General features: G+C 59.8%; 50 protein-coding genes and 1 pseudogene. 22 read left to right on the top strand and 29 right to left on the bottom strand.

Annotated elements, in window-relative coordinates:
• Positions 1–212 (bottom strand): hypothetical protein (locus PMI21_RS30175; RefSeq protein ID WP_177318287.1); only part of this gene is annotated, 212 nt, incomplete at its 3' end.
• Here PMI21_RS30175 and PMI21_RS30170 point away from each other — a divergent pair.
• Positions 177–329 (top strand): annotated as a pseudogene (locus PMI21_RS30170) (hypothetical protein); the annotation flags it as partial. The gene PMI21_RS30175 and the pseudogene PMI21_RS30170 sit on opposite strands and share 36 nt — an antisense overlap.
• A gap of 170 nt (positions 330–499) precedes the next feature.
• The gene (locus PMI21_RS14885; protein ID WP_007938116.1) at positions 500–955 is read left to right on the top strand and encodes a DUF2214 family protein; all 456 of its coding nucleotides are present in this window, start codon (positions 500–502) and stop codon (positions 953–955) included.
• Positions 956–1149: 194 nt separating this feature from the next.
• Here the strand turns inward: PMI21_RS14885 and csrA are convergent, their stop codons facing one another.
• The gene (gene csrA / locus PMI21_RS14890) at positions 1150–1344 is read right to left on the bottom strand and encodes a carbon storage regulator CsrA (RefSeq protein ID WP_007938114.1); all 195 of its coding nucleotides are present in this window, start codon (positions 1342–1344) and stop codon (positions 1150–1152) included.
• A 250-nt stretch (positions 1345–1594) separates the two neighbouring features.
• Here csrA and PMI21_RS14895 point away from each other — a divergent pair, with 250 nt between their 5' ends.
• Positions 1595–1960 (top strand): SPOR domain-containing protein, encoded by a 366-nt coding sequence (locus tag PMI21_RS14895; protein WP_007938113.1) that lies wholly within the window; start codon positions 1595–1597, stop codon positions 1958–1960.
• A gap of 95 nt (positions 1961–2055) precedes the next feature.
• Here PMI21_RS14895 and PMI21_RS14900 read toward each other — a convergent pair whose 3' ends face one another.
• From PMI21_RS14900 to ftrA, 5 genes are all read right to left on the bottom strand, one after another.
• Positions 2056–3519 (bottom strand): GDL motif peptide-associated radical SAM/SPASM maturase, encoded by a 1464-nt coding sequence (locus PMI21_RS14900; RefSeq protein ID WP_007938112.1) that lies wholly within the window; start codon positions 3517–3519, stop codon positions 2056–2058.
• Between the two features lie 156 nt (positions 3520–3675).
• Entirely contained in the window at positions 3676–4257 is a 582-nt protein-coding gene (locus PMI21_RS14905; RefSeq protein WP_007938111.1) for a DUF1842 domain-containing protein, read from the bottom strand.
• 54 nt (positions 4258–4311) lie between these two features.
• A complete protein-coding gene (locus PMI21_RS14910) occupies positions 4312–4947 on the bottom strand; it encodes a DUF1842 domain-containing protein (RefSeq protein WP_007938110.1) in 636 nt (211 codons plus the stop codon).
• A 41-nt stretch (positions 4948–4988) separates the two neighbouring features.
• On the bottom strand, positions 4989–5177 hold the full coding sequence (locus PMI21_RS14915) for a DUF1843 domain-containing protein (RefSeq protein WP_007938108.1): 189 nt from the start codon (positions 5175–5177) through the stop codon (positions 4989–4991).
• Between the two features lie 259 nt (positions 5178–5436).
• Positions 5437–6408: a transcriptional regulator FtrA gene (gene ftrA, locus PMI21_RS14920; protein WP_007938106.1), complete on the bottom strand. Its 972-nt coding sequence runs from the start codon at positions 6406–6408 to the stop codon at positions 5437–5439.
• Positions 6409–6509: 101 nt separating this feature from the next.
• Here ftrA and PMI21_RS14925 point away from each other — a divergent pair, with 101 nt between their 5' ends.
• Positions 6510–6944: a rhodanese-like domain-containing protein gene (locus PMI21_RS14925; protein WP_007938096.1), complete on the top strand. Its 435-nt coding sequence runs from the start codon at positions 6510–6512 to the stop codon at positions 6942–6944.
• A gap of 21 nt (positions 6945–6965) precedes the next feature.
• On the opposite strand, the gene PMI21_RS14930 is transcribed toward PMI21_RS14925, so the two are convergent.
• Positions 6966–7598: a type 1 glutamine amidotransferase gene (locus tag PMI21_RS14930; RefSeq protein ID WP_007938093.1), complete on the bottom strand. Its 633-nt coding sequence runs from the start codon at positions 7596–7598 to the stop codon at positions 6966–6968.
• A 321-nt stretch (positions 7599–7919) separates the two neighbouring features.
• On the opposite strand from PMI21_RS14930, the gene PMI21_RS14935 reads away from it, so the two are divergent.
• Complete coding sequence (locus PMI21_RS14935; RefSeq protein WP_007938091.1) at positions 7920–8699, top strand: ABC transporter substrate-binding protein; 780 nt, start codon at positions 7920–7922, stop codon at positions 8697–8699.
• Between the two features lie 145 nt (positions 8700–8844).
• Positions 8845–9561 (top strand): alpha/beta hydrolase, encoded by a 717-nt coding sequence (locus PMI21_RS14940; protein WP_007938089.1) that lies wholly within the window; start codon positions 8845–8847, stop codon positions 9559–9561.
• An 11-nt stretch (positions 9562–9572) separates the two neighbouring features.
• Here PMI21_RS14940 and PMI21_RS14945 read toward each other — a convergent pair whose 3' ends face one another.
• Positions 9573–10160: a hypothetical protein gene (locus PMI21_RS14945; protein ID WP_007938087.1), complete on the bottom strand. Its 588-nt coding sequence runs from the start codon at positions 10158–10160 to the stop codon at positions 9573–9575.
• 247 nt (positions 10161–10407) lie between these two features.
• Positions 10408–11190, bottom strand: a complete 783-nt coding sequence (locus PMI21_RS14950) for a hypothetical protein (RefSeq protein WP_007938085.1) — start codon at positions 11188–11190, stop codon at positions 10408–10410.
• A 148-nt stretch (positions 11191–11338) separates the two neighbouring features.
• Between PMI21_RS14950 and PMI21_RS14955 the strand changes: the two genes are divergently transcribed.
• Positions 11339–12658: an Nramp family divalent metal transporter gene (locus tag PMI21_RS14955; RefSeq protein ID WP_007938083.1), complete on the top strand. Its 1320-nt coding sequence runs from the start codon at positions 11339–11341 to the stop codon at positions 12656–12658.
• Positions 12659–12674: 16 nt separating this feature from the next.
• Here PMI21_RS14955 and PMI21_RS14960 read toward each other — a convergent pair whose 3' ends face one another.
• Positions 12675–13571, bottom strand: a complete 897-nt coding sequence (locus tag PMI21_RS14960) for a LysR family transcriptional regulator (RefSeq protein WP_007938082.1) — start codon at positions 13569–13571, stop codon at positions 12675–12677.
• Positions 13572–13681: 110 nt separating this feature from the next.
• On the opposite strand from PMI21_RS14960, the gene PMI21_RS14965 reads away from it, so the two are divergent.
• Positions 13682–14284, top strand: a complete 603-nt coding sequence (locus tag PMI21_RS14965; protein ID WP_007938080.1) for an NADPH-dependent F420 reductase — start codon at positions 13682–13684, stop codon at positions 14282–14284.
• A 191-nt stretch (positions 14285–14475) separates the two neighbouring features.
• Here PMI21_RS14965 and PMI21_RS14970 read toward each other — a convergent pair whose 3' ends face one another.
• The 13 genes from PMI21_RS14970 to dksA all read right to left on the bottom strand — a co-directional run bounded on the left by PMI21_RS14970 (position 14476) and on the right by dksA (position 31034).
• A complete protein-coding gene (locus tag PMI21_RS14970; RefSeq protein WP_007938078.1) occupies positions 14476–15654 on the bottom strand; it encodes an acetyl-CoA C-acetyltransferase in 1179 nt (392 codons plus the stop codon).
• A gap of 183 nt (positions 15655–15837) precedes the next feature.
• The gene (gene acs, locus PMI21_RS14975) at positions 15838–17775 is read right to left on the bottom strand and encodes an acetate--CoA ligase (RefSeq protein WP_007938075.1); all 1938 of its coding nucleotides are present in this window, start codon (positions 17773–17775) and stop codon (positions 15838–15840) included.
• A gap of 188 nt (positions 17776–17963) precedes the next feature.
• Positions 17964–19628 (bottom strand): glucose-6-phosphate isomerase, encoded by a 1665-nt coding sequence (gene pgi / locus PMI21_RS14980; protein ID WP_007938073.1) that lies wholly within the window; start codon positions 19626–19628, stop codon positions 17964–17966.
• 227 nt (positions 19629–19855) lie between these two features.
• The gene (panD, locus tag PMI21_RS14985; protein ID WP_003228271.1) at positions 19856–20236 is read right to left on the bottom strand and encodes an aspartate 1-decarboxylase; all 381 of its coding nucleotides are present in this window, start codon (positions 20234–20236) and stop codon (positions 19856–19858) included.
• Between the two features lie 112 nt (positions 20237–20348).
• Positions 20349–21209, bottom strand: a complete 861-nt coding sequence (panC, locus tag PMI21_RS14990; RefSeq protein ID WP_007938070.1) for a pantoate--beta-alanine ligase — start codon at positions 21207–21209, stop codon at positions 20349–20351.
• Positions 21206–22006: a 3-methyl-2-oxobutanoate hydroxymethyltransferase gene (gene panB / locus PMI21_RS14995; protein WP_007938069.1), complete on the bottom strand. Its 801-nt coding sequence runs from the start codon at positions 22004–22006 to the stop codon at positions 21206–21208. The genes panC and panB overlap by 4 nt, the downstream gene beginning before the upstream one ends.
• A 272-nt stretch (positions 22007–22278) precedes the next feature.
• Entirely contained in the window at positions 22279–22764 is a 486-nt protein-coding gene (folK, locus tag PMI21_RS15000; RefSeq protein WP_007938067.1) for a 2-amino-4-hydroxy-6-hydroxymethyldihydropteridine diphosphokinase, read from the bottom strand.
• Positions 22765–22767: 3 nt separating this feature from the next.
• Positions 22768–24168 carry a polynucleotide adenylyltransferase PcnB gene (locus tag PMI21_RS15005; RefSeq protein WP_007938066.1) on the bottom strand — a complete coding sequence of 467 codons (1401 nt, stop codon included), beginning with the start codon at positions 24166–24168 and terminating at the stop codon, positions 22768–22770.
• Between the two features lie 731 nt (positions 24169–24899).
• On the bottom strand, positions 24900–26339 hold the full coding sequence (locus PMI21_RS15010; RefSeq protein WP_007938062.1) for a sigma-54-dependent transcriptional regulator: 1440 nt from the start codon (positions 26337–26339) through the stop codon (positions 24900–24902).
• 22 nt (positions 26340–26361) lie between these two features.
• Positions 26362–29316, bottom strand: a complete 2955-nt coding sequence (locus PMI21_RS15015) for a sensor histidine kinase (protein ID WP_007938060.1) — start codon at positions 29314–29316, stop codon at positions 26362–26364.
• Positions 29300–29476, bottom strand: coding sequence for a hypothetical protein (locus tag PMI21_RS29345; RefSeq protein WP_003176118.1), 177 nt, complete (start codon positions 29474–29476; stop codon positions 29300–29302). Before PMI21_RS29345 ends, PMI21_RS15015 begins: the two co-directional genes overlap by 17 nt.
• Positions 29477–29553: 77 nt before the next feature.
• Positions 29554–30450 carry a tRNA glutamyl-Q(34) synthetase GluQRS gene (gene gluQRS / locus PMI21_RS15025; protein ID WP_033063991.1) on the bottom strand — a complete coding sequence of 299 codons (897 nt, stop codon included), beginning with the start codon at positions 30448–30450 and terminating at the stop codon, positions 29554–29556.
• Between the two features lie 140 nt (positions 30451–30590).
• A complete protein-coding gene (gene dksA / locus PMI21_RS15030) occupies positions 30591–31034 on the bottom strand; it encodes an RNA polymerase-binding protein DksA (protein WP_007938057.1) in 444 nt (147 codons plus the stop codon).
• Between the two features lie 335 nt (positions 31035–31369).
• Here dksA and PMI21_RS15035 point away from each other — a divergent pair, with 335 nt between their 5' ends.
• Together PMI21_RS15035 and sfsA are read left to right on the top strand one after the other, a co-directional pair.
• A complete protein-coding gene (locus PMI21_RS15035) occupies positions 31370–32542 on the top strand; it encodes a pyridoxal phosphate-dependent aminotransferase (protein ID WP_007938055.1) in 1173 nt (390 codons plus the stop codon).
• Positions 32542–33249, top strand: a complete 708-nt coding sequence (gene sfsA / locus PMI21_RS15040; protein ID WP_007938053.1) for a DNA/RNA nuclease SfsA — start codon at positions 32542–32544, stop codon at positions 33247–33249. The genes PMI21_RS15035 and sfsA overlap by 1 nt, the downstream gene beginning before the upstream one ends.
• On the opposite strand, the gene PMI21_RS15045 is transcribed toward sfsA, so the two are convergent.
• On the bottom strand, positions 33246–33563 hold the full coding sequence (locus PMI21_RS15045) for a Rieske (2Fe-2S) protein (RefSeq protein ID WP_007938052.1): 318 nt from the start codon (positions 33561–33563) through the stop codon (positions 33246–33248). The genes sfsA and PMI21_RS15045 overlap by 4 nt on opposite strands.
• 245 nt (positions 33564–33808) lie before the next feature.
• On the opposite strand from PMI21_RS15045, the gene PMI21_RS15050 reads away from it, so the two are divergent.
• Genes PMI21_RS15050 through PMI21_RS15060 form a run of 3 tightly spaced genes read left to right on the top strand, consistent with a single transcriptional unit; the run spans position 33809 to position 36438 of the window.
• Positions 33809–34792: a FecCD family ABC transporter permease gene (locus PMI21_RS15050; protein WP_177318288.1), complete on the top strand. Its 984-nt coding sequence runs from the start codon at positions 33809–33811 to the stop codon at positions 34790–34792.
• Positions 34792–35559 carry a heme ABC transporter ATP-binding protein gene (locus PMI21_RS15055; protein WP_007938048.1) on the top strand — a complete coding sequence of 256 codons (768 nt, stop codon included), beginning with the start codon at positions 34792–34794 and terminating at the stop codon, positions 35557–35559. Before PMI21_RS15050 ends, PMI21_RS15055 begins: the two co-directional genes overlap by 1 nt.
• A gap of 12 nt (positions 35560–35571) precedes the next feature.
• Entirely contained in the window at positions 35572–36438 is an 867-nt protein-coding gene (locus tag PMI21_RS15060) for a ChaN family lipoprotein (RefSeq protein ID WP_007938047.1), read from the top strand.
• A 267-nt stretch (positions 36439–36705) separates the two neighbouring features.
• On the opposite strand, the gene PMI21_RS15065 is transcribed toward PMI21_RS15060, so the two are convergent.
• The 3 genes from PMI21_RS15065 to PMI21_RS15075 all read right to left on the bottom strand — a co-directional run bounded on the left by PMI21_RS15065 (position 36706) and on the right by PMI21_RS15075 (position 39214).
• Positions 36706–36978, bottom strand: coding sequence for a TfoX/Sxy family protein (locus PMI21_RS15065; RefSeq protein WP_007938046.1), 273 nt, complete (start codon positions 36976–36978; stop codon positions 36706–36708).
• A gap of 243 nt (positions 36979–37221) precedes the next feature.
• A complete protein-coding gene (locus PMI21_RS15070; protein WP_007938045.1) occupies positions 37222–37566 on the bottom strand; it encodes a pentapeptide repeat-containing protein in 345 nt (114 codons plus the stop codon).
• 91 nt (positions 37567–37657) lie between these two features.
• Complete coding sequence (locus PMI21_RS15075) at positions 37658–39214, bottom strand: bifunctional aminoglycoside phosphotransferase/ATP-binding protein (protein WP_007938043.1); 1557 nt, start codon at positions 39212–39214, stop codon at positions 37658–37660.
• A 118-nt stretch (positions 39215–39332) separates the two neighbouring features.
• On the opposite strand from PMI21_RS15075, the gene mrcB reads away from it, so the two are divergent.
• Genes mrcB through PMI21_RS15090 form a run of 3 tightly spaced genes read left to right on the top strand, consistent with a single transcriptional unit; the run spans position 39333 to position 42737 of the window.
• Entirely contained in the window at positions 39333–41651 is a 2319-nt protein-coding gene (mrcB, locus tag PMI21_RS15080; RefSeq protein ID WP_033063987.1) for a penicillin-binding protein 1B, read from the top strand.
• Between the two features lie 16 nt (positions 41652–41667).
• Positions 41668–42402, top strand: coding sequence for a tetratricopeptide repeat protein (locus PMI21_RS15085; protein WP_007938036.1), 735 nt, complete (start codon positions 41668–41670; stop codon positions 42400–42402).
• Positions 42402–42737 (top strand): YqcC family protein, encoded by a 336-nt coding sequence (locus PMI21_RS15090; RefSeq protein WP_007938035.1) that lies wholly within the window; start codon positions 42402–42404, stop codon positions 42735–42737. The genes PMI21_RS15085 and PMI21_RS15090 overlap by 1 nt, the downstream gene beginning before the upstream one ends.
• Positions 42738–42751: 14 nt before the next feature.
• Here the strand turns inward: PMI21_RS15090 and PMI21_RS15095 are convergent, their stop codons facing one another.
• A complete protein-coding gene (locus PMI21_RS15095) occupies positions 42752–43174 on the bottom strand; it encodes a DUF4124 domain-containing protein (RefSeq protein ID WP_007938033.1) in 423 nt (140 codons plus the stop codon).
• A 400-nt stretch (positions 43175–43574) separates the two neighbouring features.
• On the opposite strand from PMI21_RS15095, the gene PMI21_RS15100 reads away from it, so the two are divergent.
• The 6 genes from PMI21_RS15100 (at position 43575) to msrQ (ending at position 49556) form a co-directional block, all read left to right on the top strand.
• Positions 43575–45299: an acetolactate synthase 3 large subunit gene (locus tag PMI21_RS15100; RefSeq protein WP_007938031.1), complete on the top strand. Its 1725-nt coding sequence runs from the start codon at positions 43575–43577 to the stop codon at positions 45297–45299.
• A 2-nt stretch (positions 45300–45301) separates the two neighbouring features.
• Positions 45302–45793 carry an acetolactate synthase small subunit gene (gene ilvN, locus PMI21_RS15105; protein ID WP_003205610.1) on the top strand — a complete coding sequence of 164 codons (492 nt, stop codon included), beginning with the start codon at positions 45302–45304 and terminating at the stop codon, positions 45791–45793.
• A gap of 46 nt (positions 45794–45839) precedes the next feature.
• Positions 45840–46856, top strand: coding sequence for a ketol-acid reductoisomerase (gene ilvC, locus PMI21_RS15110; RefSeq protein WP_003228216.1), 1017 nt, complete (start codon positions 45840–45842; stop codon positions 46854–46856).
• 145 nt (positions 46857–47001) lie between these two features.
• Complete coding sequence (gene pssA / locus PMI21_RS15115) at positions 47002–47859, top strand: CDP-diacylglycerol--serine O-phosphatidyltransferase (RefSeq protein WP_007938027.1); 858 nt, start codon at positions 47002–47004, stop codon at positions 47857–47859.
• Between the two features lie 63 nt (positions 47860–47922).
• Entirely contained in the window at positions 47923–48936 is a 1014-nt protein-coding gene (msrP, locus tag PMI21_RS15120; RefSeq protein WP_007938026.1) for a protein-methionine-sulfoxide reductase catalytic subunit MsrP, read from the top strand.
• The gene (gene msrQ / locus PMI21_RS15125) at positions 48936–49556 is read left to right on the top strand and encodes a protein-methionine-sulfoxide reductase heme-binding subunit MsrQ (protein WP_007938025.1); all 621 of its coding nucleotides are present in this window, start codon (positions 48936–48938) and stop codon (positions 49554–49556) included. The genes msrP and msrQ overlap by 1 nt, the downstream gene beginning before the upstream one ends.
• The last annotated feature ends 126 nt before the right edge of the window (positions 49557–49682 follow it).

Raw genomic sequence — 49682 nt, 5'->3', positions numbered from 1 at the left:
GCAGCGACCATGTCGGCCGTGGCGCAGGCTTGAGTAGCACCCACGTCGGCCGTGGTGCCGGTTTGAGCAGCGACCACGTCGGCCGTGGCGCAGGCTTGAGTAGCGATCATGCCGGCAAAGCCGTTCGAGATCATGGCGTCAAAGGCAACCACTATGGCAGCGTACGTAACACTGACCGCGGCCATGGCGCAGTCACTTCGGGTATTGCGCATTCCAGTGACACGCGAGGAGTGACGAAGGCCTCTGCCATTTCGGCCACTACGCCTGGCGATCACAATACGAAAGGGTTGAGCAACGCTCGCACTTCGATTTCAAATCGACTGGATTAAGTCCTGGTCTCTCAAAGCCGGGTTTCCATCAGGGGCCCGGTTTTTTTTCGCCTGCTATTTGCCCGATGGTGATGTGCGGGTAATCGGCGCAGCCACCTGCGTGAGCAAATCCCACACGATGGACTACTACTGTAAGGCTGATTCAACTTTGTCCTGATGGGAGTATGTCGATGCTGGCTCACTGGTTTCTGGCGGCGATTCACCTCTTGGCCTTTGGTCTGGGCTTTTGGGCTGTACTGACCCGCGGCACGGCGTTACGTCGTCTGAGTGCCGGGGCAGGGGACGCTCGCCGTGTTTTGATTGCAGATAACCTGTGGGGGATCTCTGCAGTCACTCTCCTGATCACGGGTGGGATGCGTGCCTTTGGCGGGTATGAAAAAGGCACTGATTACTATCTTCACCAACCTCTGTTTCATCTCAAGATGACGCTCTTGGTCTTCATCCTGTTGCTCGAGATTGCGCCGATGGTGGCGCTGATCAAATGGCGGATTGCGCTGGGGCGTGGCGTAGCGATCGATACCGGGCGTGCAACGCTGTTTGCCCGTATCAGTCATATCGAAGCGCTGTTGCTGGTGCTGATGGTCGTGGCGGCCACGGGCATGGCGCGAGGTGTGACGTTTGGTTAGCCGGGAAGGGGGAGCGCTCTTTCTCGCAGCAAATCCGAAACGTCTGACAGTCATGGCAGGAGCCAGGGCAGTAGTATCGGCTCCGTGTTGCGATTGCATCGCAAAGAGAGACGGAGCGCAGAACGATGCGGCACTTGAATCTTAGCCAGCCGTTACTCGAGGCAGAATGGGCTGGCTACTGACTGCAGCAGGATTCAGGGCGTTTGCGGCTTGTCCGGGGCGGTCAGGCCAGCCTGAATGCGTTGATAAATTTCTTCGCGATGCACCGCAACGTCTTTCGGGGCGTTGATGCCAATCCTGACTTGCTGGCCGCTAACGCCCAGAATGGTGATCGTAATGTCATCACCGATGTTTATGCTTTCACCGACTTTGCGGGTGAGTATCAGCATGGTTTTCTCCTTGATTGCTTTGTAGGGCACCTGGTTCGGACAGTGCAGAGGTCGGTATTAGATATAGATTAGTGCGAAGTTTCACGGTTTGGGTGCCTCTTTCTGACGCGCAGATGCTGCATTAATTCCCAAGGTGTAACTATACAGAGGCCGCCACCATCATTCTCGTTGTTTTGAGCCCATTTTGCGGCACTCGGGATGGATCCATGGATGTTAAAATCGCCGCTTTAAGCATTCGGAGGAAAGCGTTGTGCGCAAAATGGTCTTGGTAATCGCGGTACTGACGCTGGCCGGATGCGGTGAGGATAAAGGGGTTGACGCTCAAAAGCCGCAACCGGCAGTCGCCTCCGTCCCCGCGGCGGTAACGGGCCCGCAGTGGGACGTCGAAGTGCGTGGTGAGACACCCCAGGCGGTCAGTGACCTGAGCGGTTGGTTGATTGAGCACAGCTTCGTTCCCAACGTCGTGAAGGAAAATGGAAAGGTTCGTATTCTGGTCGGGCCGTTCGGTTCGCAAGCCGAGGCGCAGGCCAGGCAAGCTGAAATAACGGCGGCGCTGACCCGGGCGAAAAAAATGAACATCGAATCGCTGATCGTCGAACACCCGACGGCTCAGTAATCGTCCTTTTCGCAACGCGCAGACCCGCATGCCGGGTGATGTGCCAGGGAAGCGATCTGTGAGGTCGCTCCCCTGGTGATGTGTCGGCATAAACGTTACATCAAGGTATTTTGCGGTAACCCCAGCAGGCCGGTCAGGGTGTTGATGATCGCTTGTTGCCGGGCACGGTCTGCCTGGTGCACGGCTTGCGCGGCGGCGACATCGGCGTCGCAGTGGGGGCACGTCACTTCGTATGCATGGATGTACTGCAAGCATCCACGACACAGCGCCAGTTGTGGTGGAATACGTCCTTCGTCCGGCGATTTCTGGCCCTGGTTTGCCCAGGCCAGTTTGATCACCTGGCCGCTGTCGCTGACGCTGTTCACCTTCTCGCCGGTATCGATGCGCTCGGTAATCAGATCAAAGCGTCCAACGGCAAAGGAGGTTTTTGCCGCGTCCTCGAGCTTGACGATGCGCTCGCGCAGCCCGTGTTTTTGCAGGTCCAGCGCGCGGTAATGGCAGTACGGATTGTTGCCAGGTTTGCCGAGCAGGGAATGTGAGGTCCAGGTGCAGCCACCACGGCAAACATCGTTGTAGTAGCAGCTTCGGCAGTAGCCCCACAGGTCGTCGACCGACCGCAGGCGGCCAAAGTGCATGCCTTCGCTGTAATGCCAGATATCGTGCAGGCTCATGTTGCGTACGTTGCCACCCGAAAACCCCACCGTTGCCAATGACGGGCAACCCTTTACTGTGCCGTCGGCTTCCAGCGCCAGCACGGTCTGGCCGGCGGCGCAGCCGCTCCAGTGCACGCGCTCGTCACCGAAACCACGCCACATGTGCTCGTAAGGGCCGTAGTAACCGATGTTGTTGCCCACGTTCATCAGCAGGCCGCGATCGACTCCTTCGCGATAGAGGCGCGCCAGCAACGGCATCACCTCCAGCAGTTGGTAGGGCTGCAACAACAGCTCCGGGTGATCGACAGCATTGCCCATGGCGACTGTCAGCTGGATCTGCCAGTGAGTAGCGCCGAGGTCGATGATCAGGTCCATCAGCTCGGGCAGGTCGGGCAACGTGGCCGCGCCGATTTGTGTGTTGACGCTCACCGCAAGCCCGGACTGTTTGGCGCGTCGCAGGGTGTCCACCGCCTTGTCGAACGAGCCCGGAACATTGCGCACTGCGTCATGCAGTGGGGCCAGTCCATCCAGTGACACACCGACGCCATTGAGCCCGGCGTCCACCGCGGCCTGCATTTTCGCGGGTGTCAGGTTGCGGCCACCGGTTTGTATGGCGCAATACATGCCGTGATCGTGGATGGCCTGGATCAGTTGCGTCCAGTCTTTACGTAAATAGGCTTCGCCGCCGATCAGGGTGATCTCGCGGGTGCCGAGTGCCGCCAGGGAATCGATGACATCCAGGCACTCCCGGGTGTTCAGTTCATCGGGACGTCGATGGCCGGCGCGTGAGCCGCAATGCAGGCATTTGAGATCGCAGGCCAGAGTGATTTCCCAGACCACATGCACCGGCACGTAGCGTTTGAGGTCGGTTTCACTGAGGTAGCGGGCAGGGCGACTGTCTGACATGGGAAATCCTTGCGCACCAACGCGTGCGCGGCACGAATCCATCGAAGTGTTCGCGCCTTCCTTGGGCAAATGGCGCGAGCGGATTTACCTTTTGTTGTTGAAAAGATCCCGGGCTCGGCCACTTTTTGAGGAAGGACCAAGCCCGGGCTGTGCGGGTTAGCGGGCCTCCAGGCGGGCGATTTCAGCCTTCAGTTGCTCCAGTGCGCTGCGCAGCGCACCGCTGTTGGCCAGTTGCTGTTCACCCTGGCTCACTACGGACTTCAGTTGCGCCAGGTCACCGCTGGTTTGCGCTTGCTGTACCGCGACGGCATAGAGCGGCACCGCATGGTGCGGATGCTCTGGGCGCTCAATCACAGGGGCCTGGCTGACAGCTGCGTGTTTCACGTAATGCCAGATGCCCTGGTCCTGGTACTTGTAGTCGACATAACCGCTCGCCCAATCGGCGCCTAAAATGCCTTTCAAGCCGAAAGTCTGGGCGATCTGGCTGAGAGGGCCGCTCGGGCTGCCCGCCAGGGTGAGGATGATGTGGTTTTCGGCCGTCGGTACCAGTTTGGCCTCGGAATACTCACCCCATACACGGGCACGGAAGTTGAGAGGCGGATAGGTGCTTTGGAAAATGCTGGCAACCCCGCTGACTTTTTTCTTTACGGTATCTACCAGCAGATCCAGGGTTAAAACCGGTGCGCCCAGTAGATGATTGCTGACATTCAGGCGGGTATGAAAAAGTCCGATTGACATGGTGCTACTCCCTTATTTGTATTCTGGACAACTCGGGCATGTTTCGTGAGCGGGTCAGCGGCGTTCCTGCCGGCTGATTTCGCCCTTGGCCGTTTCAAGCGCGCTCTGCAGTTGGGGTTGCTGATCCAGTTGTTGTTGGGCCAGGCGCGCCAGGTTTTTCATCTGGGCCAGGTCACCGCTGGCAATGGCACTTTGAATCGGTGCGGCGTACAGCGGCATGATCGGTGGATAGGCTGGAATGACCGGGCCGGGCTCCAAAGGCACTGATTTATAAGCGTTGGAGGGTACCGACTCGACAAGATGAGCGGGAGCAGTGACCTGGACCCACCGTTCACCGTTGTAGTACTCGTAATTGGCGACGCCTTCTCTCCAGTCGCTACCGACCACCAGATGCAACTTGAAATTCACGATGGAGTTCGAGCCTGGGCCGCCGTTATTGCCTTGAGCGGTGATCAGGATCTTGCTGACACCAGGGCTCATGACCGTCAGGTAGGTGTATTCGCCCCAGACATCGGAGTGCACATCCAATGGCGGGTTGGTGGCCTGAGTGATAGTGGCAGTGCCGCTTACCGTTTGTTCAGGGGTAAATACCAGAAGATTGAGTGCCAGACTTTGTGCGCCCGGTGCCGAAGTACCAATTCGGTAGCAGAGTGGGAACAAGCCGACAGGTTGCTGATTAGAACCAGACATAATTATTGCCTCCATTGCAATAAGGGGAGCGGAAACAGCTATCAGTGCTTTTCCAGGCGTGCGACTTCCTTGGCCAACTGCTCGTAAGCGGCATTTAGCTCTTTGTTTTCTGGCTTGGATGCATCGCGTTGTTTCAACAGCGTCTTCATTTGCGGCAGGTTGCCTGCCTTGATCGCGCCTTGGATGGCCACCCCATAGGGGGGCATGCTATGGCTCGTTGAATTGCTCATAACGATTCCTTCCGTGGTGTTTGCGGGCACTGCCGTCATCAGCAGTTTTTGCAGTTAAGCAGGCGTCGATAAATATGCAATGGGCTGCGCAAGAGTAATGTTTAATATTGTTTTATTTATCGCGGCGGGTGAGGGGGCGAGATATTTGATATTAAGATTGGCGATAAGTTAGTGCGATTCCTCATGAGTCATTATTGTTTTTATCGCCATTGATAAAAAGTAATGGGGCGGTCTATAACGCCCCTGGACTGAAGATGATTCAAACAGCACTGACCTTACGCCCAAACCGCTCCCGATACACTGAAGGTGGTACGCCGACCACGCTGCGAAATGCCACGCGGAAACTCTCCACCGATCGATAACCGCAGTGCTGGGCAATCTGGTCAGTGTTTTGACCCGTACTCTCCAAAAGCTCGCGGGCCCGGGCCAGGCGTTCATGCTGCAGCCACGCTTTGGGCGGCATACCGCTGGCTTCGGTGAACCGGCGCAGAAATGTGCGCTCACTCATGGCCGCCTCGCTGGCGAGGTCGCGAACCTCCAGCGGTTCGTGCAGACGTTCCCGCGCCCACTGCATGACCCGCGACAGATCGCTGCGCGGCGTCGGGCTGACCGGTGACGGAATGAACTGCGCCTGGCCGCCGGTGCGTTGTGGTGACATCACCAACCGCCGGGCCACCGAGTTGGCCACCTGCGTGCCGAAATCCCGCGCGACCAGGTGCAGGCAAGCATCGATGCCGGCGGCGCTGCCGGCCGAAGTAATCAACTGACCCGAATCGACATACAGCACGTCCGGATCCACCAGAATGTTCGGGAAACGCTCGGCCAGTTCAGCGGTGTAGCGCCAATGGGTGGTGGCGCCGTGACCGTCCAGCAAACCGGTGGCCGCCAATACGAATACCCCGGAACAGATCGACAGCAACCGCGCGCCTCGGGCATGAGCCTGGCGCAGGGCAGCGAGCAAGGGCTCGGGCACCGGCGAGCTGCGGTCGCGCCAGCCGGGGATGATGATGGTTCGGGCGCGCTCAAGCAGTTCCATCCCGCCGTCGGCCAGCACCTGAATGCCGCCCATGGCGCGCATCGGCCCTTGGTCGACGGCAACGATGCGGTGCTCGTACCAGGGGAAATCGAACTCCGGCCGCGCCAGGCCGAAGATCTCCACGGCAATGCCGAATTCGAAGGTGCAGAGGCCGTCGTAGGCCAGAATCGCGACTAAACCTGGGGTGGGTTGCATTTGGCGGAAAGTTCCCGGTGAGTGTCTTGTGCGCCACTGTAGCGGCAAGACCGGAGCAGATAAAGTCTTCTCACACCCACCGAGACTTTGGAGTACAGCCCATGCCCAGCCTGGTTCGCGAGATTCCCGCAGCCCCGTCCGCCATCGCCCTGATGCACTTCAGCAATCGTCTGACCTTCGAAACCGATTGTTCCGACGTCTACAGCAGCCAAGAGGCCGGCGAGGTGGATTTTGTTCTGGTGGACGTGCGCGGACCGTTGGCGTTCGAACGCGGACATGTGCCGGGCGCAATCAACATTCCGAGTCGATTGATCACGGCTGATGGCCTGGCGGCCTATCCGAAGTCCACGCTGTTTGTGGTCTATTGCGCCGGACCTCACTGCAACGGCGCCAACAAGGCCGCGGTGAAACTGGCGGCGCTGGGTTACCCGGTCAAGGAGATGATCGGCGGGGTGACCGGGTGGCTGGATGAAGGGTTTGAGTTGAGTGTCGTAGTGCAACGATCGGCCAACACCGCCATTGGATGTGAATGTTGATGTAGCGATCTTTTGATTTTTTCAGCCTGCTGCCCACCACTCATCGAGCGTCACCTGCAACCAGTCAAACACCGCTGCGTAGGCGCCGCTGTCCTGTGGTTCCCGGGGCAGCGGCGATTCCTCGCCAAAATGCTCATTGAGGATTGCCACCGATTCAGCATTCCATTCCGGGTGGAACTGCAACCCCACCCGCGTCGGGCCAACGCGATACATCTGCTGCTCACAAACCTCACTGCTGGCCAGCAACTGCGCAGAGGGCGGTAGATCGATCGCGTCTTCGTGCCATTCCAGTACCTTCAGCGTTTGAGCATCGGCAAAGGTCACAGTAGTCCAGCCGGTTTCGTTGCGAGGCATCCGCCGCACATCGCCGCCCAGGCTCAGCGCCAGCAACTGCGCCCCCAGGCAAATCGCGAACACCGCCGCGCCCTGATCCAGGCTACCCGCCAGCCACTGACGCTCCGTTTCCAGCCAAGCCGGCCCGGCACCGGATTCATACGGCCCACCCAACAGAATCAGCGGTGCTGCGCTCACCGGCGGCAACTGACCGAGGTCGGCGCGAAACACGTTCAGGGTAATGCCTCGGGACCGGGCCCATTCAGCAATGGCGCCTGGGCCTTCGGCAGGATGGTGCTGGATCAGATTCAGCGTAGGCATCACGTTTCTCTTGTGGGGGCGGTTGGCGGGGCAATGTGACGCAAAAAATTATTCATCGCCAGTGCGACTCTTCGATCGGATCAGTACCCGAAAACGTGTAGGTTTTGTCTGAAGCAAAGGATTGTCCTACAGTCCCTGCACCACCTCGGAGCACACATCAAGTGCCTCGAATCCCTCGGCTTATTTTCTATAAGTATTTGTCGCCTAAACACAATTTGCCCTCCTGTAGCCGCTCTAGACTGCCGGCCACTTCGGTCTTCACTAGCCGAAAGTTGCCAATCGAAAGCTGCCAATAAAAGCCTCCGCACACAGGAGTTATAAATGAAGAAGCGAGTGATGTTCGGTGCCCTGGCACTGTCGATGTTGTCCCTGACCGCCGTGGCCGAAGACGCCAAACCGATTCGCCTCGGGATCGAAGCCGGTTACCCACCATTCTCGATGAAAACCCCTGACGGCAAACTCACCGGTTTCGACGTGGACATCGGTGACGCGCTGTGTGAACAGCTGAAAATGAAGTGCACTTGGGTCGAGCAAGAGTTCGATGGCCTGATCCCGGCCCTGAAGGTCAAGAAAATCGACGCGATCCTTTCGTCCATGACCATCACAGACGACCGCAAGAAGAACGTCGATTTCACCATCAAGTACTACCACACGCCGGCGCGCTTCGTGATGAAGGAAGGCACCGAGGTCAAGGATCCGCTGACCGAGCTCAAAGGCAAGAAAGTCGGTGTACTGCGCGCCAGTACCCACGACCGCTTCGCCACCGAAGTGCTGGTGCCAGCCGGCATCGACCTGGTGCGTTATGGTTCCCAGCAGGAAGCCAACCTGGACATGGTTGCCGGTCGCCTCGACGCGATGCTGGCCGACTCGGTCAACCTGGATGACGGTTTCCTGAAAACCGACGCCGGTAAAGGCTTCGCGTTCGTTGGCCCGACCTATGAAGACGCCAAGTACTTCGGCGGCGGTGCCGGCATTGCCGTGCGCAAGGGCGATAAAGAGCTGGCAGACAAATTCAACACCGCCATCACTGAAATCCGCGCCAACGGCAAGTACAAGCAAGTTCAGGACAAGTACTTCAACTTCGATGTTTACGGCCATTAATACGCCGTAGAAAAAAGTGGCTACCGTTGATGCGGTGGCCATTTTTTTGCTTGCGAAACACATCCCCCGTAGAAGGGAGACGGTGCATCGGCGGGAAGAGATGTTAGGCTCTGCCCCGAATCCTGCGCGCTGTGAAGGAAGGTTTATGTTGAAGTTTCTCGCTCTGCTCACGTTGCTGGCGTCCACCGCCGTCCACGCTCAAATCCCGCTACGTACCGATCTGCCACTCAAATACCTGGAACAGGCCAACGTTGAATCCCGTAACCAGCCCCTGGTGATTTTCCTGCACGGTTCCGGCAGCAACGAGCAGGACCTGTTCGGCATCAAGGATGAATTGCCGCCGCAGTACAACTACCTGTCGGTGCGGGCGCCGATGACGCTGGAAGAGGGCAGTTACCAGTGGTTTCGCAAAAAGGGCGAGGGCGCCTATAACGGTGAGACGGACGACCTGAAGACCAGCCGCCAGGTGCTGCTGGATTTCGTCGCACAAGCGGCAAAGAAATATCACACCGAAACGGACAAGGTATTCCTGGTGGGTTTTAGCCAGGGCGCGATCATGTCCTATGAAGTCGCGTTGCGTCATCCCGAGGCGGTGGGCGGCATTGCGGCGTTGAGTGGGCGCATCCTGCCGGTGCTCAAGGCCGAACTCAAACCGGATGAAAAACGCCAGCCACTGGCGATTTTCATTGGTCATGGCACCGCCGACAAACGCCTGCCCTACAACGATGGCACCGAGGCCGACAGCCTGTTGCAACGCTTGTCACTCAAGCCTGAGTTTCATGCCTACGAAGGTGTCGGCCACAGCATCAGCGCCACCGAGATGCAGGATTTGAGCGCCTGGTTGCAGCGCCTCAATCCCTGAGTCGGTCGGGTTTATTGGCCGGTGACGATCTGTTTCACCAGCGTTTCGTGGCCGGTTTTGTCGTTGGGGCGGGAGATGACCTGAATGATGGCCATGCGAGTGCCGGAGGCAGCCATCAGCGAGGTGTCGAGGGTCATGCCGCCGCCTTGGGTGGCGGTGCTGTCGATCTGTCGAAGGCCTAGCCCTGTGCCTTTCTGGGTCAGGCTTTTTTCGCTCAGTTTGTTGAAGTCCGGCAAGGCGTTGCGTTGCTCGGTGGCGAAGGCGGACACGGTGGAATCGAGGAATTCACCGTCGTTGTCCTTGACGTTGACGCCGCCGGGAATGGTGTTTTCGGCGGCGATCACTACGGTTTTAGTGGTCTGGTTGGTGTACATCGTACCCGTCGCCCCAGCGGTACCGGTGGCCGCGTCGCCGGCCGGCAGCGGATTGGCGATAAAGCCCTTGGGCAGGGTGAATGTGAACTTGCCGCCGAGCATCGAGACCTTCTGGGTCGGCGCTTTGTCGCTGGAAGTGGCCTTGGCCGCCTGCGCATTCAAGGCCCCCAGGCTGGCAGCCGCTGTCAGCAGCAGAACAACGGCTTTTTTACTCAACAATGACATTCAAACTCTCCGTGGGATGGTCGCGCTATGACGGCGATCATCCCATGGATCGCGATTTGTAGCAGCTGCCGCTGCTTGCGTTTGCCGTAGCAGCTGCCGAGCCCGCGAGGCTGCGTTCGGCGGCGGAGCCGTCGTAAAACCGATGCATACGGTGCATCTGAAAGACCGCGGTGCCTGTTTTCACGACTGCTTCGCAGCCGAACGCAGCCTCGCAGGCTCGGCATCTGCTACGCGGGGCGTGTGGTGATCATCGTTGCCGTTCGTTGAAACGATAAGGCGTTGGGCGCAATGCCCGTTGTTTAGTCACCAACAGCATCCCGAACGAGGCGCCGATCCCCAACACAAATCCCATCCAGCCGAACCTCGGCAACGCCAACGCCAGCACCAGACAAAACGCCGCGAACGAATACATCCCGGTTGCCGTGGCCCTGAGCAACGCCGCGGTAAACGCCGGCCCGCGAGTCTGCTGGGAAAACACCGCCATCACACTGCCCAGCACCGGGAATACCGCGAGCAATCCGCTCCAGCGCTCGCCGACGGTGCTGGCCAGTAGCGTCACGGCCAACGTGAGCAGGGCGCCAGCCATCATGCGCAGCAGCAGTTTGTCGGACTTCGGCACCGAGCCTGAAACGACGGGTTGCACCGAGGGGAACAGGTACGGCGCAGCCAGCAACGCGGTGGCGGCGGCGATCACCGAGAGCGCCAGCGACGGCGGGATCAGCGACAGCACAACAGCCACCGACGCCCAGACCAGCAGCGCCATCGTCAGTGCCCACGGCCAGTTCAAGCGTTGTGCGACCTGGGCATACGTCACGCAGAAGGCAATCATCGCGAACATGGCTGACAGCGCCGCCGTTGCCGCCTGAGCCGCGAACACATGGCCTTGTTCGATGGCGAGGAACAACAGAATTGGCCCGACCACCACCGGCAACCCCGACAGCCAACCGGCCACGCTCGGTCCCCAGCGTTTGCCGGCCAGGGAAATCAGCAACAGAAACCCCGGAATCACCAGCAGTTTGAGCATCAGCACGCACGCATCTCCATCTGTGTGAGCCGGTCACGTTAGCATTGCGGGCGATGGATTGCTTAAGGGGGGGCTCTGCGCGAGCGTCGAGCGCCTACACCCGAGTGCGCGAAACGTCTAAGCTGCGCGCTCCCACCTGTTGACGGATGCTTGTGTGAAATTCAGTTTGCCCAAAGTCGGCACCGCGCCGTTTTGTCCACCGGAAGTGGCCGGCACGGTTGCCGTTGACCCTCGTGCATCGTTCTTCAAACGCGTTCTGCGTTTTGCCGGCCCCGGTTTGCTGGTGTCCATCGGCTACATGGACCCGGGCAACTGGGCCACGGCCATCGAGGCCGGTTCGCGGTTTGGCTACAGCCTGTTGTTCGTGGTGTTGCTGGCGAGCCTGGCGGGGATGGTGGTGCAGTGTTTGTGCTCGCGTCTGGGCATCGCCACCGGGCGCGACCTGGCGCAGTTGTGCCGGGAGCGCTACAGCACGCGGACCGCACGGACCCAGTGGCTGCTGGCGGAAATTTCGATCATCGCCACCGACCTCGCCGAAGTGCTCGGCTGCGCCCTGGCGTTCCACTTGCTGTTGGGCTGTTCGCTGACGTTTGGCATCGCGCTCACCGCGTTCGACACGTTGCTGGTATTGGCCCTGCAAAACCGTGGCTTTCGTCGGCTGGAGGCGATCATGCTGGTGCTGGTGGGCACTATTGGCGCGTGTTTCTTCGTCGAACTGCTGCTGATCAAACCCTATTGGCCGGACGTCGCTCGCGGTTTCACACCGTCACTTTCGGTGATCGGCGATGCGGCGCCGTTGTACCTGGCCATCGGCATTCTCGGGGCCACGGTGATGCCGCATAACTTGTTCCTGCACACCTCGATCGTGCAGACGCGGATGATCGGCAAGGACCTGGCCAGCAAGCAGGACGCGGTCAAACTGGCGCGCATCGACACCATCGGCTCCCTGGCGCTGGCACTGCTGGTCAACGCGGCGATCCTGATTCTTGCTGCGGCGGCATTCCACAAGACCGGGCATACCGACGTGGTGGACATTCAGGATGCCTATCACTTGCTCGATCCATTGGTGGGCGGGGCGTTGGCCAGCGTGCTGTTTGGTGTGGCGTTGCTGGCGTCGGGGCAGAGCTCGACCTTCACCGGCACCATCGCGGGCCAGGTGATCATGGAGGGCTACCTGAACCTGCGCTTGCCCTGCTGGCAACGTCGCTTGATCACTCGCGGGCTGGCGCTGATCCCGGCGTTTATCGGCGTGTGGCTGATGGGTGACGGGGCGATTGGCAAACTGCTGGTGTTGAGTCAGGTGGTACTCAGCCTGCAACTGCCGTTTGCGTTGTATCCGCTGATTCGCATGACCAACGATCAGACGCTCATGGGGCCGTTTGTGAATCGGCTGCCAACTCGGGTGTTGGCGTGGGGCTTGTTTGGGGTGATCAGTGCGGCGAACAGCTGGTTGATTTTGCAGTTTGTGGGATGAATCATTCGTTTGATCTTCAACCCCGCACAAACGCCTCAACCAGATAATCGATAAACACCCGGGTCTTGGCCGGCATCAACGTGCGGCTTGGGTAATACAGCGAGATCGATCCCGCGTCGGCATGCCAGTCCGGCAACAGGCGCAGCAGTTCGCCGCGCTGGAGATGGGCGATGACATCGGGCGACACCAGCAGCGTCACACCGAGGCCAAGCAGGGCCGCTTCACGCATGGCGGCCGGGTCATTGAGCACGATGTTTTCACTCAGCTCGGCGCTGGCTTCATTGCCCGCGCTATCCCGCATCACCCATTGGCGCACCCGCCCGGTGCGAATGCCGCGCATCACAATGCCGTTGTACTGAGCCAGGTCCGCCGGGCTGCTGGGCAGGGTGCGTCCGGCCATGTACGCCGGTGAGGCCACCGCCACCACATCCGCCGCCGCCAACGTCCGCGAGACGACCCCGGGTGTCAGCTCGAAACCGCCGCCGATGGCCGCGTCATACCCTTCGGCGATCAGATCGACCTGGCGGTTTTCAAAGTGCCATTCCGGGCGAATCAGCGGGTAGCGCGCCAGAAAACCCGGTAACAGCGGCAACACGTGGTCAATGCCGAACGTCGGCGCCAGGCTGACCTTGAGCACACCCGCCGGCTCCCCGCGATCACTGGACACCGCACTGATCGCCGTCTGCAGCGCCTGCAGATTGCCGCCGATGCTGGCCAGAAAGCGTTCGCCGGCTTCGGTCAGTGACAGCTTGCGGGTCGAGCGCTGGAACAGCCGCACACCGATGTTGCGTTCAAGTATCGCCACGTTGCGGCTGACGGCGGCGGGCGTCAGTGCGAGCAACCGTGCGGCGGCGGAGAAGCTGCCGGTTTCAGCGCTGCGCACGAAAGATTCGAGGTTGGCGAGGGTTTCCATCTCAGACACCTGCTAGTAATGCTTGAAGATCATTCAACTCATTACCGTCTAATCAAGTCGTAATGGCAAGGGCAGTATTCACTCCACCAACCCACTACGGAGTGAACACCATGAGCACTATCGGAATCATCGGCGCCGGCGCCATCGGCACAGCCTTCGCCAAAGCATTGTCCCGTCAGGGTATTGAAGTCGTCATCGCCAACAGCCGCGGCCCGGAAACCCTGGCCTCACTGGTGGAAGAACTCGGGCCGACGGCGCGGGCCGGCACCCGTGAAGAAGCGGCCGCGCAGCCGATTGTTCTGGTCGCGGTGAACTGGTCGAAATTGCCAACGGCACTGGCCGGATTGCCGGATTTCGGCGGGCGGATTGTCATCGACGCGAACAATTCGATCGAGGCGCCATCGTTCAAAGCGGTGGCTTTGCAGGGCCGTCCGTCCAGCGAAGTATTTGCCGAATGGGTGCCTGGCGCGCGGGTGGTCAAGGCCTTCAATCACCTTCAAGCGCATCTGCTTGAGAGCGATCCGGCGGCGGAGGGTGGGCGGCGAGTGTTGTTTCTTTCCGGTGACGATGCCGAGGCCAAGGCTCAAGTGGCAGCGTTGATCGAGCGGTTGGGCTTCTTTGGAATCGATCTGGGCGAACTGAGTGTCGGGGCGCGGCTGGTGCAGTTCCCGGGCGGTCCGTTGCCGGTCTTGAACCTGGTGAAATTTGCTTGAGGGCCAGAGGTTTCCAGCCGTTGTGGTGAGGGGACTTGCCCGCGAAAGCGGTGTGTCAGGCGCATCAATGTTGACTGTGCCGCCGTCTTCGCGGGCAAGCCTCGCTCCCACAGGTAACCGAGTGCTCTCGGGAGAATGCGATTACCTGTGGGAGCGAGCTTGCTCGCGATGAACGATAACGCGGTCTCGGGCTAGCGCTCGATCGCCAACGCCACGCCCTGACCACCACCAATGCACAGAGTGGCGAGGCCTTTCTTGGCGTCACGCTTGATCATTTCGTGCAACAAGGTCACCAGCACCCGGCAACCCGACGCACCAATCGGGTGGCCCAGAGCAATCGCGCCGCCGTTGACGTTGACCTTGTTCAGGTCCCATTCCAGGTCCTTGGCCACCGCCAGGGATTGCGCGGCAAAGGCTTCGTTGGCCTCGATCAGCTCCAGTTGATCGATGGACCAACCGGCCTTGTCCAGGCAACGACGGGTGGCACTGACCGGGCCGATGCCCATGATCGCCGGGTCGACGCCCGCGTTGGCGTACGCGGCGATCTTCGCCAGCACCGGCAGGCCGAGGGCTTTGGCTTTCTCGGCGCTCATCAGGATCACCGCAGCGGCGCCGTCGTTCAGCGAAGAGGCGTTGCCGGCGGTCACCGAGCCGTCCTTCTTGAAGGCCGGTTTCAGTTTGCCCAGGGACTCGGCGGTGGTGCCGGCCCGCGGTTGTTCATCGGTGGCGAAGGCCAGTGGATCGCCCTTGCGCTGCGGGATCAGGATCGGGGTGATTTCATCGACGAAACGCCCGGCTTCGATGGCGGCCACGGCTTTCTGTTGCGAGGCGGCAGCGAAGGCGTCCTGGGCTTCACGGCTGATGCCGTACTTGTCCACCAGGTTCTCGGCGGTAATGCCCATGTGGTAATCGTTGAACGCATCCCACAAACCGTCGCTGATCATCGTGTCGACGATCTGGCTGTGGCCCATGCGCAAACCCGTACGCGCGCCGGGCAGCACGTAATTGGCCAGGCTCATGTTTTCCTGGCCACCGGCGATGATCACCTCGGCATCGCCGCAGCGAATCGCCTGCGCCGCCAGATGCAGCGCTTTGAGGCCGGAGCCACAGACCTTGTTCAGGGTCATGGCCGGTACGGCGTGCGGCAGACCGGCCTTGATCGCGGCTTGGCGCGCAGGGTTTTGCCCGGCGCCGGCGGTCAGCACCTGGCCCATGATCACTTCGTCGACCTGTGCCGGGTCCAGAGCGGTTTGCGCCAGCAACTGACGAATCACGGCGGCACCGAGATCAACCGCGGACACATTGGCCAGGGAACCCTGAAAACTGCCGATGGCGGTCCGGGTGGCGGCAACGATGACGACGTCTTGCATGGCGCGAATCCTCTTGAAGGTGATCGATCGAGCCCCATGGTTGCACACCGCCGTAGGGCGGTTCCAATCGCGAACCGCCCGGTCGGGTTGTGTGCGCGCCGGTCTCGGCTCGGCAAACCCTGATGCCGGAGCCGCTTCCTCAGCCGCCGAAAGGCTCGACCAAACGGCGGATGTGCGAGGGATTTACAGGTTCAGGCGTTTGTCGATCAAGCCCTGCACCACGCTCGGGTCGGCGAGGGTTGAGGTGTCGCCCAGGCTGTCCAGTTCGTTGCAGGCGATCTTGCGCAGGATCCGTCGCATGATCTTGCCCGAACGGGTTTTCGGCAGGGCCGGGGCCCACTGGATCAAGTCCGGTTTGGCGAAGCTGCCGATTTCCTTGCTGACGTGGGCCAGCAGTTCTTTCTTCAGATCGTCGTCAGGTTCGACGCCGTTCATGGGCGTGACGAAGGCGTAGATACCCTGGCCTTTGATGTCGTGGGGGTAACCGACCACGGCGGCCTCGGCAATGCTGTCGTGCAGCACCAGCGCGCTCTCCACTTCGGCGGTGCCAATGCGGTGCCCGGAGACGTTGATCACGTCGTCGATGCGCCCGGTGATCCAGTAATCGCCGTCCTCGTCGCGGCGTGCGCCATCGCCGGTGAAGTAGTAGCCGGGATAGGGCTTGAAGTAGGTTTCGACCATCCGTTTCGGATCGCCGTAGACGCTGCGGATCTGCGCCGGCCAGCTGGACTTGATGGCCAGCACGCCGCTGCCGGCGCCTTTGATTTCCTTGCCGTGTTCATCGAGCAACACCGGTTGTACGCCGAACATCGGTTGGGTGGCACAACCGGGTTTGACCCGTTGGGTGCTGACCAGCGGGCTGAGCATGATGCCGCCGGTTTCGGTCTGCCACCAGGTGTCGACAATCGGACAGCGTTGCTCGCCGACCGTATTGAAATACCACTCCCAGGCTTCCGGGTTAATCGGCTCGCCGACAGTGCCGAGTAAGCGCAGGCTCTCGCGGGATGTTTCCTTCAACGGTTCGGGACCTTCGCGCATCAACGCGCGCAGGGCGGTCGGGGCGGTGTAGAAGATGTTCACGTGGTGCTTGTCGATCACCTGCCAGAAGCGCGAGGTGCTGGGGTAGCTCGGTACGCCCTCGAAGATCAGCGTGGTCGCGCCGTTGGCCAACGGCCCATAGACAATGTAGCTGTGGCCGGTGACCCAGCCGACATCGGCGGTGCACCAGAAGACTTCACCGTCGCGATAGTCGAGCACGTATTTGAAGGTCATCGCCGCTTGCAGCAAGTAGCCGCCAGTGGTGTGCAGCACGCCTTTGGGTTTGCCGGTGCTGCCGGAGGTGTAGAGGATAAACAGCGGGTCTTCGGCGTCCATCGGCTCTGGCGGGCAATCGTCACCGACATCGCGCAGGGCCTGGTGATACCAGAGGTCGCGGTCTTCAACCCAATTCACCTGGTTTTGGGTGTGCTCGACCACGATCACGCTGCTGACGTGCGGGCAACTTTGCAGGGCCTTGTCGACGTTCTGTTTGAGCGGCACGAATTTACCGCCGCGCACGCCTTCATCGGCGGTGATCACGGTGCGGCAGTCGGCGTCGAGGATCCGGTCACGCAGCGAGTCCGGGGAGAATCCGCCGAACACCACCGAATGAATCGCGCCGATCCGCGCACAGGCGAGCATGGCGTAGGCGGCTTCGGGGATCATCGGCATGTAGATGCACACGCGGTCGCCTTTCTTTACGCCACGGCTTTTGAGCACGTTGGCCAGTCGACAGACGTTGTGATGGAGTTTTTTGTAGGTGATTTGGGTGGATTCGGCGGGGTCATCGCCTTCCCAGATGATCGCGATTTGATCGCCACGTTTTTCCAGGTGACGGTCGATGCAGTTGTAACTGACGTTTAACTTTCCGCCGGCAAACCAGCTCGCGTCACCGGTTTTCAGGTCGTACCGCTGGACGGTCTGCCACGGCGCGCTCCAGTCAAGGAACCGTGTGGCCTGTTCGGCCCAGAAGGTGCTGGGGTGTTCAATGGATTCGCGGTACAGGCGCTGATAGTCGTCCTGACTCAACTGTGCAGCCCGGCGGACGGCATCGGCTTTGGGGAACGTGCTGATATCGAACATGACGGTTCCTTATTCTTGTTTTGCGACAAGAATAAAGATGCGCCGAGTGGGGAAAGGGTTCAATACCGAAAACAAACACAAACCTGTAGGAGCAGAGCTTGCTCGCGAAGCAGGCGCCTCGGTGTATCAAATACACCGAGTCATCGTTCTTCGCGAGCAAGCTTCGCTCCTACAGGACTGGCGTCAGATCACCCGCGGTGACGGCCGCGGAAGTAGTTGATCAGGCCTTGGGTGGAAGCATCGTCGGCCGGGGTTTCTTCGCTGCCGACCAGGCGGTTGTAGACGCCTTTGCCCAGTTCTTTACCCAACTCCACGCCCCACTGGTCGAAGGCATTGATGCCCCAGACCACGCTTTGCACGAAGACTTTGTGTTCGTACAACGCCACCAGGGCGCCAAGACGACGCGGGCTGATGCGTTCGAGCACCAGGGTGTTGCTCGGACGGTTGCCCGGGATCACCTTGTGCGCGGCCAGCTTTTGCACTTCATCCTCGGCCATGCCCTTGTCACGCAGCTCGGCTTCGGCTTCGGCGCGGGTCTTGCCGAGCATCAATGCCTGGCTTTGCGACAGGCAGTTGGCGTACAGCCACTGGTGGTGGTCGGACACCGGGTTGAAACTGACGATCGGCACGATGAAGTCGGCCGGGATCAGTTGGGTGCCCTGGTGCAGCAACTGGTGGTAAGCATGCTGACCGTTGCAGCCGACGCCGCCCCAGATCACCGGACCGGTATCGGTGGACACTGGCGTACCGTCCTGGCGCACGCTCTTGCCGTTGGATTCCATGTCCAGCTGTTGCAAGTGCTTGGTGATGTTGCGCAGGTAGTGGTCGTACGGCAGGATCGCGTGACTCTGCGCGCCCCAGAAGTTGCCATACCAGACGCCGAGCAACGCCAGCAGCACCGGCATGTTCTGTTCGAATGGTGCGCTCTGGAAATGCTGGTCCATGGTGTAGGCACCGGACAGCAGTTCCTTGAAGTTCGACATGCCGATGGCCAGGGCAATCGGCAAACCGATGGCCGACCACAGCGAGTAACGGCCGCCGACCCAGTCCCACATCGGGAAGATGTTCTCTTCGCGAATACCGAATGCCACTGCCGCCGCGTTGTTGCTGGAAACGGCGATGAAGTGACGGTACAGCTCGGCTTCCGAACCGCCCTGAGCCAGGTACCAGGCGCGTGCGGCCTGGGCGTTTTTCAGGGTTTCGAGGGTGTTGAAGGATTTCGACGAGACGATGAACAGCGTGGTCTCGGCGCGCAGCTTCATGGTCAGCTCGTGGAATTCGCTGCCGTCGATGTTCGCCAGGTAATGGCAACGCACGCCTTTCTGGGCGTAGGACAGCAGCGCTTCGGACACCAGCTCAGGGCCGAGGAACGAGCCACCGATGCCGATGTTCACAACGTCAGTGATCGGCTTCTCGGTGTAACCGCGCCATAGACCGTCGTGGATTCGGCCCACGAGATCGGTGATTTGGTTGAGCACCTTGTGCACGTCGGGCATCACGTTGACACCGTTGACCGACAGCTTGTCGCCCACCGGACGGCGCAGTGCGGTGTGCAGGGCCGGGCGTCCTTCGGAAGCGTTGACGATCTCGCCCGAGAACAGCGCCTTGATTGCGCCCTTGAGGTCGACTTCGTTGGCCAGGCCCACCAGCAGATTGCGGGTCTCGGCGTTGATCAGGTTTTTCGAGTAGTCGAGAAACAGGCCGCAGCTGCTGAGGGTGAATTGAGTGAAACGCTGCGGATCGGCATTAAAGGCTTCGCGCATGCTGAAATCCTGCATGGCTTGGCGGTGGTCATTCAGCGCTTGCCAAGCGGGCAGAGCGGTAACGTCGTGAGGAGTGCGGTAATACGCCATCGCTGCGGTTTTCCTTTTACTTGAACGGCCTTTTGAACACTAAAAATCCCGGAGCGCTGTGGGTGGGCGTCCGGTCAACTGCGTCGACACGATTTCTGGCGCAGGGCGAATACAGTAAACCTCGCGCTGCAATCTGTCTTGACTTTGTCTGACCTGCTCCCGGTACTTTTTTAACATTTAACCAGGAGCGGTCCGACAAACGGAAAGCTGGCAGGGGGGCGGTTCGGTCAGGCGACCTGAACCGGAATGGCATTGCTGGTGTGGCTCAGTTCGTTACCCGGCGCCATGTAGAGCATGCGCGGCTTGAAGTTGAGCAGTTCGGCTTCGCTGTAGTGGGCGTAAGCGCAGATGATCACGCGGTCGCCGACCTTGGCCTTGTGGGCCGCGGCACCGTTGACCGAGATCATGCGCGAACCTTCTTCGCCACGAATCGCGTAGGTGGTGAAGCGTTCGCCGTTGTCGACGTTGTAGATCTGGATCTGTTCGTACTCACGGATGCCGGACAAATCCAGCCATTCGCCGTCGATGGCGCAAGAGCCTTCGTAATCGAGTACAGCATGGGTGACTTCGGCGCGATGCAGCTTGGCCTTGAGCATGATGGCGTGCATGAGTGTTTCCCCGGGTCGGAATCGAACGGGGGGCAGTTTGCCCGAAGGCTTTGTGGGCGGCAATACAACGCAAAAGATCGTCCGAACGCGGCCCGATCTTTTGATCTTGCCGTTAAGACGTAGCGTCGAGGTTCAGGTGCAGGTTGTCGATCAACCGCGTCGTGCCCAGGAACGCCGCCACCAGAATCACCAAGTCCCGATCTTGCGCTGTCGCCGGACGCAAGGTCAGTGCATGGCGAATTTCCAGGTAATCCGGGCGCAGGCCGGCGGCCTCCAGTTGCTTGATCTGTTCGTTGATCAGCGTCGGGTAATCGCGCTCGCCCTGTTTGATCGCGTCGCTGATCCGGGTCAGGGTGCGATAGACCTCGGGCGCGATGGCCCGCTGCTCTTCGCTGAGGAAACCATTGCGTGACGACAACGCCAGGCCGTCGGCGGCCCGTACGGTCGGTTCGCCGATGATCTGGATCGGCATGTTCAGGTCGTGCACCAGGGCGCGAATCACCGCCAGTTGCTGGAAGTCTTTCTGGCCGAAGATCGCCAGGTCCGGCTGGACCATGTTGAACAGTTTGCTGACGACCGTCGCCACCCCTTCGAAATGCCCCGGACGGCTGGCGCCGCAGAGGCCTTCAGACAGTTGCGGAACGCTGACGCGGGTCTGGCCGGCCATGCCGTCGGGGTACATTTCTTCGACGGTTGGGGCGAACAGCAGATGGCAACCAGCCTGGAGCAGCTTCTCCTGATCGGCGGCCAGGGTCCGCGGGTATTTGTCGAGGTCTTCGCCGGCGCCGAATTGCAGCGGGTTGACGAAAATGCTCGCGACCACGAAGTCCACTCGTTGGGTGGCTTTGGTAATCAGTGCGATATGCCCGCTGTGCAGGTTGCCCATGGTCGGCACGAAGCCGATGCGCTTGCCTTCGCTACGGGCACGGGCCACGGCGGCTCGCAGTTCGCGTACGGTTTTTACGGTGTTCATGCAGAGAATCCGTGTTCGATGCCAGGGAAAGTCGCCGCTTTGACTTCAGTGACGTAAGCGCTCAAGGCGGCTTGAATGCTGGTTTGGCCGGTCATGAAATTCTTCACGAACTTTGGCACGCGGCCGGTCATGGACAAGCCCAGCATGTCGTGCAGAACCAGGACCTGACCGTCGGTGCCATTGCCGGCGCCGATGCCGATCACCGGGATCTTCACCGCCTGGCTGATTTCTTCGGCCAGTTCGCTCGGCACGCATTCGAGCAGCAGCATGGCCGCGCCGGACTGCTCCAGGGAAATCGCGTCGGCACGCATCTGCCGCGCCTGGTTCTCGTTGCGGCCCTGGACCTTATAGCCGCCGAGGATGTTGACCGATTGCGGTGTCAGCCCCATGTGTGCGCACACCGGGATGCCGCGTTCGGCCAGCAGACGGATCGAGTCCGCGAGCCACAATGCCCCTTCAACCTTGACCATGTGCGCACCGGCCTGCATCAACAGCGCGCTGTTGGTCATGGTTTGTTCGATAGTGGCGTAGGCCATGAAGGGCAGGTCGGCGAGGATCAGGGCATCGGTGTTGCCGCGTTTGACGGCCGCCACGTGGTAGGCCATTTCAGCAGTGGTCACCGGCAGCGTGCTGTCGTGACCTTGCAAGACCATGCCGAGGGAGTCGCCCACCAGCAGCACTTCAACCCCGGCCTCATTGCAGGCGTGGGCGAAGGTCGCGTCATAGCAGGTCAGCATGGTGATCTTTTCACCTTTCTGCTTGAGGCTCTGGAGCGTGGTCAGGGTGATGGCTGGCATGAAAAAAATCCTCATTACAGGCGCTATGAAAACTACTGCGAGTAACGCGCGTGATTCGTCATTTATACAGGCGCACCCTCTTTCGTGGTGCTTGTAAGGCCTGGATTGCGCCCTTTAGCGCCGCGTTGGCGGCAGCGGGACGCCTATAGTCGTGAGGAGAACCCGGGAAGTCAATTGCGTGTGTTACCGCATTGTTACGTGTGGGGTGTTACCGGCGTTACTGATGCGATTCAGCAGATTTGCGATGGGCTTGTATCGTCAAAAGCGGCAACTCAGGCTGCCGGCAGGCGTTCCAGCCCGACGAACGGGCAGGCGGCGAGTAATTCTGCGAGGGTGCGGCCATCGGCCAGGCGCAAGTCCGCCGGTGCCAGTTCGGCCAGCGGATAGAGCACAAAGGCTCGCTCCTGCATGTGGTAGTGGGGGACTTTGAGGCGCGGTTCGTCGATCAGTCGATCGCCGAACAGCACGATGTCCAGATCCAGTGTGCGCGGGCCCCAGCGTTCAAGGCGCTGGCGGCCTTGTCCGTTCTCGATGGCTTGCAGGGCATCGAGCAGCTCCAGCGGCGCGAGGCGGCTGTCGAGAGCGGCGACCGCGTTGGTATAACGCGGTTGGCCGGGCAACAGCGAGTCGCTTTGATAAAACCCGGAAACACCGACCAGTTCGGTCTGCGGCAAGCGTGCCAAGGCCTCGACAGCGCTGCGCAATTGTACGGCGGGGTCAGCCAGATTGCTGCCCATGCCGATGTAGATGCGTTCCATGGCTTACTCGCCTGTCGCGCTCGAGGCGCCGGCAGCGCGTTTGCGCTTGGCACCGCCACTGCGGCGACGTTTGCGCGGAGCACCGCTGCCGTCGTCCTTGCCGCTGAGGTCGCGGATCATGTCCCGACGTTCGCTGTCGTTGGCGTCCTGATAATCGGTCCACCATTCGCCCAGGCCGTCGGTCTGTTCGCCGGCGCTTTCGCGAAGCAGCAGGAAGTCGTAACCGGCACGGAACCGCGGGTTGTCCAGCAACAGGTCGGCACGCTTGCCGCTGCGCCGTGGCAGACGCTCCTGCATGTCCCAGATCTCGCGGATCGGCATGGTGAAGCGTTTCGGAATCGCAATGCGCTGGCACTGTTCGGCAATCAACTCGTGCGCCGCTTCCTGCATCGCCGGAATCGGCGGCATGCCACGTTCCTGCAGGCGCAACACACGGGCCGGCAGCGCAGGCCACAGTAATGCTGCAAACAGGAATGCCGGGGTGACCGGTTTGTTCTGCTTGATCCGCAAGTCCGTGTTGATCAGCGCTTCACTGATCAGCGTGTGGGTGTACGTCGGGTTGTATTCCAGCGCCTCGGCACTGGCCGGGAACAGCGGATCGAACAGCTGCAGGTCGACCAGCATCTCGAAGGTGTCCGCGGCGTGGCCGGAGAGGAACAGCTTGAGCACTTCTTCGAACAGACGGGCTGATGGAATCTCGCGCAGCATCGGTGCCAGATCGCGGATCGGCAGGGCGCTGTGCTTCTCGATACCGAAATTCAGCTTGGCGGCAAAACGCACGGCCCGCAGCATCCGCACCGGGTCTTCCTGGTAGCGCTGCTTCGGATCGCCGATCAGGCGGATCAGGTGATTGCGGATGTCGTGTACGCCATTGGCGTAGTCGAGAATGCGCTCGCTGACCGGATCGTAATACAAGGCGTTGATGGTGAAGTCGCGGCGTTGCGCGTCTTCTTCCAGGGTGCCGTAGACGTTATCGCGCAGAATGCGCCCGCTTTCGTTGCGGGAAGACTGGTTGCTGTCTTCCTCCTCGTCGTTTTGCGGGTGATTGGCGCGGAAGGTCGCGACTTCGATGATTTCGCGGCCAAAGTGGATATGTACCAGTTTGAAGCGACGACCGATGATCCGCGCGTTGCGGAATTCGGCCCGTACCTGTTCAGGGGTGGCACTGGTGGCGACGTCGAAATCTTTCGGCGTGATGCCGAGCAGCATGTCACGCACACAGCCGCCGACCAGGTAAGCCTGGTAACCGGCGTTCTGCAAGCGTTCGACGATGTTGACCGCGTAACGGCTGAATTGCGCCTTTTGCAGCGAATGTTGGCCGCTATTGAGCACTTCTGGCGTGCTGCGGATGTGTTGCGTACGACGCAGGGGAGAACGGAATGACTGGAACAGCTTCTTCAGCATGGGATGCACTGTTTGAAGGAATGTTCGGCCATAACGAAGAATGACCGCATGATGGGCGGGGATTCTAGCATTTAGTCGGGGGATGGTGTAGGAAGCTGCGCAAGCGCTTGAAGGGGAATGTCTTGAAGGGGCGGTTTTGTAGCAGCGAGAGTGCTGAACGCCAGAAACCACAAGGGGAGCCGAAGCTCCCCCAGAAGTAGTTGCGTGCTCTATTTTTATTATTGGTTTCGGGCTTCTTGTTTTTGTTGAGCGCCCTCGCCATGAAGTTTTCCTTCATGACCCTCCCAATCGGGAGCCAAGAGCAAACGGATTGCTTTGGTCGCTGTGTTGCTATGATCGTGTGATCCAACCAGTTCAGGCACTGTCTTGAGACAGTTTTTTATTGTTCTCGGCCTGGTTGCGGGGCAAGCCCCAAATGCAACGCCTCTCCAAAAGAATCAGTTAGCTACGCCTCTCGCCGTCTTGTTTTTATTGTGCGTGAGTCGATTCGTCTTATTTTTATTGTCTTGTGCATTACTTGTTATTGTTCTTGTACCGAACATATAGCAGGGTGCGTGCCAACTTTTGTGAAGCCCAGTAAAACAAGGGGTTAGGCGGGCTAATGGTGTTTTTCGAGGCCAAAAAAAGCCGGGGCTTCGTTACCGTAAGCCCCGGCTTCTGTTACGTGAAAAAGCTGAGGTAACAGTTTTTCCACAATGTCACGTGTTACCCACACATCCGACAGGCGTGGTTCAGCTCTCGCTGGCCACCCCGGTCTTGCGCCGCGGGATGCCCAGGCGCTGGCGGCGTTCCCACAGGCATTTGCGACTGACCCCGAGTTTGCGGGCCAGTTCGGTTTCGGTCATGTGATCCTGATGCTCGAGCACGAAGTGCTGGAAGTAGTCTTCCAGGGACAAATCTTCGGTCGGTTCGTGGCTGGTGTTACCGGCGTTGTTGCCCTGCTGGGGCGCGAGGCCGATGAAGTCGTCGTCTTCCAGATCGCTGAGTTCGATGTCGATACCCAGCAGCTCGGCGGAAATCTCCGGGCTCTCGCACAGAATCACCGCACGCTCAACCGCGTTTTCCAGTTCACGAACGTTACCTGGCCAGGAGTAATGCCGGATCGCCTGCTCGGCATCCAGGGCGAATTTCAGATCGGTGCGGTTGACCCGCGCGCTCTGTCGCGCCAGGAAGGCATTGGCAATTTCATTGACGTCCGCACCGCGCTCGCGCAGGGCCGGCAGTTTCAGGGCGATCACGTGGAGGCGGTAATATAAGTCTTCACGGAACTGGCCGATCTTCGCCAGACTCTTGAGGTCCCGGTGGGTCGCGGCGATCAGGCGTACATCGACCTTCTGCGACTGGACCGAGCCAACCCGGCGGATTTCACCTTCCTGCAATACGCGCAGCAGGCGGGCCTGGGCTTCGAGTGGCAGTTCACCGATTTCATCGAGGAACAAAGTGCCGCCGTCCGCCGCTTCCACCAACCCGGCACGCCCGGCGCTGGCGCCGGTGAACGCGCCTTTTTCGTGGCCGAACAGTTCGGACTCGATCAGGCTTTCCGGGATGGCCGCGCAGTTCACCGAAATCATCGGCGCCTTGGCGCGTTTGGACAGGTTGTGCAGGGCGCGTGCGACCAGTTCTTTACCGGTACCGGATTCGCCCTGGATCAGGACGTTGGAATCGGTCGGCGCGACTTTACGGATTTTGCTGTACAGGTCCTGCATCGGCGGGCAAGAGCCGATAATGCCGATTTCGCCGTTGCTGTTGTCGACACCGCTTTTGGCAGCGGCGCCATTGGACGCTTTGCCGACGACCGGCTCACCGCTGGCTTGCGCCGATTGCCGGTCGCGCAGGATTCGCGCGACGGCCTGGAGCATCTCGTCGTGATCGAAAGGCTTGGCGATGTAGTCCACCGCGCCCATTTTCATGGAGTCGACGGCCGAACGCAGGCTGGCGTAACTGGTCATGATCAGCACCGGAGTGCCCTGGCCAAGTTTGATCAACTCGGTACCCGGCGCGCCCGGCAGGCGCAGGTCACTGACGATCAGGTCAAACGTGGGAATGCTGAAACGCTCTTGTGCTTCCTGCACGGATCCGGCTTCGCTGACCTGGTACTGGTTACGTTCCAGCAGACGGCGCAAGGCGGAGCGGATAATTGTTTCGTCTTCGACGATCAAAATGTGCGGCATTGATTCGATACTCTCGACGGTCTCAGTTCACAGCGGACGTCGCTTCGACATGACGCGGTAAGGTCACCCGGATACGGGTGCCGCGTTGGCTTTGAACATCAGCCGGGCTGTCGATGGTGATTTGTCCATAATGCTCTTCAACGATGGAATAGACCAGTGCAAGGCCCAGACCGGTGCCTTCGCCAGGATCCTTGGTGGTGAAGAAGGGTTCGAACAGTCGGTCCATGATGCTCGAGGGAATACCGCTGCCTTCGTCTTCGACGATCAGATCGACCGTGTGTTCGCCGGCTTCGCTCTTGACGCGCACTGCACTGCCCGGAGGCGAGGCATCACGGGCGTTTGAGAGCAGATTGATCAATACCTGGGCGAGCCGCTGCGGGTCGCCTTCGACCCAGTGATCGGGGTCGCACAGGTTGTAGAACTGTACTTCGAAATTGCGCCGGTTCAAGGCCAGCAGGCCGATGGCATCCTGGGCCACTTCCGCCAGACAAACGGGCTCGTCGCTGTGCTGATGACCGCCCGCGTGGGCGAAGCTCATCAGCGACTGAACGATGCGTGACACGCGTTTGGTCTGCTCGAGGATCTGCCCGCTGATTTCCGTGAGTTCGGAGTCTTCTTCACGCTCTTCGCGCAGGTTTTGCGCGAGACAGGCAATGCCGGTGATCGGGTTGCCGATTTCATGGGCCACGCCGGCCGCCAGTCGACCAATGCTGGCCAGGCGCTCGGAGTGCACCAGTTTGTCTTCGAGCATCTGGGTTTCGGTCAGGTCCTCCACCAGCAGCACCAGGCCGCTGTTACCCGGTGCCAGCGGTTCGTCGATCGCCGCTTTGTGCAGGTTCAGCCAGCGGGTCTGGCCATCGAGGGCCAGGTGCTGCTTGTGCAAGTGTTCGTCCGGCAGATTGATGAAGCCTTGCAGCAGCTCTTTCCACGGATCGGCAATGGTGCTCAGGCGCGAACCGACCACACGCTGCGCGGCAATCCCGGTCAGCTCCTCCATGGCTTTGTTCCACATGAGGATTTCCTGGTCCTTGGCCAGCGAGCACACGCCCATCGGCAATTCCTGCAGGGTCTGGCGGTGGTAGCGGCGCAGGGCATCGAGTTCGGCGGCAAGGCCGGTGAGGCGCGAGTGGTAGTCCTCGAGGCGACTTTCGATGAAGTGGATGTCTTCGGTGACGTAGTTTTCGCCGCCGGCCTTATAGGGCAGGAAGGTTTCGACCATGTCCTGCGCCACGCTCGGCCCCATCAGGCCGGAGAGGTTGGCTTCGATACGGTCACGCAAACGACGCAAGGCGTAAGGCCGGCGTTCGTCGAACGGCAGATAAAGGTCACGCAGCGCTTGTTCGACTTCTTTCTGCGCGGCCTTGGCGCCCAGTGGTTTGGCCAGTTGCGTGGCGAATTCCTGAGGCGAGGCGGCATGCAGTTCGCGGCGTTGCGGGCGGCGAACGTTGTCCACCGCACAGGCTTCTGCGGCGCTGGCCTCTTCGGGGCTGGCGTTCGTGAACAGTGAAATCAGGGTGAACATCAGCACGTTGGCGGCCAGCGAGGCAATCGCCGCCATGTGCCAGCTGGTGTCGTCCAGCACGTAAATCATGTTCAGCAGCGGAATGTAGAAGCCTTGCAGATTGCCGACCAGCGGCAACAGCATGGTCACCAGCCACACCAGAATCCCCGCCAGCAAGCCTGCGATGAAGCCGCGACGGTTGGCGGTCGGCCAGTACAGCACCGACAACACCCCCGGCAGAAACTGCAACGTGGCGACGAAGGCGACGATGCCGAGGTTGGCCAGGTCCTGTTCAGCGCCCAGCATCAGGTAGAACCCGTAACCGGCCATGATGATCGCGACGATCAGCGCCCGGCGGGTCCATTTCAGCCAGCGGTAGATGTTGCCCTCGGCCGGCGGCTGATAAAGCGGCAGCACCAGATGGTTCAGTGCCATCCCGGACAGCGCCAGCGTAGTAACGATGATCAGCCCGCTGGCCGCCGACAATCCACCGACATACGCCAACAGCGCCAGGGCTTTGCTATTGGCGGCGATGCCGATGCCCAGGGTGAAATATTCCGGATTGGTGGTGGCACCGAGTTTCAGCCCGGCCCAGAGAATCAACGGCACTGCCAGGCTCATCAGCAGCAGGAACAGCGGCAAGCCCCAGCTCGCGCTGACCAGCGAGCGCGGGTTGAGGTTTTCGGTAAAGGTCATGTGGTACATGTGCGGCATGACGATCGCCGAGGCGAAGAACACCAGCAGCAATGTGCGCCATGGTCCTTCCTGCAGTGGCGTGTGCAGGGCGGCGAGGGCGGTCTGGTTTTGCAGCAGCCACAGTTCCAGCTGTTGCGGGCCATCGAACACGCCATACAGCGCATACAGGCCGACGCCGCCAATCGCGATCAGCTTGATCACCGACTCGAAGGCAATCGCGAACACCAGGCCTTCATGCTTCTCGCGGGTGGCGATGTGGCGCGAGCCGAAGAAAATCGTGAACAGCGTAATCAGTGCGCAGAAACTCAGGGCCACGCGATGCTGCACCGGCTCGCGGGTGAGGATGCTGATGGAGTCGGCCACCGCCTGAATCTGCAATGCCAGCAACGGCAGCACGCCGACCAGCATGAAAATCGTCGTCAGCGCACCGGCCCAGGTGCTGCGGAAGCGGAACGCGAACAGGTCGGCCAGCGACGAGAGTTGGTAAGTGCGGGTGATCTTCAGGATCGGGTACAAAAGCACCGGCGCCAGCAGAAACGCCCCGGAAACCCCGAGGTAGCTGGACAGAAAACCGTAGCCGTACTGATAGGCCAGGCCCACCGTGCCGTAAAACGCCCAGGCACTGGCATAAACGCCCAGCGACAGGGTGTACGTCAGCGGGTGGCGAATGATCGCCCGGGGGATCATCCCCCGTTCGCTGATCCAGGCCACGCCGAACAGCACCGCCAGGTACGCGGCGCTGATCAGGATCATCTGGGTCAGGCTAAAGCTCATCGGCATCTTTTTGGCTCTGCAGGATGAAGGTCACGACGATCAGAATCAGCCAGAGCAAATAAGGGCGATACCAGGCGCCAGTGGCGTCGATCCACCAATCCATGATGGCCGGGGAGAACAGATAAATCCCCACTACCAGGAGCAGGACCAAGCGATAGATGTACATCCCGGCCTCTCTCTTTTATGCGCGTGCCCGAAAACGTGCGGCGATGGTAACGGATGGGTGCGCCACTGCAAGTGGCATCACTGCAGTTGTGCTTCGGGCAGCGTCAGTGTGCGCGGGATCAGCGACGCATCCCAGTGGGCAATGCCCCAATTCAGCACTTCCCGTGGCGTAGCGTCATTCAGTTCGGTAACAGGATTGTGCCCCAGCGCCCGCAATGCGCGCAGCAACAGCGGCGTGGCCTGATCTTCGGCCAGCGGCGGCGAGCGATAGGATTTGCCGAGTTTGTGGCCGTCCGGCTGGGTAATCAGCGGGATGTGCAGGTAGCGCGGTTGCGGCAGGCCGAGCAGTTCTTGCAGATAGAGCTGGCGTGGCGTGGAGTCCAGCAGATCGGCGCCGCGCACGATATCAGTGATGCCTTGCCAGGCATCGTCCAGCACCACCGCCAATTGATAGGCGTAGAGCCCGTCACGGCGACGAATCACGAAGTCACCCACCTCGCGGCCCAGGTGTTGACGGAATTCGCCCTGCACCCGGTCGATAAAGTGGTATTCCAGTTCCGGTACGCGCACGCGGATTGCCGCATTTTCGGTGCCGTGTCCCGCGTTGCGGCAGAACCCGGGATAGATGCCGTGATACGGCTCCAGTTGCTTGCGCGAGCAGGTGCACGCATAGGCCAGGCCCTGGCTGAACAGGCGATTGAGGACCTCGGCGTAGACCGCGTGCCGGTCACTCTGTCGGACCATCTCGCCATCCCACTCGAAACCGTAGCTTTCCAGCGCCTTGAGTATCGCCGCCTGAGCGCCGGGCTCCTCACGTGGCGGATCGAGATCCTCCATGCGCACCAGCCAGCGACCACCGACCGAACGGGCGTCGAGGTACGAGGCCAGTGCTGCGACCAGAGAGCCGAAATGCAGATGCCCGCTGGGCGTGGGGGCGAAGCGCCCGATGTAGGCGGAAGAGGCGATGGCGGTCATAAGGGCGATGTCAGGCTGTCCAATCGTTTTGAACACGGCTTGAAGCCGCCTTCGGCGATGTTGAAGTCGTAACAAATATCAGCAAATGTCAGAAACAAAAACGGAGCGTTCGCACGCTCCGTTCTTCGTTCAAGTCGGAATTATTTGCCGACTTGCTTTTCCTTGATTTCCGCCAGGTTCTTGCAGTCAACGCACATGTCGGCTGTAGGACGGGCTTCGAGGCGCTTGATGCCGATCTCGATGCCACAGGAGTCGCACCAGCCGTACTCTTCGTCTTCGATCAGTTGCAGCGTCTTGTCGATTTTCTTGATCAGCTTGCGCTCGCGATCGCGGGCACGCAGTTCGAGGGCGAACTCTTCTTCCTGGCTGGCCCGGTCGGCCGGGTCAGGGAAGTTGGCCGCTTCGTCTTTCATGTGATCAACAGTGCGGTCGACTTCCTGCATCAAGTCCAGTTTCCACTTGGTCAGGATCTTGGTGAAGTGCGCGCGCATGGGGGCGCCCATGTACTCTTCGCCCGGGGTCGGAACGTAAGGTTCGAAACCGCTGATCGACTGTTGCTGCTGTTGCTTTGCTTGGGTGGGCATGAAATGGACCGCCTCTACTCTTGTAATCCATTGCGCAGGATTGCTCCATCACCGACACCTGCCGGCCCTGCGGCTGCAAGCGGGCGAACTTACCAGATCAAATCGGACCGCGCTACTCCCGGATGTCGAGCCCGCGGCCCGTGGTGCTTGCAAAAGATTGCAAAGCTTCGTCTGGTGGCTAAGGAGACCTGATCAATTATTGATTTTAGTCAAACCTGAGACATACGCTTGAATCGATTGAGACCAGCATAATATGGGCTCTGACCGCTTTAGACTCTCGCTCGTTCCTGCGCTTGGGTAGAATCAATTCTTTTCCCCCGTTGTAAGGAAGGCTAATGGCTCTGTCCTACAGTGCGCGCAGTCGCGCTATCGAACCGTTCCACGTCATGGCCCTGCTGGCGCGGGCCAACGAGCTGCAAGCGGCCGGCCACGACGTGATTCACCTGGAAATCGGCGAGCCGGACTTCACCACCGCCGAGCCGATCATCCAGGCCGGCCAGGCCGCGCTGACGGCGGGGAAGACCCGTTACACCGCCGCCCGTGGCATTCCCGAGCTGCGTGAAGCCATTTCGGGCTTTTATCAGCAGCGTTACGGGTTGAACATTGATCCGCAGCGCATCCTGATCACGCCTGGCGGTTCAGGCGCATTGCTGTTGGCCAGTGCATTGCTGGTGGACCCGGGCAAGCACTGGCTGCTGGCCGACCCGGGTTACCCGTGCAACCGGCACTTCCTGCGCCTGGTGGAAGGCGCGGCGCAACTGGTGCCGGTGGGCCCGGACGTGCGTTATCAGCTGACCCCGGACCTGGTCGCGCGTCACTGGGATCACGACAGCGTCGGCGCTCTGGTGGCATCGCCGGCCAACCCCACCGGGACCATCCTGACCCGCGATGAACTGGCCGGGCTGTCCACGGCGATCAAGGCCCGTCACGGTCATTTGGTGGTTGACGAGATCTACCATGGCCTGACTTACGGCACGGATGCGGCCAGCGTGCTGGAAGTGGATGACAGTGCCTTCGTCCTCAATAGTTTTTCCAAGTATTTCGGCATGACCGGTTGGCGCCTTGGTTGGCTGGTCGCGCCTGAAGCGGCGGTCGGTGAGCTGGAGAAGCTCGCCCAGAACCTCTACATCAGCGCGCCGAGCATGGCCCAGCACGCCGCATTGGCCTGTTTCGAACCCGCCACCATCAGCATTTTCGAGGAACGCCGCGCCGAGTTCGGTCGACGTCGTGACTTCCTGCTGCCAGCCCTGCGGGAGTTGGGTTTCGGCATCGCCGTTGAACCGGAAGGCGCGTTCTATCTGTACGCCGATATCAGCAAGTTCGGCGGCGATGCCTTCGCGTTCTGCCGGCACTTCCTCGAAACCGAGCACGTTGCAATTACCCCGGGCCTGGACTTCGGGCGTCATCAGGCCGGGCATCATGTGCGGTTTGCCTACACCCAAAGCCTTCCGCGCTTGCAAGAAGCAGTCGAGCGGATCGCCCGCGGTTTGAAGAGCTGGCAAGGCTGATGCGTTTTCATCCTCCCCTTGAAGAAGGTCGCTTGATTCGTCGTTACAAGCGTTTTCTCGCCGATATCGAAACCGTTGGTGGCGAGTTGCTGACCATTCACTGCCCGAACACCGGCTCGATGCTTAATTGCCAGGTCGAGGGCGGGCAAGTCTGGTTTAGCCGCTCCACCGACCCCAAGCGCAAGTTGCCCGGCACTTGGGAAGTTGGCGAAACCCCACAGGGGCGGCTGTTCTGCGTGAACACCGGGCGCGCTAACGGTTTGATCGAGGAGGCGTTGCAGGCCGGCGTCATCACCGAGTTGAACGGCTTTACCGAACTGAAGCGCGAAGTGGCCTACGGTCAGGAAAGCAGCCGCATCGATTTTCGTCTCGATTACCCGGGCGGGCCGGCTTATGTGGAAGTCAAAAGCGTCACCCTGGGCTTCGATGGCTCGGCGGTGGCGGCATTTCCTGACGCGGTGACCCAGCGAGGGGCCAAGCATTTGCGCGAACTGGCGCATTTGGCCAGGGACGGGATTCGCGCAGTGCAGTTGTATTGCGTGAACCTGACAGGGATCGACGCGGTACGTCCTGCCGAAGAAATCGATTCGGCCTACGCAGCTGCGTTGCGTGAAGCGGTGGCGTGTGGAGTCGAAGTACTGGCGTATGGCGTGCGCTTGACCCACGAAGAAATGGTGGTCGATCGGCGGCTGGATGTGTTGCTTTAGAGCGTAACCCAGATCCCTTGTTCATCCTCGCGGCAGAGGATGGTGGTCAGGGATTGCCCGGCGCAGGGTCCGGCGACGCATTCACCGTCCTCGATCAGAAACAGTGCGCCGTGGGTCGCGCACTGGATCAGGCTGTTGCTGGGGTCGAGAAACTGGTCGGGTTTCCATTCCAGTCCAACGCCCCGGTGCGGGCAGCGATTTTCATACACATACACCCGACCACCCCGGCGTACGGCCAGGAGCTTCTGACCGTCGACGTCGAAACCGCGACTGCTGGCGTCAGCCAATTCGGCGCCTGTGCAAAGAAACTTCATGTCTATCCTCAAGTCCAGCAGCTCGACCCGGTATGTCCGAGCTTGACGTTCAAATGCAAGCAATTATCAAATGGTGGCTCGCCTTCGGGGCGATTGCCGGATGCCGAGAATACTTGGACTGTCATCTCTATGCCCGGGAAACCTTTAAAGGAGGCTGTTATGCACCTGTTCGATCCCCGTACGACTGGCCAATGACCCTTCTGGTTAAACCTCGTGCGTTGTTCATAGGCTTGAGCCTGCTGTGTTTGTTGGCGATCTGGCTGTCGCTGGCGTTGGGGCCTGTTAGCTTGCCGTTGTTCGATACGCTACGGGCGGCGCTGCGGCTGATCGGTTTGCCCATTGCGTCCGACGGGTTGGAGCAGGCTGAGCTGATCCTCGGGCAAATCCGCCTGCCGCGCACCTTGCTGGGTTTGGCCGTGGGCGGGGTTCTGGCGCTGTCCGGTGTGGCGATGCAGGGCTTGTTTCGCAATCCTCTGGCCGATCCGGGCCTGGTGGGGGTGTCCAGCGGCGCGGCACTGGGCGCGGCCATCGCGATTGTCGGCGGCTCGGTATTCGGCGGACTGCCTGAATCCTTCGGGCCTTATCTGTTGTCAGTGTGCGCGTTTCTCGGCGGGTTGGGTGTAACGGCGCTGGTCTATCGACTGGGGCGACGCAATGGCCAGACCAGCGTCGCGACCATGCTGCTGGCCGGTATTGCATTGACTGCCCTGGCCGGTTCGGCGGTCGGGCTCTTCACCTATCTGGCAGATGACGCGACCCTGCGCACCCTGACGTTCTGGAACCTGGGCAGTCTTAACGGCGCCAGTTATGCGCGACTCTGGCCGTTGCTGCTGGTGAGCACCGGCGTGGCGCTGTGGTTGCCGCGTCGGGCCAAGGCCTTGAACGCATTGTTGCTGGGGGAGTCGGAGGCCGGTCACCTGGGTATCGACGTCGAAGGTCTCAAGCGCGGATTGGTGTTCTGCACGGCGCTGGGGGTCGGCGCAGCGGTAGCGGCGGCGGGGATGATCGGGTTTGTCGGCCTGGTGGTGCCGCATCTGGTGCGACTGCTGGCCGGCCCCGATCATCGGGTGTTGTTGCCGGCGTCGGTGTTGGCGGGGGCCAGTCTCCTGTTATTTGCCGATCTGGTGGCGCGGCTGGCCCTGGCGCCGGCTGAGTTGCCGATCGGGATTGTCACGGCTTTCATCGGCGCGCCGTTCTTTCTGTATTTATTGCTCAGAGGGCGTGCCTGATGTTGCGAACGCAGAACCTGAAAATTTGCCGTGGTCGAAAGATTGTCCTGACGGGCATCACTCTCGAGCTTCAACCGGGCGAAGTCCTCGGCGTGTTGGGGCCTAATGGCGCCGGTAAAAGCACGTTGCTCGGCGCGCTGTGCGGCGAATTGCCTGCGGACCATGGCAGTGTCTGGCTCGATGGGCGTGAGTTGCGTCATTGGGCCGGGGCGCAGCGAGCCCAGCGTTTGGCGGTTTTGCCGCAAGTGTCGACCCTGGACTTTGCCTTTCGCGTCGACGAAGTGGTCGGCATGGGCCGCCTGCCTTATCAAAGTGGCCGGGTCCGGGATGACGAGATTGTCGCCGCCGCGCTGCAGGCGGCCGATGCGGGGCACTTGAGCGGTCGCAGTTATCTGGCGTTGTCCGGTGGCGAGCGTCAGCGGGTGCATCTGGCGCGAGTGTTGGCGCAGCTCTGGCCGGGCGAGGCCGGGCAAACGTTGTTGCTCGATGAGCCGACGTCGATGCTCGACCCGCTGCATCAGCACACCACGCTGCAAGCGGTGCGTGAATTCGCCGATCGCGGTGCGGCGGTGCTGGTGATCCTGCATGATCTGAACCTGGCGGCACGTTATTGTGATCGCCTGTTACTGCTCGAAGGTGGGCGTCCGGTGGCGCTGGACACGCCGGAACAGGTATTGCGCCCGGAACCGCTCAAGGCTGTGTTCGGGCTGGAAGTATTGGTGCAACCGCACCCGGAGCGTGGGCATCCGCTGATCATCGCCCGCTGAGGTGTTTTAGGGATGAAAACACGCGTGATGGTTTTTCTGGCCGCGCTGTTACTGGGTGCTTGCCAGCATGTAGCGGTGCCGCCGGTCAGCGGCGAAATCCGGGATCTGCGCAGCGGTCAGGTCATGACAGCGCAGGAACTGCTTGCACGGTTGGCTGAACCTTCGCGGTTGATCGTTGGCGAGCAGCATGACAATCGTGATCACCATCAACTGCAATTGTGGTTATTGCAGGTACTGGGTGAGCGACGACCCCAAGGCAGTCTGCTGCTGGAAATGCTTACACCGGCTCAACAACAGCGCGTCAATGACGTTCGGCATGCCTCACCGCTGCCGACCGATTTGTCCGGGGCATTGGCCTGGCAGCCGGGATGGGACTGGAATCTGTACGGGCCGATCGTTCGTTTTGCCCTGACTCAGCCGTACCCGTTACTGGCGGCCAATCTGGACACGCCTGAAGTCCGTACGGTCTATGCCAAACCACCAACATTGAGCGGTACGCGCTCCAACGCCCCGACGGTCAAGAATGAGTTGCTGGCACAGATCAGCGATTCCCACTGCGGCTTGCTGCCTGAATCACAGATGCCCGCGATGCTGGCCGTCCAGCAGCAGCGTGACCGGCGGATAGCCGAGCGATTACTGGCGGCACCGATGCCTTCACTGTTGTTTGCCGGCGCGTTCCACGCACGCAAGGATGTCGGGGTGCCGATCCATGTGCTGGATCTGGGTGAGCCCGAGGCACCAACGGTATTGATGCTGGCGGAGCAGGGCGCTGAGGTCACGCCGGCCATGGCCGATTACGTCTGGTATACGCCCGCCACGCCGCCGCAGGATTACTGCGCGCAAATGCGCAAGCAGTTCGGCAAGCCGTCAGGTCAGTAAACCGGGCGAGTTTTCCACAGGCAAAAAAAGACCCGGCAAGAGCCGGGTCAAATAACCGTGATTAGCCTGATGAGGAGATAATCTGAGAGTCCGAACCAAGGGCTTTTCAGAATATCGACCAGTCTCGCGACCAGTTGTGATAATCATAGCGATTCTCATTACCAAGTCAACCGCTGATTTCCCATTTCCATGAATTACGTCGTTCCTTCGCTGGAAAGCCCCGTAATCATTGGGTTCCAGGCTGTGCGCTCAAGTGAAATTATCCGCTCAATTCTTGTGGCGAGACGAAATAGCATCCAGCTGTCTGTTCAAGGCCTCCTTGCGCTCGGCGGGAATGTCGTTCCAGTGAACATCCATCAACGCGCCTTCGATCGCATACAACAACACCTTGGACGCCCGAAAACCGCGCGTGCGCACGGCCCGATAAGCGTCCACAGCTCCCAGCCGACGCAAGTCCGAGGCACTGTGGATGCCCACGGCATGCAGCCATTGCGCCGACGTCTTGCCAAGATTCTTCAGGTGTTGCAGTTCATCATTCATCAAGCCTCCTTGCGACAGCCGAACGGTGCGTGGGCGAGCCTCTCAGCAGTGTAGCCATCAGTAGGAAAAGCGTGATTGTTTGGTCGGTTTCGACGTAAAAGCTTCTAAGAGGCAAACTCAAGAAGCGGCGTGAAAAGGCGGAGCATGTAGTCCGAAGGCGTGTGGAAAATTGAGTTTTCGAGCAAAAAAAGTACAAAGTCCAGCGCAAGGCGGGGGCGCCGGACTGAGTGAAGCGTCGCTTATTTAGCGGGTGCGATAACGCAGGCGTGTACCGAAATTCATCGACATCAGAATCTCATCGGCACTCAGCTCTGGCGGGAAGTAGGCACCGGAGATCTGCGCGTGGGCCAGGCTCGCGCCTTCCAGGGATGAGTTGCGAAAGTCGATACCGCGCAAGTCGGCAGAGCGAAAATAGGCATCGGTGAAGTCGATGCCGTCGGCGTTCAGTTCACGCAGATCAAGACCACGGAAGTCACCACCGACCATGTCGATAGGTCCATCTTTCGGGCGTTCGTTGTTAAAGCCTGTGATGTCGTCTTTGTGCAGCAAGGCATAAAGCGGGGTATCGAGAAGTTTCGGCTGGCTCATGTCACATCACCTGATGGTTTTATGGCGCCAGTATAGTGCCACTATTTGACGGCCGTGAAGCCGGCGAGGGCTTCACGGTTGAAATAGTTTCTTACAGGCCTGGCAGGCGTTGGCGAATCTGCGCCACAACGGTGTCGAGGGTGCCACTTTCATTGGTCTGGACGCGTTTGCTGCAGAGGATTTCTGCTGGCGTCAGAGCTTCGCGGCTGGCTTGCTGGGCGGCGATAACGGCCAGGTTGGCGTCGGACGGATCGTTGTTGTCCGCCTGGCGTTGCTTCAACCAGCTCTCGATCACCGCTTGCGGTGCGTCGCAATCGAGGATCAGGAACGGCGCGCCGGTGGCCTCGGCGATTTTTGCTGCGCCGTCGCGTTGGTCGCGCTTGAGGTACGTGGCATCGACCACTACCGGGAAGCCGGCACGCAGAATCACATCGGCAATTTCATGCAGGCGGCTGTAGGTAGCGGCGCTGGCGTCGGCACTATAGATACCGGCCTGCAGGTCGTTCGGCACGGTCTGTTCGCCGAACATACGCTTGCGCTCGACATCCGAACGCAGGCGAATGGCGCCCAATGCTTCCACCAGGCGCATGGCCACATGGCTTTTGCCGACGGCGGAAACACCGTGGGTAATCGCCAGGAAACGCGAAGGAATGGTGCTGTAGCTTTCCGCCAGGTTGGCGTAGTTGCGGTACTGACGCAGAGTGGTGGCGCGCTGCACCGGATCGGCTTCGGCCGGCATGCTGAACAGGCTGACCTTGGCGCGAACCAGTGCGCGGTAGGCTTTATAGAAGTTCAGCAGCTCAAGGCCCTGGTAGTCGCCGGTCAGTTCCAGGTATTGGCTGATGAAACGGCGTGCCAGGCTCTTCAGGCCACGGTCTTCCAGGTCCATCGCCAGGAAGCCGGTGTCGGCGTAAACGTCGGTGAAGCGGAACGGTTCGTTGAACTCGATGCAGTCGAAGATCACCACTTTGCCGTCGATCACGGTAGCGTTGCCCAGGTGAATGTCGCCATGGCATTCACGAATGAAGCCGTCGGCCTTGCGCTGGGCGAACAGCGGCTTGAGGCGCTCGAAGCTGCTTTCGGCCCAGGCTTGCAGTGCCTCGAGTTGCAGCAGATCGGCCTTGTCGCTGAGGAACGGGCGGATCTGCTCAAAGTTCTGCCGTACCGGCGCCATGACGCTGTCCGGCGTGCCGGCTTCGTGTTCGGCGGGCACTTTCGGTGCGCTGAGGTGGAATTGAGCGATCTGCGCGGCCATCTCGTCGATGTGCGCAGTGGTCAATTCGCCGTTGGCTTGCAGGGTGCTGAGCAGTTGGCTTTGTGGGAACTGACGCATTTTCAGGGCGTAATCGACAACCGGACCCTCGCCGCCCAGTTGTGGTGCCTCGGGGCTGCCGGTGATCGGCAACACTTCAAGGTACAAATCATGGGTCAGGCGCTGGTTCAGGCGCAGCTCTTCACCGCAGAAATGCTCGCGAGCCTCAAGGCTGGTAAAATCGAGGAAGCCGAAATTCACCGGCTTCTTCACTTTATAAGCATAGGGACCGGTGAGTATCACCCAGGAAATATGGGTCTCGATGACCTGGAACCCTTCTACGGGATGCGGGTAGAGGGCCGGGTTTTGCAGGGCAGCGATCAGGGACTGGCTCACAGGTGATCCTTCAGAGTCTGGGGGAAATTCAAGGCCGTCATTATGGCTGCAAGTCCGTCCGACGCAAACCTCAGAGGGCTCCTGTTGAGTATGAATAAAGTGCGTATAATCCGCCGCCATGACTCGAACTCGATCCCCCCGCACCCCTAAAAAACCACCTTCCAAGGGCATGCGCCCCTGGCTGGGCTGGGCCCTTAAACTCAGCCTGGTCGGCCTTGTGGTGCTCGCCGGGTTCGCGGTTTACCTCGACGCCGTGGTCCAGGAGAAGTTCTCCGGCAAGCGCTGGACCATTCCGGCCAAGGTGTACGCGCGCCCGCTCGAGCTGTTCGTCGGACAAAAGTTGAGCAAGGACGACTTCCTCACCGAACTCGACGCCTTGGGCTACCGTCGCGAAAGCGTGAGCAATGGCCCCGGCGCTGCGGCGGTCAACGGCAATACCGTCGACTTGAATACCCGGGGCTTCCAGTTCTACGAAGGCCTGGAGAAGCCTCAGCCCGTGCGCGTGCGCTTTTCCGGCGACTACGTGGCCGAACTCTCGTCGAGCAACGATGCAAAGCTTTCCGTGGTGCGGCTGGAACCGCTGCTGATCGGCGGGATTTACCCGAAAAACCTTGAAGACCGCATCCTGATCAAGATCGATCAGGTTCCGCCGTATCTGCTCGAAACCCTGGTTGCCGTAGAAGACCGGGATTTCTACAGCCACTGGGGCGTGTCGCCGAAGTCGATTGCCAGAGCTATCTACGTCAACACCTCGGGCGGCAAGATGACCCAGGGCGGTAGTACGCTGACGCAACAGTTGGTCAAGAACTTCTACCTCACCAATGAACGCAGCCTGACCCGTAAGCTCACCGAAGCCATGATGGCGATGTTGCTTGAGCTGCATTACGACAAGCGCGAAATTCTTGAGGCCTACCTCAATGAAGTGTTTGTCGGCCAGGATGGTCAGCGCGCGGTGCACGGCTTCGGCCTGGCCAGCCAGTTCTTCTTCGGGCAGCCATTGTCCGAGCTGAAACTGCATCAAGTCGCTTTGTTGGTGGGCATGGTCAAGGGGCCGTCCTATTACAACCCCCGCCGCAACCCTGAGCGGGCGCTGGAGCGGCGCAATCTGGTGCTCGATGTCCTGAAGGAACAAGGCGTTGCCAGCGCCGAGCAGGTTGAGGCGGCGAAGAAAATGCCACTGGGTGTGACCACTCGCGGCAAGTTGGCCGACAGCTCGTTCCCGGGCTTCCTCGATCTGGTTAAGCGTCAGTTGCGCGAAGACTACCGCGACGAAGACTTGACCGAAGAAGGGCTGCGAATCTTCACCAGTTTCGACCCGATCCTGCAGATGAAAGCCGAAGCCTCGGTCAATGACACGTTCAAACGTCTTTCGGGTCGCAAGGGTTCCGATGACGTGGAAGCGGCGATGGTCGTGACCAACCCGGAAACCGGTGAAGTCCAGGCCATGATCGGCAGCCGTCAGGCGAGTTTTGCCGGTTTCAACCGGGCGCTGGACGCGGTACGACCGATCGGCTCTTTGATTAAACCGGCGGTTTATCTGACCGCCCTTGAGAAGCCGAGCCAGTACACGCTGACCAGTTGGCTGTCAGACGACTACTTCTCGGTCAAAGGCGCGGACGGTCAGGTCTGGAAACCACAGAACTATGATCGCCGTTCCCACGGCACGGTGTTCCTGTATCAAGGGTTGGCGCATTCCTACAACCTGTCGACCGCGCGTCTCGGGTTGGCGGTGGGCGTGCCGAATGTCTTGAAGACCCTGGCGCGCCTGGGGGTGAGTCGCGAATTCCCGGCGTTCCCGTCGATGTTGCTCGGTGCCGGCGGTATGACCCCGATCGAAGTGGCGACCATGTACCAGACGCTGGCCAATGGCGGGTTCAATACGCCGATGCGCGGGATTCGCAGCGTACTGACTGCCGAGGGCGAGCCGCTCAAGCGTTATCCGTTCCAGATTCAGCAGCAATTTGATCCGGCGTCCATTTACCTGATCCAGAACGCCATGCAGCGCGTCATGCGTGAAGGCACCGGCAGTTCGGTTTACAACGTGTTGCCGAAAACCCTGACCCTGGCCGGCAAGACCGGTACCAGTAACGATTCTCGGGACAGCTGGTTCGCCGGCTTCAGTCAGGATCTGCTGGCCGTGGTCTGGCTGGGGCGCGATGATAATGGCAAGACACCGTTCACCGGTGCCACCGGTGCGTTGCAGGTCTGGACCAGTTTCATGCGCAAGGCCGATCCGCTGCCGCTGGACATGCCGCAGCCGGACAATATTGTTCAGGCCTGGGTCGATTCGCGTACCGGGCAAGGCTCCGAAGCCAACTGCCCAGGCGCGGTGCAGATGCCGTATATTCGCGGCAGCGAACCACCTCCCGGTGCTGCTTGCGGCGGCGAAAGCCCTGCTGAATCGGTGATGGATTGGGTCAAGGGCTGGATGAATTAAGCAAAGAGGATTTGAAGTGAACAAGTGGTTGATTCCAGCGGTGACTGCCGTGGCTTTGCTCAGCGGCTGCTCCACTGTACAGCGTGGTTCGATCCCGGTTGTGGATGCCGGCACTGCCGTTTCCAATAGCGAGCGGATTTCGGCGAATGGCGGGTTCCGGCAGTCGACGGTGAAGCGTCCTGTACAAGCTCAGACTCAGGCGATCCCGCAAGGTGACACCGGGGTCGTGGTGATGGTCCCGGGTGGTGGCGCCGTCTCCTCGGCACCGATCAGCACTTCGCCGATTACCCCGGGTCCGATCACTCCGGGGCCGATTGATACCTCGCCGATCCAGTCGGCACCGATCAATCAGGGCAGCTACAGCATGCCGTCGACGCCCAGCGGGATTCCTTCGGCGAACTCCAGCGGTCTGTCCGCCGATGAGCAACTGGACGGTCCGGTCCTGGCATTGTTGACCACCGCTCAGCAGCAACAGGCCAGTGGTGACCTTAATGGTGCATCTTCCAGCCTCGAACGTGCCCAGCGCGTTGCACCGCGCGAGCCGCAAGTGCTTTATCGCCTGGCGCAGGTACGTATGGCTCAAGGCGATGCCGCACAGGCCGAGCAGTTTGCCCGTCGTGGTCTGACGTTCGCCAATGGTCGTCCGGATCTTCAGGCCAGCCTGTGGGAATTGATCGCCCAGGCCCGTGAGAAGCAGGGTGACCCGGCCGGTGCAGCATTGGCTCGTCAGAAGGCCAAGGTTTCGCTGTGATGGATATGCGCTTTCCGAAGATTGCCGAGCAGTTGCTGTTGATCGAGCGTGAACTGCGCGTTCAGGGTTGGTGGGATGAAGTGCCGCCGTCCGCTGAGGCGCTCTCCAGCGTTGAACCGTTTTCGGTGGATACGCTGGATTTCGAGCAGTGGCTGCAATGGATCTTCCTGCCAAAGATGAAGTCGATTCTGGAGCAAGACCTGCCATTGCCCAATGCGTCGGGGATCCAGGAAATGGCCGAAATGGTCTTCGCCGGCCGCAACGTCCAGGGCAAGGACCGGCAGCTTCAGGTCTTGCTCAAAGAGTTCGACGTGTTGATCACCGTGTCTCGCTGAACCCTTGTAGGTGACTACTGGCAGTTTTTCGTAATCTGTTTCTGTGCTTCGGTGATGCGCTCCTGACGTTGTTGGTCGGTCAGGCGGCGCGTCTCGCCGTCGACTTCCTCCCGTAATCGCGGATTGTTCTGCAGTTGAGCCAGGTTCGTCCGGGCCTGTTCGCAAAACACTTTCAGCTGGGCCTGTTGCTCGGCGACCTGCTTTTTCACTTTTTTATCGATGGCCTTTTGATCGCCTATGACGTTGCCGCGCGATGGCGCGCTCGGCTTGCCGACGGGCGGGGAGGGCGTGACCATCAGGGTGGCCTCCCGGCCCTGAGGCGGTTGCGCGTCGAAATGGGTGACGCCCTGGGCATCAACCCATTTATAGATCTGGCCCGCCATGCACAAAGGGCTCAAGCTGATCAGCAAGCCGGTGGTGAGGAAGAACGTTCGCATGCCATTTCCTTGTCATGAGTGCGCAATTGAAGCTAACACAGTTGCGGTTTAAAGGTTTTTTCTTGCGTTCTCATGCGCTTAGTTCGAATAAAGCACATTGACGGCTTGACTTGCGATGGGCGAAACAGAAGAATCCAAAGTCCGCTGTAGAGGGACTGCCAGAAGCAGACCCACTCGGTAGATCATGAGGCGCACATCCGCGCCGACCTGTTACACCCGCAACGCGTTACCTCGCGCTGGGTGGGAAAGGCCCGCAACACTTGGGACGATCCCAATACTTGCTCAGTCAGTGCTGACGTAGTCGGCGACCACCGTCGCTCATGCTCTGCCGAGAAGTAAACCTATTAAGACCCGTCCTCTTGTATGTGGGCGGTATTCTGGCGTTTTAGAGGTGAACAACGTGGAGCTTTTATCTGGCGGTGAGATGCTCGTCCGCTTTTTGCGTGACGAAGGCGTCAAATATATCTACGGGTACCCGGGTGGTGCTCTTCTTCATGTCTATGATGCCCTGTTCAAAGAACCGGAAGTGACCCACATCCTGGTTCGTCACGAGCAGGCTGCGACCCATATGGCTGACGGCTATGCCCGTGCCACCGGTAAAGCCGGCGTGGTACTGGTAACTTCCGGCCCGGGCGCAACCAACGCCATCACCGGTATTGCCACGGCCTACATGGACTCCATTCCGATGGTGATCATTTCCGGCCAGGTGCCTAGCACCATGGTAGGCACCGATGCGTTCCAGGAAACCGACATGATCGGTATCTCCCGGCCGATCGTGAAGCACAGCTTCATGATCAAGCACGCCTCGGAAATCCCGGAAGTCATGAAGAAAGCGTTCTACCTGGCGCAATCCGGTCGTCCTGGTCCGGTCGTTGTCGATATCCCGAAAGACATGACCAACCCGGCCGAGAAGTTCGAATACATCTTCCCGAAAAAAGCCAAGCTGCGTTCCTACAGCCCGGCCGTTCGCGGTCACTCCGGGCAAATCCGCAAGGCAGCCGAAATGCTTCTGGCGGCCAAGCGCCCTGTGTTGTATTCGGGCGGCGGCGTGATCCTCGGTGGTGGCTCTGCGCCGCTGACCGAACTGGCGAAGATGCTCAACCTGCCAGTGACCAATACCCTGATGGGCCTGGGTGCCTACCCTGGCACCGACCGTCAGTTCATCGGTATGCTCGGCATGCACGGCAGCTACACCGCCAACCTGGCTATGCACCATGCCGATGTGATCCTTGCAGTCGGCGCGCGTTTCGATGACCGCGTGATCAACGGCCCGGCCAAGTTCTGTCCGAATGCCAAGATCATTCACATCGACATCGACCCGGCTTCGATCTCCAAGACCATCAAGGCAGACGTGCCTATCGTCGGTCCGGTCGAGAGCGTCCTGACCGAAATGGTCGCGATCCTCAAGGAAATCGGCGAGACCCCGAACAAGGAGTCCGTTGCCAGCTGGTGGAAGCAAGTCGATGAGTGGCGCGGTGATCGCGGCCTGTTCCCTTATGACAAGGGCGACGGCAGCATCATCAAGCCGCAGACCGTGATCGAAACCCTGTGCGAAGTGACCAAGGGCGACGCCTTTGTGACCTCCGACGTGGGTCAGCACCAGATGTTCGCGGCGCAGTACTACAAGTTCAACAAGCCGAACCGCTGGATCAACTCCGGTGGCCTGGGCACCATGGGCTTCGGTTTCCCGGCGGCCATGGGCGTCAAGCTGAGCTTCCCGGATTCTGACGTCGCCTGCGTAACGGGCGAGGGCAGTATCCAGATGAACATTCAGGAACTGTCGACCTGCCTGCAATACGGTTTGCCGGTGAAGATCGTCAACCTGAACAACGGCGTACTGGGCATGGTTCGCCAGTGGCAGGACATGAGTTACGGTAGCCGTCACTCGCACTCCTACATGGAATCGCTGCCTGACTTCGTCAAGCTGGCCGAAGCTTATGGTCACGTGGGCATCCGCATCACTGACCTGAAGGACTTGAAGCCGAAGCTGGAAGAAGCCTTCGCCATGAAGGATCGCCTGGTGTTCCTCGATATCCAGGTCGATACCAGCGAGCACGTCTACCCGATGCAGATCAAAGACGGCTCCATGCGCGATATGTGGTTGAGCAAGACGGAGCGTACTTAATCATGCGGCACATTATTTCCCTGCTTCTGGAAAACGAACCGGGCGCTCTGTCTCGTGTAGTCGGCCTGTTTTCGCAGCGCAACTACAACATCGAAAGCCTGACCGTGGCGCCAACCGAAGACCCGACTTTGTCGCGTCTGACGCTGACCACTGTCGGCCACGATGAAATCATCGAGCAGATCACCAAGAACCTGAACAAGCTGATCGAAGTGGTCAAACTGGTCGACCTGTCGGAAAGTGCTCACATCGAGCGCGAACTGATGCTGGTCAAGGTCAAGGCCACCGGCGCCCAGCGCGCCGAGATCAAGCGCACCACCGATATTTATCGTGGGCAGATCGTTGATGTCAGCGCCAGCGTGTATACCGTTCAATTGACCGGTACCAGCGACAAGCTCGACAGCTTCATTCAATCGATCGGCACTGCCTCGATTCTGGAAACCGTACGCAGTGGCGTCACCGGGATTGCCCGCGGCGACAAAGTACTGAGCATCTAAACCAAATTAGCGAATGGCCTGAGGGCCAGATATAAAGGGGAAATTCATGAAAGTTTTCTACGATAAAGACTGCGACCTGTCGATCATCCAGGGCAAGAAAGTTGCCATCATCGGTTACGGCTCCCAAGGCCACGCTCAAGCGTGCAACCTGAAAGACTCCGGCGTTGACGTTACCGTTGGCCTGCGTAAAGGTTCGGCCACCGTTGCCAAAGCCGAAGCCCACGGCCTGAAAGTGACCGACGTTGCTTCCGCCGTAGCGGCTGCCGACCTGGTCATGATCCTGACCCCGGACGAGTTCCAGTCCTCCCTGTACAAGAACGAAATCGAGCCGAACATCAAAAAAGGCGCCACTCTGGCCTTCTCCCACGGCTTCGCGATCCACTACAACCAGGTTGTGCCGCGCGCTGACCTCGACGTGATCATGATCGCGCCGAAAGCTCCGGGCCACACCGTGCGTTCCGAGTTCGTCAAAGGCGGCGGTATCCCTGACCTGATCGCTATCTACCAGGATGCTTCGGGCAACGCCAAAAACGTTGCGCTGTCCTACGCTGCCGGCGTTGGTGGCGGTCGTACCGGCATCATCGAAACCACTTTCAAGGACGAGACTGAAACCGACCTGTTCGGCGAACAAGCCGTTCTGTGCGGCGGTACCGTTGAGCTGGTAAAAGCCGGTTTCGAAACCCTGGTTGAAGCTGGCTACGCGCCGGAAATGGCCTACTTCGAATGCCTGCACGAACTGAAGCTGATCGTTGACCTCATGTACGAAGGCGGTATCGCCAACATGAACTACTCGATCTCCAACAACGCTGAGTACGGCGAGTACGTGACCGGTCCGGAAGTAATCAACGCCGAATCCCGTCAGGCCATGCGCAACGCCCTGAAACGTATTCAGGACGGCGAGTACGCCAAGATGTTCATCAGCGAAGGCGCCACCGGCTATCCTTCGATGACCGCCAAGCGTCGTAACAACGCCGCTCATGGTATCGAAATCATCGGTGAGCAACTGCGCTCCATGATGCCGTGGATCGGTGCCAACAAGATCGTCGACAAAGCCAAGAACTAAGTCACGAGCTTGTACGGAAAACGCGGCCTAGGCCGCGTTTTTTCGTTTGGATCCGCCGGTTCTGGTATAAAGCTGCATCGTTTGCGGTCGAACCGTCGTCCCAGACACCTGTCGAAACTTTCCACCCCGTTGCAAGGTAATGTCCATGAGCGAACGTCCCGAAGAGCCAAAGCAGGCTTCTGACGCCGAAAGCCTTCTGCCCATCGATGAACACATCGAAGAAGGGCATGACGCTGAAGGCCGTAAAGTCCGGCATCGTGGTATCTATCTTCTGCCGAATCTGTTCACCACTGCGAACCTCTTCGCAGGGTTCTATTCCATCATCAACTCGATGAGCGCCCAGAGTGCCTTGAGTGCCGGCGATGCGATCGGGGCGAGCAAGTACTTTGCGTTTGCCGCGATCGCGATTTTCGTCGCCATGGTGCTCGACGGCCTCGACGGTCGCGTTGCCCGCATGACCAATACCCAAAGCGCCTTCGGTGCCGAGTATGACTCGCTGTCGGACATGGTTGCCTTTGGTGTCGCGCCGGCCTTGCTGGCATTCGGCTGGGCCTTGGGCGATATGGGCAAAGTCGGCTGGATGGTCGCCTTCGTCTATGTCGCGGGTGCGGCGTTGCGTCTGGCACGCTTCAACACGCAGGTCGGCACCGCCGACAAGCGCTACTTCATCGGTCTGGCCAGCCCGGCCGCAGCCGGTGTGGTCGCGGGCATTGTCTGGGCGTTCAGCGATTACGGCATTCAGGGTTCCAAAATGTCGTTCCTGGTTGCACTGATGGTTGCCGCCGCGGGCATGCTGATGGTCAGTAACATCAAGTACAACAGCTTCAAGGAGCTGGACTTGAAGGGGCGCGTCCCCTTTGTCGCGATCCTGGCCGTGGTGCTGGTATTTGCTGTTGTGTTCAGTGATCCGCCGCGTATCCTGCTGCTGGTTTTCCTTGCCTATGCAGCTTCTGGCCCGGTGCAGTACCTGTTGCGCCTTCGTCGGCACAAAAAAACCGAGTGATGTAATTTCCCTCATACTCCGCAGTCTATGGGTGCATCTGTCCTCCAATGCTGCGGAGTTGCCATGCTGATCAAAGTCCCCAAAGCGTCCGACTGTCATGAGTCGGACGTCACGCCTGAATCTTTCTACCTTTCCCGTCGCAATATATTAGGCGCCGCCGTTGCCGGTTTGGCTGTGAGTACTCTGCCGCGCTGGGCGAGTGCCGACGATGCTGCGCGTTATGCCGATGTCGAGCCAGGCAAGGCGCCGTCCTGGTTTGCCGAAAAACTGCCTTCCACTAAATGGGGAGCGGTCAACGTCAAGGATGAGGCAATCACGCCTTTCAGGGATGCGACCCACTACAACAACTTCTATGAGTTCGGTACCGACAAAGGCGATCCTGCGGCCAGCGCCGGCGGGCTGAAAACCGAACCGTGGAGCGTGGTGGTAGACGGGGAGGTGGGCAAGCCGGGGCGGTATGCGCTGGAAGACTTCATGAAGCCTTATCAGCTGGAAGAGCGTATTTATCGTCTTCGCTGTGTGGAGGCCTGGTCGATGGTTATTCCGTGGATAGGCTTTCCCATTTCGGCTTTGCTCAAAGAAGTCGAGCCTACGTCCAAGGCCAAATTCATTCGCTTCGAAACCCTGCAAGATCCCAAGACTATGCCTGGGCAGCGTTCCGGTTTTGCCTTGATAGACTGGCCTTATGTAGAAGGGCTGCGTTTGGATGAGGCGATGAATCCGTTGGCGATTCTCGCTGTAGGCATGTATGGGCGTGAGTTGCCCAATCAGAACGGCGCACCGCTACGTCTGGTGGTGCCTTGGAAGTACGGCTTCAAGAGCATCAAGTCCATTGTGCGAATCAGCCTGGTCAGCGAGCAACCGAAAACCACCTGGCAGAGCATTGCCTCGGATGAGTACGGCTTTTATGCGAACGTGAACCCGACAGTCGACCACCCGCGCTGGACCCAGGCACGGGAAAGGCGTTTGCCGAGCGGTCTGTTCAAGCCCAATGTGCGGGACACGCAAATGTTCAACGGCTACTCGGATGAAGTCGCTTCTTTATATACAGGGCTCGATCTGCGGAAGAATTACTGATGCGATATCTGTTCTGGCGTATTGGTGTCTTTATCGCCGCAGCGGTTTGGCCGCTGCTTTGGTTGTATCAGGCCTGGGCGGATGTGCTGGGGCCTGATCCAGGAAAGGTGCTGGTTGATCGTCTGGGGTTGGGGGCGCTTGTCCTGCTGCTCATTACGTTAAGCATGATGCCTTTGCAGAAGCTCACCGGTTGGTCGGGGTGGATAGCTGTCCGACGGCAGTTGGGGTTGTGGTGTTTCGCCTATGTGGTTTTGCATTTGAGCGGTTATACGGCGTTCATCCTCGGTTTTGATTGGTCACAACTGGGTATCGAGTTGCGCAAGCGGCCGTACATTATCGTCGGGGTGTTGGGTTTTCTCGGTTTATTGGCGCTGGCGGTTACCTCCAATCGTTACAGTCAGCGGCATTTGGGCGTTCGCTGGAAAAGATTGCATCGGTTGGTCTATGTGATTCTCGGGCTTGGGTTGCTGCATATGCTGTGGATTGTTCGCGCCGATCTGAGGGAGTGGGCGATCTACGCTTCTATAGGCGCGTTGTTATTAGTGTTGAGATTGCCGCCTGTAACCCGCCGAATTCCGCGTTTAATTGTTAAAAAGGTACCTTCTGCAAGAAAGGCGTAATTAAAGGTTGACGGCAGATTCTGGACGTCTATAATTCGCCCCACCTCCGGCGCAGTCGAAACGGAAAACTCCTTGGTAAACAACGAGTTACGCAGTTTTCGACAGCGGTTACGCTTCAGTTCATCG

Source organism: Pseudomonas sp. GM18 (assembly GCF_000282195.1).
Classification (GTDB): Bacteria; Pseudomonadota; Gammaproteobacteria; order Pseudomonadales; family Pseudomonadaceae; genus Aquipseudomonas.
This window is presented reverse-complemented; position numbering and strand designations above follow the sequence as displayed.

Coding starts and splice junctions, on each gene's coding strand:
- PMI21_RS14885 (WP_007938116.1), top strand. CDS start 500: ATGCTGGCTCACTGGTTTCTGGCGGCGATTCACCTCTTGGCCTTTGGT.
- csrA (WP_007938114.1), bottom strand. CDS start 1,344: ATGCTGATACTCACCCGCAAAGTCGGTGAAAGCATAAACATCGGTGAT.
- PMI21_RS14900 (WP_007938112.1), bottom strand. CDS start 3,519: ATGTCAGACAGTCGCCCTGCCCGCTACCTCAGTGAAACCGACCTCAAA.
- PMI21_RS14905 (WP_007938111.1), bottom strand. CDS start 4,257: ATGTCAATCGGACTTTTTCATACCCGCCTGAATGTCAGCAATCATCTA.
- PMI21_RS14910 (WP_007938110.1), bottom strand. CDS start 4,947: ATGTCTGGTTCTAATCAGCAACCTGTCGGCTTGTTCCCACTCTGCTAC.
- PMI21_RS14915 (WP_007938108.1), bottom strand. CDS start 5,177: ATGAGCAATTCAACGAGCCATAGCATGCCCCCCTATGGGGTGGCCATC.
- ftrA (WP_007938106.1), bottom strand. CDS start 6,408: ATGCAACCCACCCCAGGTTTAGTCGCGATTCTGGCCTACGACGGCCTC.
- PMI21_RS14925 (WP_007938096.1), top strand. CDS start 6,510: ATGCCCAGCCTGGTTCGCGAGATTCCCGCAGCCCCGTCCGCCATCGCC.
- PMI21_RS14930 (WP_007938093.1), bottom strand. CDS start 7,598: ATGCCTACGCTGAATCTGATCCAGCACCATCCTGCCGAAGGCCCAGGC.
- PMI21_RS14935 (WP_007938091.1), top strand. CDS start 7,920: ATGAAGAAGCGAGTGATGTTCGGTGCCCTGGCACTGTCGATGTTGTCC.
- PMI21_RS14940 (WP_007938089.1), top strand. CDS start 8,845: ATGTTGAAGTTTCTCGCTCTGCTCACGTTGCTGGCGTCCACCGCCGTC.
- PMI21_RS14945 (WP_007938087.1), bottom strand. CDS start 10,160: ATGTCATTGTTGAGTAAAAAAGCCGTTGTTCTGCTGCTGACAGCGGCT.
- PMI21_RS14960 (WP_007938082.1), bottom strand. CDS start 13,571: ATGGAAACCCTCGCCAACCTCGAATCTTTCGTGCGCAGCGCTGAAACC.
- PMI21_RS14965 (WP_007938080.1), top strand. CDS start 13,682: ATGAGCACTATCGGAATCATCGGCGCCGGCGCCATCGGCACAGCCTTC.
- PMI21_RS14970 (WP_007938078.1), bottom strand. CDS start 15,654: ATGCAAGACGTCGTCATCGTTGCCGCCACCCGGACCGCCATCGGCAGT.
- acs (WP_007938075.1), bottom strand. CDS start 17,775: ATGTTCGATATCAGCACGTTCCCCAAAGCCGATGCCGTCCGCCGGGCT.
- pgi (WP_007938073.1), bottom strand. CDS start 19,628: ATGGCGTATTACCGCACTCCTCACGACGTTACCGCTCTGCCCGCTTGG.
- panD (WP_003228271.1), bottom strand. CDS start 20,236: ATGCACGCCATCATGCTCAAGGCCAAGCTGCATCGCGCCGAAGTCACC.
- panC (WP_007938070.1), bottom strand. CDS start 21,209: ATGAACACCGTAAAAACCGTACGCGAACTGCGAGCCGCCGTGGCCCGT.
- panB (WP_007938069.1), bottom strand. CDS start 22,006: ATGCCAGCCATCACCCTGACCACGCTCCAGAGCCTCAAGCAGAAAGGT.
- folK (WP_007938067.1), bottom strand. CDS start 22,764: ATGGAACGCATCTACATCGGCATGGGCAGCAATCTGGCTGACCCCGCC.
- PMI21_RS15005 (WP_007938066.1), bottom strand. CDS start 24,168: ATGCTGAAGAAGCTGTTCCAGTCATTCCGTTCTCCCCTGCGTCGTACG.
- PMI21_RS15010 (WP_007938062.1), bottom strand. CDS start 26,339: ATGCCGCACATTTTGATCGTCGAAGACGAAACAATTATCCGCTCCGCC.
- PMI21_RS15015 (WP_007938060.1), bottom strand. CDS start 29,316: ATGCCGATGAGCTTTAGCCTGACCCAGATGATCCTGATCAGCGCCGCG.
- PMI21_RS29345 (WP_003176118.1), bottom strand. CDS start 29,476: ATGTACATCTATCGCTTGGTCCTGCTCCTGGTAGTGGGGATTTATCTG.
- gluQRS (WP_033063991.1), bottom strand. CDS start 30,450: ATGACCGCCATCGCCTCTTCCGCCTACATCGGGCGCTTCGCCCCCACG.
- dksA (WP_007938057.1), bottom strand. CDS start 31,034: ATGCCCACCCAAGCAAAGCAACAGCAGCAACAGTCGATCAGCGGTTTC.
- PMI21_RS15035 (WP_007938055.1), top strand. CDS start 31,370: ATGGCTCTGTCCTACAGTGCGCGCAGTCGCGCTATCGAACCGTTCCAC.
- sfsA (WP_007938053.1), top strand. CDS start 32,542: ATGCGTTTTCATCCTCCCCTTGAAGAAGGTCGCTTGATTCGTCGTTAC.
- PMI21_RS15045 (WP_007938052.1), bottom strand. CDS start 33,563: ATGAAGTTTCTTTGCACAGGCGCCGAATTGGCTGACGCCAGCAGTCGC.
- PMI21_RS15055 (WP_007938048.1), top strand. CDS start 34,792: ATGTTGCGAACGCAGAACCTGAAAATTTGCCGTGGTCGAAAGATTGTC.
- PMI21_RS15060 (WP_007938047.1), top strand. CDS start 35,572: ATGAAAACACGCGTGATGGTTTTTCTGGCCGCGCTGTTACTGGGTGCT.
- PMI21_RS15065 (WP_007938046.1), bottom strand. CDS start 36,978: ATGAATGATGAACTGCAACACCTGAAGAATCTTGGCAAGACGTCGGCG.
- PMI21_RS15070 (WP_007938045.1), bottom strand. CDS start 37,566: ATGAGCCAGCCGAAACTTCTCGATACCCCGCTTTATGCCTTGCTGCAC.
- mrcB (WP_033063987.1), top strand. CDS start 39,333: ATGACTCGAACTCGATCCCCCCGCACCCCTAAAAAACCACCTTCCAAG.
- PMI21_RS15090 (WP_007938035.1), top strand. CDS start 42,402: ATGGATATGCGCTTTCCGAAGATTGCCGAGCAGTTGCTGTTGATCGAG.
- PMI21_RS15095 (WP_007938033.1), bottom strand. CDS start 43,174: ATGCGAACGTTCTTCCTCACCACCGGCTTGCTGATCAGCTTGAGCCCT.
- ilvN (WP_003205610.1), top strand. CDS start 45,302: ATGCGGCACATTATTTCCCTGCTTCTGGAAAACGAACCGGGCGCTCTG.
- ilvC (WP_003228216.1), top strand. CDS start 45,840: ATGAAAGTTTTCTACGATAAAGACTGCGACCTGTCGATCATCCAGGGC.
- pssA (WP_007938027.1), top strand. CDS start 47,002: ATGAGCGAACGTCCCGAAGAGCCAAAGCAGGCTTCTGACGCCGAAAGC.
- msrP (WP_007938026.1), top strand. CDS start 47,923: ATGCTGATCAAAGTCCCCAAAGCGTCCGACTGTCATGAGTCGGACGTC.
- msrQ (WP_007938025.1), top strand. CDS start 48,936: ATGCGATATCTGTTCTGGCGTATTGGTGTCTTTATCGCCGCAGCGGTT.